Source organism: Terrilactibacillus laevilacticus (assembly GCF_006517395.1).
GTDB classification, from domain to species: Bacteria; Bacillota; Bacilli; order Bacillales; family Sporolactobacillaceae; genus Terrilactibacillus; species Terrilactibacillus laevilacticus.
Window position 1 is genome coordinate 1 of the sequence record NZ_VDCY01000014.1, and the last position, 56266, is coordinate 56266.

At 38.8% G+C, this 56266-nt stretch carries 72 protein-coding genes and 2 other annotated features (1 of these 74 cut by a window edge); of the genes, 1 reads left to right on the top strand and 71 read right to left on the bottom strand.

Annotated elements, in window-relative coordinates; genetic code table 11:
* Positions 1–720: 720 nt before the first annotated feature.
* Positions 721–1479, top strand: a complete 759-nt coding sequence (locus FG390_RS12830) for a polysaccharide deacetylase family protein (protein WP_141191439.1) — start codon at positions 721–723, stop codon at positions 1477–1479.
* A 43-nt stretch (positions 1480–1522) separates the two neighbouring features.
* Here FG390_RS12830 and gerD read toward each other — a convergent pair whose 3' ends face one another.
* From gerD to disA, 71 genes are all read right to left on the bottom strand, one after another.
* Positions 1523–2098 (bottom strand): spore germination lipoprotein GerD, encoded by a 576-nt coding sequence (gene gerD / locus FG390_RS12835; protein WP_141191440.1) that lies wholly within the window; start codon positions 2096–2098, stop codon positions 1523–1525.
* Positions 2099–2327: 229 nt separating this feature from the next.
* The gene (gene salA / locus FG390_RS12840; RefSeq protein ID WP_141191441.1) at positions 2328–3377 is read right to left on the bottom strand and encodes an iron-sulfur carrier protein/transcriptional regulator SalA; all 1050 of its coding nucleotides are present in this window, start codon (positions 3375–3377) and stop codon (positions 2328–2330) included.
* A 228-nt stretch (positions 3378–3605) separates the two neighbouring features.
* Positions 3606–4316 carry an N-acetylmuramoyl-L-alanine amidase CwlD gene (gene cwlD, locus FG390_RS12845; RefSeq protein WP_141191442.1) on the bottom strand — a complete coding sequence of 237 codons (711 nt, stop codon included), beginning with the start codon at positions 4314–4316 and terminating at the stop codon, positions 3606–3608.
* Positions 4317–4398: 82 nt separating this feature from the next.
* A complete protein-coding gene (locus FG390_RS12850) occupies positions 4399–4836 on the bottom strand; it encodes a DUF2521 family protein (protein WP_141191443.1) in 438 nt (145 codons plus the stop codon).
* Positions 4837–5012: 176 nt separating this feature from the next.
* The gene (locus tag FG390_RS12855) at positions 5013–5852 is read right to left on the bottom strand and encodes a cytochrome c oxidase assembly protein (RefSeq protein WP_141191444.1); all 840 of its coding nucleotides are present in this window, start codon (positions 5850–5852) and stop codon (positions 5013–5015) included.
* A complete protein-coding gene (locus FG390_RS12860; protein ID WP_141191445.1) occupies positions 5845–6357 on the bottom strand; it encodes a DUF2243 domain-containing protein in 513 nt (170 codons plus the stop codon). The genes FG390_RS12855 and FG390_RS12860 overlap by 8 nt, the downstream gene beginning before the upstream one ends.
* 284 nt (positions 6358–6641) lie before the next feature.
* Positions 6642–7106, bottom strand: coding sequence for a GNAT family N-acetyltransferase (locus FG390_RS12865; RefSeq protein ID WP_141191446.1), 465 nt, complete (start codon positions 7104–7106; stop codon positions 6642–6644).
* 70 nt (positions 7107–7176) lie between these two features.
* The gene (locus tag FG390_RS12870) at positions 7177–8226 is read right to left on the bottom strand and encodes an IS1595 family transposase (RefSeq protein WP_141191447.1); all 1050 of its coding nucleotides are present in this window, start codon (positions 8224–8226) and stop codon (positions 7177–7179) included.
* Positions 8227–8355: 129 nt separating this feature from the next.
* Positions 8356–8748 (bottom strand): 30S ribosomal protein S9, encoded by a 393-nt coding sequence (rpsI, locus tag FG390_RS12875; RefSeq protein WP_141191448.1) that lies wholly within the window; start codon positions 8746–8748, stop codon positions 8356–8358.
* A gap of 20 nt (positions 8749–8768) precedes the next feature.
* Positions 8769–9206, bottom strand: coding sequence for a 50S ribosomal protein L13 (gene rplM / locus FG390_RS12880; RefSeq protein WP_141191449.1), 438 nt, complete (start codon positions 9204–9206; stop codon positions 8769–8771).
* Between the two features lie 158 nt (positions 9207–9364).
* Positions 9365–10105 (bottom strand): tRNA pseudouridine(38-40) synthase TruA, encoded by a 741-nt coding sequence (gene truA, locus FG390_RS12885; RefSeq protein ID WP_141191450.1) that lies wholly within the window; start codon positions 10103–10105, stop codon positions 9365–9367.
* 3 nt (positions 10106–10108) lie between these two features.
* Positions 10109–10912: an energy-coupling factor transporter transmembrane component T family protein gene (locus FG390_RS12890; RefSeq protein ID WP_141191451.1), complete on the bottom strand. Its 804-nt coding sequence runs from the start codon at positions 10910–10912 to the stop codon at positions 10109–10111.
* Positions 10909–11784, bottom strand: a complete 876-nt coding sequence (locus tag FG390_RS12895) for an energy-coupling factor ABC transporter ATP-binding protein (RefSeq protein ID WP_141191452.1) — start codon at positions 11782–11784, stop codon at positions 10909–10911. The genes FG390_RS12890 and FG390_RS12895 overlap by 4 nt, the downstream gene beginning before the upstream one ends.
* Positions 11760–12611, bottom strand: coding sequence for an energy-coupling factor ABC transporter ATP-binding protein (locus tag FG390_RS12900; protein WP_246092830.1), 852 nt, complete (start codon positions 12609–12611; stop codon positions 11760–11762). Before FG390_RS12900 ends, FG390_RS12895 begins: the two co-directional genes overlap by 25 nt.
* Positions 12612–12879: 268 nt before the next feature.
* Positions 12880–13242 carry a 50S ribosomal protein L17 gene (rplQ, locus tag FG390_RS12905; protein WP_141191453.1) on the bottom strand — a complete coding sequence of 121 codons (363 nt, stop codon included), beginning with the start codon at positions 13240–13242 and terminating at the stop codon, positions 12880–12882.
* 66 nt (positions 13243–13308) lie between these two features.
* The gene (locus FG390_RS12910; protein ID WP_141191454.1) at positions 13309–14253 is read right to left on the bottom strand and encodes a DNA-directed RNA polymerase subunit alpha; all 945 of its coding nucleotides are present in this window, start codon (positions 14251–14253) and stop codon (positions 13309–13311) included.
* 173 nt (positions 14254–14426) lie between these two features.
* Positions 14427–14816: a 30S ribosomal protein S11 gene (gene rpsK / locus FG390_RS12915; protein ID WP_141191455.1), complete on the bottom strand. Its 390-nt coding sequence runs from the start codon at positions 14814–14816 to the stop codon at positions 14427–14429.
* A gap of 19 nt (positions 14817–14835) precedes the next feature.
* On the bottom strand, positions 14836–15201 hold the full coding sequence (rpsM, locus tag FG390_RS12920; RefSeq protein WP_141191456.1) for a 30S ribosomal protein S13: 366 nt from the start codon (positions 15199–15201) through the stop codon (positions 14836–14838).
* Between the two features lie 18 nt (positions 15202–15219).
* Positions 15220–15333 carry a 50S ribosomal protein L36 gene (gene rpmJ, locus FG390_RS12925; RefSeq protein ID WP_026688601.1) on the bottom strand — a complete coding sequence of 38 codons (114 nt, stop codon included), beginning with the start codon at positions 15331–15333 and terminating at the stop codon, positions 15220–15222.
* Between the two features lie 33 nt (positions 15334–15366).
* On the bottom strand, positions 15367–15585 hold the full coding sequence (gene infA / locus FG390_RS12930; RefSeq protein ID WP_132747132.1) for a translation initiation factor IF-1: 219 nt from the start codon (positions 15583–15585) through the stop codon (positions 15367–15369).
* Positions 15586–15608: 23 nt separating this feature from the next.
* A complete protein-coding gene (locus FG390_RS12935; RefSeq protein ID WP_141191457.1) occupies positions 15609–15902 on the bottom strand; it encodes a KOW domain-containing RNA-binding protein in 294 nt (97 codons plus the stop codon).
* 17 nt (positions 15903–15919) lie between these two features.
* Positions 15920–16669, bottom strand: coding sequence for a type I methionyl aminopeptidase (map, locus tag FG390_RS12940; protein ID WP_141191458.1), 750 nt, complete (start codon positions 16667–16669; stop codon positions 15920–15922).
* On the bottom strand, positions 16666–17316 hold the full coding sequence (locus FG390_RS12945; RefSeq protein ID WP_141191459.1) for an adenylate kinase: 651 nt from the start codon (positions 17314–17316) through the stop codon (positions 16666–16668). The genes map and FG390_RS12945 overlap by 4 nt, the downstream gene beginning before the upstream one ends.
* A gap of 32 nt (positions 17317–17348) precedes the next feature.
* Positions 17349–18635: a preprotein translocase subunit SecY gene (gene secY / locus FG390_RS12950; RefSeq protein ID WP_141191460.1), complete on the bottom strand. Its 1287-nt coding sequence runs from the start codon at positions 18633–18635 to the stop codon at positions 17349–17351.
* Positions 18635–19075 (bottom strand): 50S ribosomal protein L15, encoded by a 441-nt coding sequence (gene rplO / locus FG390_RS12955; RefSeq protein ID WP_141191461.1) that lies wholly within the window; start codon positions 19073–19075, stop codon positions 18635–18637. Before rplO ends, secY begins: the two co-directional genes overlap by 1 nt.
* A gap of 32 nt (positions 19076–19107) precedes the next feature.
* A complete protein-coding gene (gene rpmD, locus FG390_RS12960; RefSeq protein WP_141191462.1) occupies positions 19108–19296 on the bottom strand; it encodes a 50S ribosomal protein L30 in 189 nt (62 codons plus the stop codon).
* Between the two features lie 13 nt (positions 19297–19309).
* A complete protein-coding gene (gene rpsE, locus FG390_RS12965; RefSeq protein WP_141191463.1) occupies positions 19310–19810 on the bottom strand; it encodes a 30S ribosomal protein S5 in 501 nt (166 codons plus the stop codon).
* A gap of 16 nt (positions 19811–19826) precedes the next feature.
* Positions 19827–20189 carry a 50S ribosomal protein L18 gene (gene rplR, locus FG390_RS12970; protein WP_141191464.1) on the bottom strand — a complete coding sequence of 121 codons (363 nt, stop codon included), beginning with the start codon at positions 20187–20189 and terminating at the stop codon, positions 19827–19829.
* Positions 20190–20224: 35 nt separating this feature from the next.
* Positions 20225–20761: a 50S ribosomal protein L6 gene (gene rplF, locus FG390_RS12975; RefSeq protein ID WP_141191465.1), complete on the bottom strand. Its 537-nt coding sequence runs from the start codon at positions 20759–20761 to the stop codon at positions 20225–20227.
* 29 nt (positions 20762–20790) lie between these two features.
* A complete protein-coding gene (rpsH, locus tag FG390_RS12980; RefSeq protein WP_141191466.1) occupies positions 20791–21189 on the bottom strand; it encodes a 30S ribosomal protein S8 in 399 nt (132 codons plus the stop codon).
* Between the two features lie 30 nt (positions 21190–21219).
* Positions 21220–21405, bottom strand: coding sequence for a type Z 30S ribosomal protein S14 (locus tag FG390_RS12985; RefSeq protein WP_141191467.1), 186 nt, complete (start codon positions 21403–21405; stop codon positions 21220–21222).
* A gap of 23 nt (positions 21406–21428) precedes the next feature.
* On the bottom strand, positions 21429–21968 hold the full coding sequence (gene rplE / locus FG390_RS12990; RefSeq protein ID WP_141191468.1) for a 50S ribosomal protein L5: 540 nt from the start codon (positions 21966–21968) through the stop codon (positions 21429–21431).
* Between the two features lie 26 nt (positions 21969–21994).
* Entirely contained in the window at positions 21995–22315 is a 321-nt protein-coding gene (gene rplX / locus FG390_RS12995) for a 50S ribosomal protein L24 (protein ID WP_141191469.1), read from the bottom strand.
* 35 nt (positions 22316–22350) lie between these two features.
* Positions 22351–22719 (bottom strand): 50S ribosomal protein L14, encoded by a 369-nt coding sequence (gene rplN / locus FG390_RS13000; protein WP_141191470.1) that lies wholly within the window; start codon positions 22717–22719, stop codon positions 22351–22353.
* 37 nt (positions 22720–22756) lie between these two features.
* The gene (gene rpsQ, locus FG390_RS13005; protein WP_141191471.1) at positions 22757–23023 is read right to left on the bottom strand and encodes a 30S ribosomal protein S17; all 267 of its coding nucleotides are present in this window, start codon (positions 23021–23023) and stop codon (positions 22757–22759) included.
* 18 nt (positions 23024–23041) lie between these two features.
* Positions 23042–23245: a 50S ribosomal protein L29 gene (gene rpmC, locus FG390_RS13010; RefSeq protein WP_141191472.1), complete on the bottom strand. Its 204-nt coding sequence runs from the start codon at positions 23243–23245 to the stop codon at positions 23042–23044.
* A complete protein-coding gene (rplP, locus tag FG390_RS13015; RefSeq protein ID WP_141191473.1) occupies positions 23235–23669 on the bottom strand; it encodes a 50S ribosomal protein L16 in 435 nt (144 codons plus the stop codon). The genes rpmC and rplP overlap by 11 nt, the downstream gene beginning before the upstream one ends.
* A 2-nt stretch (positions 23670–23671) precedes the next feature.
* Positions 23672–24331: a 30S ribosomal protein S3 gene (gene rpsC / locus FG390_RS13020; protein ID WP_141191474.1), complete on the bottom strand. Its 660-nt coding sequence runs from the start codon at positions 24329–24331 to the stop codon at positions 23672–23674.
* Between the two features lie 3 nt (positions 24332–24334).
* Positions 24335–24676 (bottom strand): 50S ribosomal protein L22, encoded by a 342-nt coding sequence (gene rplV / locus FG390_RS13025; RefSeq protein ID WP_141191475.1) that lies wholly within the window; start codon positions 24674–24676, stop codon positions 24335–24337.
* Between the two features lie 20 nt (positions 24677–24696).
* Positions 24697–24975, bottom strand: coding sequence for a 30S ribosomal protein S19 (gene rpsS, locus FG390_RS13030; RefSeq protein ID WP_141191476.1), 279 nt, complete (start codon positions 24973–24975; stop codon positions 24697–24699).
* 37 nt (positions 24976–25012) lie between these two features.
* Positions 25013–25843: a 50S ribosomal protein L2 gene (gene rplB / locus FG390_RS13035; RefSeq protein ID WP_141191477.1), complete on the bottom strand. Its 831-nt coding sequence runs from the start codon at positions 25841–25843 to the stop codon at positions 25013–25015.
* A gap of 29 nt (positions 25844–25872) precedes the next feature.
* On the bottom strand, positions 25873–26163 hold the full coding sequence (gene rplW, locus FG390_RS13040; protein ID WP_141191478.1) for a 50S ribosomal protein L23: 291 nt from the start codon (positions 26161–26163) through the stop codon (positions 25873–25875).
* Positions 26163–26786: a 50S ribosomal protein L4 gene (gene rplD, locus FG390_RS13045; RefSeq protein ID WP_141191479.1), complete on the bottom strand. Its 624-nt coding sequence runs from the start codon at positions 26784–26786 to the stop codon at positions 26163–26165. Before rplD ends, rplW begins: the two co-directional genes overlap by 1 nt.
* Positions 26787–26803: 17 nt before the next feature.
* The gene (gene rplC / locus FG390_RS13050; protein ID WP_141191480.1) at positions 26804–27433 is read right to left on the bottom strand and encodes a 50S ribosomal protein L3; all 630 of its coding nucleotides are present in this window, start codon (positions 27431–27433) and stop codon (positions 26804–26806) included.
* A 31-nt stretch (positions 27434–27464) separates the two neighbouring features.
* Positions 27465–27773 (bottom strand): 30S ribosomal protein S10, encoded by a 309-nt coding sequence (gene rpsJ / locus FG390_RS13055; protein WP_141191481.1) that lies wholly within the window; start codon positions 27771–27773, stop codon positions 27465–27467.
* A gap of 434 nt (positions 27774–28207) precedes the next feature.
* Positions 28208–29395: an elongation factor Tu gene (tuf, locus tag FG390_RS13060; RefSeq protein WP_141191482.1), complete on the bottom strand. Its 1188-nt coding sequence runs from the start codon at positions 29393–29395 to the stop codon at positions 28208–28210.
* A gap of 160 nt (positions 29396–29555) precedes the next feature.
* On the bottom strand, positions 29556–31634 hold the full coding sequence (gene fusA / locus FG390_RS13065; protein ID WP_141191483.1) for an elongation factor G: 2079 nt from the start codon (positions 31632–31634) through the stop codon (positions 29556–29558).
* Between the two features lie 30 nt (positions 31635–31664).
* The gene (gene rpsG / locus FG390_RS13070; protein ID WP_141191512.1) at positions 31665–32135 is read right to left on the bottom strand and encodes a 30S ribosomal protein S7; all 471 of its coding nucleotides are present in this window, start codon (positions 32133–32135) and stop codon (positions 31665–31667) included.
* A gap of 30 nt (positions 32136–32165) precedes the next feature.
* Positions 32166–32576 carry a 30S ribosomal protein S12 gene (gene rpsL / locus FG390_RS13075; protein WP_141191484.1) on the bottom strand — a complete coding sequence of 137 codons (411 nt, stop codon included), beginning with the start codon at positions 32574–32576 and terminating at the stop codon, positions 32166–32168.
* Between the two features lie 103 nt (positions 32577–32679).
* A complete protein-coding gene (locus tag FG390_RS13080; RefSeq protein ID WP_141191485.1) occupies positions 32680–32931 on the bottom strand; it encodes a 50S ribosomal protein L7ae-like protein in 252 nt (83 codons plus the stop codon).
* Between the two features lie 79 nt (positions 32932–33010).
* Entirely contained in the window at positions 33011–36640 is a 3630-nt protein-coding gene (gene rpoC, locus FG390_RS13085) for a DNA-directed RNA polymerase subunit beta' (protein ID WP_141191486.1), read from the bottom strand.
* Between the two features lie 143 nt (positions 36641–36783).
* Entirely contained in the window at positions 36784–40305 is a 3522-nt protein-coding gene (gene rpoB, locus FG390_RS13090; RefSeq protein ID WP_141191487.1) for a DNA-directed RNA polymerase subunit beta, read from the bottom strand.
* A gap of 168 nt (positions 40306–40473) precedes the next feature.
* On the bottom strand, positions 40474–41070 hold the full coding sequence (locus FG390_RS13095) for a class I SAM-dependent methyltransferase (RefSeq protein WP_141191513.1): 597 nt from the start codon (positions 41068–41070) through the stop codon (positions 40474–40476).
* Between the two features lie 229 nt (positions 41071–41299).
* Positions 41300–41671 carry a 50S ribosomal protein L7/L12 gene (gene rplL / locus FG390_RS13100; RefSeq protein WP_141191488.1) on the bottom strand — a complete coding sequence of 124 codons (372 nt, stop codon included), beginning with the start codon at positions 41669–41671 and terminating at the stop codon, positions 41300–41302.
* A 56-nt stretch (positions 41672–41727) separates the two neighbouring features.
* Positions 41728–42228, bottom strand: a complete 501-nt coding sequence (rplJ, locus tag FG390_RS13105) for a 50S ribosomal protein L10 (protein WP_141191489.1) — start codon at positions 42226–42228, stop codon at positions 41728–41730.
* A gap of 56 nt (positions 42229–42284) precedes the next feature.
* Positions 42285–42442, bottom strand: a sequence feature (ribosomal protein L10 leader region).
* Between the two features lie 68 nt (positions 42443–42510).
* Positions 42511–43200 carry a 50S ribosomal protein L1 gene (gene rplA, locus FG390_RS13110; protein ID WP_141191490.1) on the bottom strand — a complete coding sequence of 230 codons (690 nt, stop codon included), beginning with the start codon at positions 43198–43200 and terminating at the stop codon, positions 42511–42513.
* A 135-nt stretch (positions 43201–43335) separates the two neighbouring features.
* The gene (gene rplK, locus FG390_RS13115) at positions 43336–43761 is read right to left on the bottom strand and encodes a 50S ribosomal protein L11 (protein WP_141191491.1); all 426 of its coding nucleotides are present in this window, start codon (positions 43759–43761) and stop codon (positions 43336–43338) included.
* 144 nt (positions 43762–43905) lie between these two features.
* The gene (gene nusG, locus FG390_RS13120) at positions 43906–44439 is read right to left on the bottom strand and encodes a transcription termination/antitermination protein NusG (protein ID WP_141191492.1); all 534 of its coding nucleotides are present in this window, start codon (positions 44437–44439) and stop codon (positions 43906–43908) included.
* 334 nt (positions 44440–44773) lie between these two features.
* Positions 44774–44968 carry a preprotein translocase subunit SecE gene (secE, locus tag FG390_RS13125; RefSeq protein ID WP_141191493.1) on the bottom strand — a complete coding sequence of 65 codons (195 nt, stop codon included), beginning with the start codon at positions 44966–44968 and terminating at the stop codon, positions 44774–44776.
* Positions 44969–44992: 24 nt separating this feature from the next.
* On the bottom strand, positions 44993–45142 hold the full coding sequence (gene rpmG / locus FG390_RS13130; protein WP_141191494.1) for a 50S ribosomal protein L33: 150 nt from the start codon (positions 45140–45142) through the stop codon (positions 44993–44995).
* 536 nt (positions 45143–45678) lie between these two features.
* Positions 45679–46260: an RNA polymerase sporulation sigma factor SigH gene (gene sigH / locus FG390_RS13135; RefSeq protein WP_246092831.1), complete on the bottom strand. Its 582-nt coding sequence runs from the start codon at positions 46258–46260 to the stop codon at positions 45679–45681.
* A gap of 148 nt (positions 46261–46408) precedes the next feature.
* Positions 46409–46915 (bottom strand): NYN domain-containing protein, encoded by a 507-nt coding sequence (locus tag FG390_RS13140; RefSeq protein WP_141191496.1) that lies wholly within the window; start codon positions 46913–46915, stop codon positions 46409–46411.
* A 5-nt stretch (positions 46916–46920) separates the two neighbouring features.
* Complete coding sequence (gene rlmB, locus FG390_RS13145) at positions 46921–47664, bottom strand: 23S rRNA (guanosine(2251)-2'-O)-methyltransferase RlmB (protein ID WP_141191497.1); 744 nt, start codon at positions 47662–47664, stop codon at positions 46921–46923.
* Positions 47665–47682: 18 nt separating this feature from the next.
* Positions 47683–48084: a Mini-ribonuclease 3 gene (locus tag FG390_RS13150; protein ID WP_141191498.1), complete on the bottom strand. Its 402-nt coding sequence runs from the start codon at positions 48082–48084 to the stop codon at positions 47683–47685.
* Positions 48085–48087: 3 nt separating this feature from the next.
* Complete coding sequence (gene cysS, locus FG390_RS13155; protein ID WP_141191499.1) at positions 48088–49494, bottom strand: cysteine--tRNA ligase; 1407 nt, start codon at positions 49492–49494, stop codon at positions 48088–48090.
* A gap of 206 nt (positions 49495–49700) precedes the next feature.
* Positions 49701–50354 (bottom strand): serine O-acetyltransferase, encoded by a 654-nt coding sequence (gene cysE / locus FG390_RS13160; protein ID WP_141191500.1) that lies wholly within the window; start codon positions 50352–50354, stop codon positions 49701–49703.
* Positions 50355–50719: 365 nt separating this feature from the next.
* Positions 50720–50948: a binding site (T-box leader), on the bottom strand.
* Between the two features lie 142 nt (positions 50949–51090).
* Complete coding sequence (gene gltX, locus FG390_RS13165) at positions 51091–52554, bottom strand: glutamate--tRNA ligase (protein WP_141191501.1); 1464 nt, start codon at positions 52552–52554, stop codon at positions 51091–51093.
* 226 nt (positions 52555–52780) lie between these two features.
* A complete protein-coding gene (gene ispF, locus FG390_RS13170) occupies positions 52781–53269 on the bottom strand; it encodes a 2-C-methyl-D-erythritol 2,4-cyclodiphosphate synthase (RefSeq protein ID WP_141191502.1) in 489 nt (162 codons plus the stop codon).
* A complete protein-coding gene (gene ispD, locus FG390_RS13175) occupies positions 53247–53972 on the bottom strand; it encodes a 2-C-methyl-D-erythritol 4-phosphate cytidylyltransferase (RefSeq protein WP_141191503.1) in 726 nt (241 codons plus the stop codon). The genes ispF and ispD overlap by 23 nt, the downstream gene beginning before the upstream one ends.
* 498 nt (positions 53973–54470) lie before the next feature.
* Positions 54471–55574: a PIN/TRAM domain-containing protein gene (locus FG390_RS13180; protein ID WP_141191504.1), complete on the bottom strand. Its 1104-nt coding sequence runs from the start codon at positions 55572–55574 to the stop codon at positions 54471–54473.
* 100 nt (positions 55575–55674) lie between these two features.
* Positions 55675–56266: the 3' portion of a DNA integrity scanning diadenylate cyclase DisA gene (gene disA / locus FG390_RS13185; RefSeq protein ID WP_141191505.1), read on the bottom strand. Its footprint extends 479 nt past the window's final position; 592 of the gene's 1071 nt are visible here — the last part of the coding sequence; its start codon lies beyond the right edge, outside the window; its stop codon occupies positions 55675–55677.

Consider the following 56266-nt stretch of genomic DNA (forward strand, 5'->3'; position numbering starts at 1 on the left):
TGCATGTATTAGGCACGCCGCCAGCGTTCGTCCTGAGCCAGGATCAAACTCTCCGATGATGCACAGGATGTGCAAATGTCGGTGTTGTCACAGCACGTGACGTCTTTAACCGACTTCCTTTAACAGGTACGAGCTTCGATGTTGCAACAGGACGTTGCGTTCTTAGTCGAAGTTCATTACAATGTCGGCGCCATCACAGGACGTGACGTTCTTAACCGACAATCCATAACCTGTTATAGTTCATTTATAATGAACAAATCATTAAATCGTTTCATTTGATCCATCGCTCTTTTTTCAAAGAAATCAATCGGTGTTACCCGTTTGATATTACGCTTGGCTTTTGTTTAGTTTTCAAAGAACAATCGTTTAATTGTTCGCCACTCACTTAAGCGACTTTCATATTATATCACTTTCAATCAGCGGTGTCAACAACTTTTTTATATTGAGTGTTTAACTCAACAAATACTGCTTTGACAGTTTATCAAAAAACCAGTTGATTGTCAATCTTTTTTGCGCTGTTCTTAACGACAGCTATAATAATATATACTTTTTTACTTGAACTGTCAATACATACTTTATTATATACTGTAAAAATCTATTAATGTCTACTTAATCACTACTTAATTACAAACAATATTAAAACAAAATATCAATCAAGGACATAAATCAAAAAGCTCGGCCATAAAATTGTACAAACGTAAATAGATGAGGTGTTAATACATGAGATTTATTTGGGTTATTAATGGAACAAAATTAAGGAATACCCTATTCATTCTAATTGCAGCGTTCTTTGCAGCACTAGTTGCTTTCATACAGAACCAAGAAATGAGTGTGTTTTCAACAACTGAAGGTCCTAAAGCGTTAACTAGTGTTAATACTAATCAGCCTCATGTTGCTTTAACTTTCGATATTAGCTGGGGGGATGAACAAATAAAGCCGATATTGGAAACACTTAAACAAAAAAATGTCAAAGCGACATTTTTTGTTTCAGGAGAGTGGGCTGAACGCCATCCTAAAATTATCGAGTCAATAAAAAAAGACGGACATGAAATTGGATCACATGGCATGAATCACACAGCATATACCAAATTAGAAGACGGTGAAATAAGAAAAGATCTTACATTAGCAGAATCATCCATCTATAAAGTCAGCAATCAGCGCACTAAATTAATGCGACCACCTTATGGAAAAATTGATCGTAACGTACTGAAAATAGCCTCTACACTTGATCAACAAGTCATCTTGTGGAGCGTCAATCCGCATGACGATACAAATCCAGGTTATCAAAAGATAGCAGCCTATACGATCAATCATACAGAAAAAGGAGATATCATTCGCCTTCATGCTTCGGATTCAGCTAAACAAACCTATCGGGCTCTTCCCTACATCATTGATAATATTCAGAAGAAGGGTCTTTCTTTCACAACACTATCTGACTTAATATCAGACACAAAAGTAAAAACAAAATCATTAAATTAGTGAAAAGAGTACTGAAGATTAATTTTCCCGCAGCCCCATATCATTATTGACTTTTTGCCTGTTGTGCTTTCATTTGCGTTTTTACGGCTTTTTCGATAGCTCCTGATAGCTGTGTTGCAAAAAGTGGGCTTGCCAATGTTTCAGCAACGACTTTTTGTGTTTGTGTCCGAAATTTCTTCGTTTTCATAAGATCTAAGTATTCATTTTGCATATTTGGAGCTTTTAAAACATCCATCATCATACTTTGATAACTTGGATCTTTCATTAATTTCTTTAATAAATCTTTATTCTCACTTTGCATGGTCTTTGCCAGTTTCCCAGCAAATTCGGGATCGGAAATAAGACTTGACCAATATTGTTGACCTTGTTTTGTTCGTAGTTGTTGAATAATCGTATCTTTTACATAGGCATGATCTAAAACAAGTTCTTTTTTCACTTCATTATCTTTAAGTATTTCTTTTATCGTTTCTTTACCTTCATCGGTTTTAAGCATATCTATGACCATTCGTTTTGTTTCCGGATAATTTGTATTATCAGATTTAGGTTGGGCTGCACAGCTGCTTAAATTTAGTATAGCGAACCCGCAACAGACAAAACATACTAATTTCTTATACACCATAATCGCTCCTTTCTTATTCTTAATATGTAACGCAAATCAAGAAATATACTTTAGAGGACTTAATTCATGATAAGCAATTTATCCCTTTCTCTTTTAAAGAAAACTTGCCGATTGCGGAGCCTATAAGACGCAGACAGAGGCCTAGTTTATACGTTGAATTTTTACGCCTTCTTAAAAGTGCAATAAAAAACGTTTGCAGATTTGCAAACGTTTTTTAATAGACTAACCCTTATTTTTTTATATGTTGAACAACTTTCTCTGCAATCTCATCGTATATTCTCCCGATTGGATGATCGTTAAAATAGACACTTGGAGCAAAAACAGTACTATTTTCATCTGGCTGTTGGAGTGGAATATGTCCTAAAAGTTCTGTATTAAGGACGTTGCTTAATTTCTCTCCCCCGCCACGACCGAACACAAATTCAATTTCACCCGTTTTTTTACTTTGATAGTACGCCATATTTTCTATAACGCCGATGATTTCGTGATTCGTTTTATGAGCCATTTCTCCCGCGCGCGCAGCCACAAATGCTGCAGTTGGATGTGGCGTGGTAACGATAATTTCTTTCATATCTGGTAGTAATATATGTGAGCTAAGGGCAACGTCTCCTGTACCAGGCGGCAAATCGATAATTAGAAAATCAAGTTCTCCCCAATTCACTTCGCTAAAAAAGTTATTAAACATTTTCCCCAGCCTCGGACCACGCCAAATGACCGGAGAATTGTCTTCCACAAAAAATCCCATAGACATGACTTTAACACCAAATCGTTCTACTGGAATAATATGATTATCGGCGGTTGTTGGTCTTTCTTCGATTCCCATCATATCAGGGACACTGAAACCATAAATATCAGCATCAAGAATACCAACCTTATGTCCAAGTCTTCCTAGTGCAACAGCAAGATTAACCGATACGGTGGATTTTCCAACGCCACCCTTACCGCTGGCGATACCTATGAAGACTGTTTTACTTTGTTTTGATAGCAAGGGCGAAACATCGTCTTCTGGCAATCCCCCTAATTTTTCAATTTCCTCTTCACTTAATTGTTCAAAACGAAGACCTACAGATTCAGCACCCTGCTCTTTTAACTTTTGAACAATAGCCTGCTGCACTTTCATTTGTTCTTCGGTTTTTATTTTAGCCAATGCAATCTTCAAGCTAACTAGATGCTCTTTGATACTTAATTGCCGCAAAGCACCTGTCTCGACTAAATTTTTATGTAAATGTGGATCTTTAATTGTTTGAAGTATTGTCACAACCTGTTCTTTTGAGAGCATCTCTTTCCCACCTTTTAAAAATTCATACGTCCATAATGATTACCATTTAGTATAACAAACTCCATTATAAATTCCATTTAAAACAACTTTTGAATAAAGAAAATTTGCCGATTACGGGTCCTAAAAGGCGCAGACAGAGGCCTACTTTATACCTTAAAATTTTATACTCCCTCTATATGCTTTCTTAAAGTGTAATAAAAAACTTTCCTAACCAAATTAGGAAAGTCATTACGGTTTTGGTGTTTTTTCATAAGTAAAATAGCGCATCATCCCTTCATAAATGGAAACAGCTACCTTCTTTTGATAATTAGTTGTTGAAAGAAGAGCGCGTTCTTCAGGATTAGATATAAAACCCACTTCCACAAGTGCAGCAGGTGGCTTAATTTTCTTTAATATATAAACATGGTTAATCGGTTTAGCATAACGATCAGTATTTTCTAACTGAACTTTAATGGAATCTTGAATGAACTTGGCTAGAGATTCGTTTTCTTTTGACTTCGGAAAATAAAAAGTTTGAGCTCCCCGCCATCTTTCAGAAGGAATGGCATTTAGATGGATACTAACAACACAATCAGGGTCTGACTTTTCAATTAAGGTCACTCGGCGCATTAAATCCTGTGTCTTCCTACTACCAGTAGGATCTTCGTCAGCTAGGTCTTTATCTTCTTCACGCGTCATGATAACGACGGCACCGGATTGCTGCAAATAATCCTTTAAATGCTCCGCTATACTTAGCGTCACGTTTTTCTCAAGGATACCCCCACCGGTAGCTCCCCCGTCTGGTCCCCCGTGACCTGCATCAAGAACAATAACACGACCTGATAAAGGTAAATTCCAATGCTTTCCGGAATTTCGGCTAATCAGTTTATAATTGATAAGGCCAAAGATAAGAGCGGCAACACATATAAGTAATCCAACTTGTAGTTTGCTTATTTTCATTGTTCTCCCCCTGCCAGGTGGCATAATATAACCTTGTACATTATATGGGACAAGGGGAAAATTTATCACGGTAAATGTAATTTTAATGAAGACGCATTCGATAGCGTTTTAACGCTGTTTCGAATCCTTCTTTCCACCAATAATATAGAAACGATTCACACGCTTTATGGATAGCTTCATTTTTTATATTATCAATATAATACCAAAAAATCCAAAAGTCATAGAGGTCATCCACGAGCATTTTAAACGGTTCACGACTTCGCTGAAAAGCGTTCATCATTTCTACGCCGTAATAGCCTAATCTTGAATATGATGCACCAAGTAAAAAGGATTCAACGGCATAGTCTATACACATGTCAACCACAGTTTGCATATATGATGAAAGAGGTTCTAAAAATCCATCAAAGGTATTTTTTATAGATTCCTGTATTTTTATTAACGAAACATCTTGCAGATTTTGTCTTTCAAAATCAATTTGTTTATGTCTGTATTTATCATAAAAATCCATGACTTCTCCCAAAATAACTCCCTCCTTTACTTATATCATCTAACAAGTAAAGGCAATCCAAACTAACACTTTTTGCCATGCTTTGTTTTTGCGTCCTTGGGAATTTGTAAAATAATTTTGTTCTTCAAACCTCATTGAAAGGAATGATCATGAATCTTCATGAATTGCTTATGTTAGGAAGTGCTTTTTTAATGTTTAGAAAACGTTGTTTGGAGAACTTTTTCTACTTTTATTCGAGGTTGAGTTGATTTAAACCATTGTAAGCAAAAAATAAAAATGATAGCCATGTCAATGACATCTCCGCCATAGTACATGAGCAAACTTCCAAATTCTGCTTGACTTTGTGTGACACCAACCGGTGGATGTACAAAAATATACTTTGCTAAAATAGCATGACCAGCTAAAGCCATAATCAATATAATTCCGCGATATAGAAATGAAATGTGGTGGGGAATAGGATCAATATACAAGATAGATATAGTAAAAAGATAGCCAGCCAGAAAAACATGAATATGAATCAAAAGGTATAATAAAACATGATGGTGCATCAACGTGAACAGTTTGGTACTGTATAAAAGCCATAGACCTCCTATATTGAGGATGACGGTTGTTATAGGATGGGTCAATATTTTTGAAGGCCATTTCCTTAAAAGAGACGTAAGACGTCGTGCTGATGAAATGCTTATCATGCGCAGTAATAGCGTCATCGGTCTAGATAAGGCCATAAGTAAAGGCGCTAGCATGCCTAATAATAAATGACCGAACATGTGAGCTTTAAAATTCATATGGGCATGGCTGGCGAGAGGGCCGGCTACAGAGACTGTTGCAAACAGAACACCAAAAGTCAAAAAGACGATACGGCGTTTCGGCCATGGTTTGTAGCGGCGGTTAGACATAATGACAGCAAAGATATACCAAACAAAAACGATCACAAATGGCAGCGATAAAAGCAATTGGGGACCTAAACCAAGCATATAAAAAAATTCCGATTCACCATTAATGTGATAGCTATCATTCATGTTATTCATGTGAACTCATCATTCCCCGTTTTTTATGGCTCGTTGTAAAAAATATTAAACTAAATCCGATTAAAAGCATGAAAACAGCGATGATGTTCCATACTAAATCATAAACAAACACATTTTCTACATATCGTATTTGATGGATACGCATCAGTTTATGCTGGATTGTTCCATCATAAAACTGGAATCCGCCTGCCCCTAATAAAACTCCTCCCCACCATCTCATCCGATGCCATCCGTTTCGCCTGCGCAGATCGGCCAATAAAAATAGGCTTGCTATGGTAGCAAACCAGCTAAAAGCATGAAAAAGTCCATCTGAGATAAGCCCAATGCTGGTCGACGATTTATCATAAAAATGATGCCAGTGCAAAAGTTGATGAAATATGGCCTCATCCATAAAGGTCACTAGACCTATCCCAAAAAGAAAACCTGACCATAGATTGCGACTTGAAAAGGCTGAATGTTTTTCAGTATTTACATGGTGTTTTGAAGGTTTAATTTTACTATTCATTGATTATTCCTTTCTTTCTTATTAATGACTATTTCCTCCCTATTCCCTTATTAAACAAGTAACATTCAATTTTATAGATTCATTCTTGCCAAAAATTTCTCAAGATATGATATAACTAAAACTTTATTAATCACTCTCTATTAAAATAAAAATTTTTAAAAATAAGGCTCTGTTAAAGTTTAATGTTGATATCTTATAAAAGTAAAACTTCCTAATTTATGGAAGTTCTGCTTTTATAATATTTGCTTGTTAAACTAACGCATCTCGTTAATTCAAGAGAGTTATCAACATTTAAATTCCATCTTTAGAAACTCAAATGTGCTACCATTTGTATCTTGTAAAAAATGTCCTACATCTTTAAATCCAACTTTTCTGTATAATTTTATAGCTCTTTGATTAAAAGTTGCTACTGATAATGTGACTTTTTCAGGTTTATATTCTGTTTGAATAAAGTTAATACCTGCCCTTAAAAATTCTAATCCATTACCTTTTCCAGTTAAATCTGGTCTCATTCCTAAACCAATATCAAAAGTTCCGTCAGCAACCCTACTAATACTAAAAAAAGCAACCAATTCATTTTCTTTTGTTACAGCAAATGTAGAATTTCCTCGTTCTTCTGGATTTAAAAATTCGTCTAAATCCTCTTTATCAGCTTCCATATCATAAAAAGAATATTCACCATCATAATGCCAATTAAATGCAATATCTTCTGCTTGTTCTTGTGTCAAAACACTAAAATTATAAGCCATACAATCCCCCCCTAATAATAAATCTTTCTTATTCCACATTACTGCTCTTTAGTTGAACAAGCAGGAATGTTTATATCGTGAATTTAGATAACCTAAGTGTATCATATGTTTCCATATTTTGTATTAAATTCCCCTTAATCATCAAGTCACTAATAGTAATAGGATTCCTTTGATGTTGAATGGATTCTAACACCTGAAACCAAACAAGGTAATTATTTAGATATTTAGTTGCAACTCCATTAAAACGTTGTATCCATCCTTTAAGCCTTCGGTGATAATTGTTAACGTTCTGGATATGATATAGCCCCTTTGTGCGAACCTTACCATCAGACTTGAACTGATAAATATCCATCCCTTTTTCAGCAGCATATGTTTTAAAAGCACGCCAAGAATCGGTGCATAAAACATTTTCATTTGAAAGTTTATGTCCGATAGCCTTGTCTAACTGCTCTTTTGTTAATCGACCCATTCCCAATGTCTGCGAAAAAGTCATCTTTTCACGGTCTCTTGCGACTAAGACACAAACTTGTTCGTTGCTTATGCCCCGTTTCTTAGCGGAACCTCCACGTTTGCGGGGTTTTCTGTCTTTTATCTTTCTTTGTCCTTTTTCTGAGTATAGAAAATAGGTCTCGTCCATTTCAACAATACCTTCAAAATTAGATATTTCCATTTGTTTTAATGATGATAAGAGTTTGTGCCTCCAGTAGAACAATGTAACGTGAGTAACATTACCAACTAATTCAGCAGATTTACGCAGAGAATATCCCTCTATCATACATTCGATGAATTTAATCCATTGATTGAGATGTCGTGTTCGATATAGAGCAGTATTTGTTAGGTCAGTAAATGTCTTTTTACACGCTTTACAGCGATAACGTTGCTTTTCTACTTCATCTCCATCCACAATCGTTGAGTATGTGCCATACCGAACGATATGTTCTGATTCGCAGTCAGGACAATGATAACCGCTCTTATTTTTGCGTTCAGATATTTCTTGCAGAACAGTTCCTGTCGAAGAAGATGCAGTAAGTGTATCAATTAAATACTCTCGTAGTCGGTGCTTTTCTGCTGGATTTAGTTTTTGAATGGCTTTAAGAATATCAGTTGCTCTCACGTTCATCACCACTTTTATATAGTTAAACCCATTATAGAACATAAGTTCCTATAAATATCAACAACAGGCTTTAACAGAGCCAAAAATAAAAAAGACCCTCTCCACATAAGTGAAAAGAGTCTTGAACGCAAGATTTTAACGTTTTGAGAACTGAGGTGCGCGACGAGCGCCTTTGAGTCCGTATTTTTTACGTTCTTTCATACGTGGGTCACGAGTTAAGAAACCAGCACGTTTAAGAGTTGAACGGTATTCTGGATCAGCTTCAAGAAGTGCACGTGCAACGCCGTGACGAGCAGCTCCCGCTTGTCCTGTGAATCCGCCACCTTGTACGTTGATAAGAACATCATAACGGCCTTCAGTTTCAGTTTCAACAAGAGGTTGTCTAATGATCATTCTTAATGTTTCAAGGTTAAAGTATTCATCGATTGATTTACCGTTAACAACAATGTTACCGTCTCCAGGTACGAGTCTTACGCGAGCAACAGAGTGTTTACGACGACCAGTTCCGTAGTATTGTACTTGTGCCATGGTATTACCTCCTTTTTATATTATCCGCGAAGCTCGTAAGCTTCTGGTTTTTGTGCTGCATGTGGATGTTCATTGCCTTCATAAACATGAAGTTTTTTAGCCATTTGACGTCCTAGGCTATTGTGTGGAAGCATCCCTTTGATTGTGATTTCGAGCATTTGACGAGCACGAGTTTCACGCATTTCGCCTGCTGTACGTTCTTTCAATCCACCTGGATGTCCAGTGTGTCTGTAGTATTTTTTATCAGCCAACTTGTTACCAGTAAGTTGGATTTTCTCTGCATTAATAAGAATAACGTGATCACCAGTGTCAACGTGTGGAGTAAATGTTGGTTTATGTTTACCGCGCAAGATTGATGCGACTTCACTTGCAAGACGACCTAATGTTTGACCTTCAGCATCAATAACGAGCCATTTACGTTCTACGTTTTGAGCGTTTGCCATAAAAGTTGTACGCATGAGAGGTTCCCTCCTTGAGATTTATCTATTTTCAAATGTCAGTTTTCATTTCATAAGTTAAGACCAATATCGTTTCGGGGCTAATAGTGGTCGAATTTCGAAATGCCAAAACATATCTTATAATATTTAAGACAAAAAGTCAAGTGAGATTAAGAGGTTTAATACGTCACTTTCCACATGGTAAGGCCTTGTGGGGGGGCTGTTTGGGACGCATAGGATCGATCTTTTTTTTCAATGATATCTGTAACATCTTTTGGTGTAAGTTTACCCTTTCCTACGTCAAGTAGCGTTCCCACAATAATTCGAACCATTTGGTAAAGAAATCCACTTCCAATCACTTGAATCACCCATTCATGATTCGAATCTTCAATGATTGAAAGTTTGTATATCGTTCTCACTTTATCGACAACTGATGTATTTGTCGCACATAAAGAAGTAAAATCATGTTCACCTATAAATACCTTTGCCGCTTCTTCCATGGCCTCTTTATTGAGTGGCATAGGAACATGATAGGTGTAGTGTCTTCTAAAGACATCTTGCTCCTTGTCAACCAAGAGCTTATAACGATACTCTTTCCTTTTCACATCATAGCGGGCATGAAAATCCGCCGAAACCTGTTCAACTTTTCTAATGTAAATATCATCTGGCAAGAGACTGTTTAACGCTTTTTTCCAGTTTGCAGATGGAATATTGAGCTTAGTCACAAAATGGAAGACTTGTTCATGAGCATGGACGCCAGCATCTGTTCGACCGGAAGCAACAATTTTCACTTCCAATCCTTTATGTATTTTTTTAAGAACCGTTTCGATCGTACCTTGTACGGTTCTTTTATTCGGTTGTATTTGATAACCTGAAAAGTTAGTCCCATCATATGTCACAGTACATTTCAGCTTAACCATAGATCATATACCCCATATTCTCATCAAAATTAGGGCCATGACAAGGAACGTAACAAGAACGAGAACGATTGAATCGCAACTCGACCATTTAAGCTCTCTAAGTCTTGTCCGGCCAACATCACCCCTGTATCCCCTTGATTCCATAGCCATAGCTAGGTCATCTGCACGTTTGAAGCTGCTTACGAACAAAGGTACCAGCAGTGGGACAATGGCTTTTATACGCTGCCTTAACGGGCCTGTCGAGAGGTCAGAGCCCCTTGCAGCCTGAGCCTTCATGATTTTATCCGTTTCCTCCATTAAGGTCGGAATAAAACGAAGGGAAATCGACATCATTAGCGCAAATTCATGTACCGGAACCTTTATTTTTTTCAAAGGTGAAAATAAAACTTCAATCCCATCAGCAAACGAGATAGGGGGTGTCGTTAAGGTTAATAGTGTTGTTATCATCACAATGATCATAATACGTAAAGTAATGAATATGGCAAAGACTAAGCCACCAGACGTGATATGAATGACTCCATAATCGATTAATGGCTTTCCCCCATCCATACTCAAAACATTTACAATGAATGTAAATAACAAAATAAAAAATATAGGTTTAAGTCCTCGATAAATAAACCTAAGCGGCAATTTCGATGCCATGACACTGATGCAGGTGAATAAAAATAACATTCCATAAGTTGTCCATGAATTGGCTATAAAGATAATACAAACAAGAATAAAGACGCTAATCAACTTTGAACGTGGATCTAATCGATGTAGGTAAGAATCACCCGGGAAATATTGCCCAATAATAAGATTATTCATCTTATCACCCCTTTCTCACCGCTTAGAGCTCGAATAATTTCATCAGCCGTTTCTTCGATTGAGAACACGGGTTTTATGTCATTTAGTTTCTGCTTAGCATAAAAAAGTCTTAAAAATTGCATGGTCTGAGGAAGATCGAGTCCCAACTTTTTCAACTCATCTATCTGTATAAAAACATTCTCTGGTGAATCATGCATGGCAACCGTTCCTTTATTCATGACAACGATTTGGTCAGAATAATAAGCTGCATCTTCCATACTATGAGTAACCATGATGGTCGTCCATTGTCTTTCTTTATGTAGTTGTTTGAATAGGGACATAATGTCTTTTCTTCCTTTGGGATCTAGTCCGGCTGTGGGTTCATCTAATATCACCACTTTTGGGTCAATAGCCAAAACACCTGCAATAGCCACTCGTCGCATCTGCCCTCCGCTTAGATCAAATGGTGAACGGGATAGAATGTCGGTATCTAATCCAACCTGCTTAATGGCCCATTGAGCCCTTCTCTCGGCTTCTGCCTCCGGTACACCAAAATTAATCGGACCAAAGCAAATATCTTTCAAAACAGTCTCTTCAAAAAGCTGATGCTCTGGGTATTGGAAAACCATACCGACCTGTTTACGTAATTCTTTTAAGTTAGAGACTTTTTTTCCAGCTTCAATGGATAATGAACCTATTTGGATCGAACCCGATGAAGGTTTTAATAAACCATTAATATGTTGAACTAACGTCGACTTTCCAGAACCAGTTTCTCCAACGATTGAGGTAAATGACTGAGATGCCATTTCGAGATTTATAGTATTTAGTGCGATTCTTTCAAAAGGTGTTTTTGGATGATAAAGGTGGGTTAATTGGTTGAATATAATGTCCATAGCTCGTTCACCAACTCTTCTTCAAATAAAGCATTGTCTGATATCTCTAAACCCTTTTCCTTCAAACAGCATCTTAATTTTATCGTAAAAGGTAAATCCAGACCAATTTTTTCAAAATCAGTGGTTGACTGAAAAAGATCCCTTGGCTTTCCTTCTTTGATCACTTTTCCATCATTCATCATAATCATGCGATCTGCATGAATGACCTCTTCTAGATCATGTGTAATAGAGATAACGGTTATCTTATTCTCTTGATTTAAATGTCGCATAAGCTTCATAATGGATTGTCTTCCTTCTGGATCGAGCATCGATGTTGCTTCATCTAAAATAATAATGGACGGCTCTAAGGCAATAATACCTGCAATGGCCACACGCTGTTTTTGTCCACCAGATAATTGATGGGGCTCTCTATCCATGTAGTCAAACATTCGAACTTGTTTTAAAGATGATTCTAACCGTTTAATCATCTCTTTACGTTCAATACCGCTATTTTCCATACCGAAAGCCACATCATCTTTGACGGTTGCCCCAACAAATTGATTATCTGGATTTTGAAAAACCATTCCGACCGTTCGACGAATGTCCCAGAGTTTCTCTTTGTCTGTAGTATCCCAATGATGAACCGATATGGTCCCTTTTTCAGGCATAATCAAACCCTTTAAACATTTAGCAAGCGTTGATTTACCTGAGCCATTGTGACCAGTTATCGCAAGCCACTCACCTTGATAGACTGATAAGTTAATATCTTCTAATATCCAATTCGTTTCTTTATCATATCGATAATAAACATTTGAAACGTCTATAATTCGGTTCTTCTTATGTATCACAGCTATATCCTCCAAAATCTACCCCATTGAATTTCATTTTAACATGAATTAAGCTTACCGCCTATTTCAGTGAGTAAAAATGAATTAAAGTTTTAGAAGTGGTGAGTATAGGGAAGATAAAGAAAACTTGCCAATTGCGGGGCCTATAAGGTGCAGGCAAAGGCCTGAGCCCGCACTTATACTTTATACCTTAAATTTTTCTTTCTTAAAGTGTAAAAAAAAACAGGAATAAAGTTCTTAAGAACTCATTCCTGCAACGTGTCAATAATTAAACTAATTCGATGATTGCCATTTCAGCGCCATCACCACGACGAGGTCCTAATTTAAGAACTCGTGTGTAGCCACCTTGGCGTTCCTCATAGCGTTTTGCAATGTCATCAAATAATTTTTGAACGGCCGTTTGACCTGACTCTTCATCAGCAACTTCATTACGTACAAAACTAGCTGCTTGACGTCTAGCGTGAACGTCACCACGCTTACCTAGAGTAATAAGTTTCTCAACGAAAGAACGAAGCTCTTTCGCTTTTGAATGCGTTGTTGTAATTCTTTCATTGATGATTAGATCTGTTGCAAGATCACGGAACAAGGCCTTACGGGCACTTGAATCACGACCTAATTTTGCGTATGCCATAGCCACATACCTCCTTTATCGTTATTTCATTTTCTTTTTTGCGCAAAAAAGAAAGAATGTTCGCTCTTATACTTCTTCTCTTAAACCTAAGCCTAGTTCTTCGAGTTTCTCTTGAACTTCTTCGAGAGATTTCCGTCCAAGATTTCTGACTTTCATCATATCTTCTTCAGACTTTTGAGCCAATTCCTGTACAGTATTAATGCCCGCACGTTTCAAACAGTTATATGAACGTACAGATAAATCAAGCTCTTCAATAGTCATCTCAAGCACTTTTTCTTTTTGATCTTCTTCTTTTTCAATCATAATTTCTGCATTTTGTGCTTGATCGGTTAATCCCACAAAGATATTAAGATGTTCTGACAAAATTTTAGCCCCAAGTGAAACAGCTTCTTCTGGTCTAATGCTTCCGTCTGTCCAAACATCTAAAGTTAGTTTATCGAAGTTTGCAACTTGACCAACACGTGTTTTCTCAACTTGATAGTTAACGCGTGACACAGGCGTATAGATCGAATCAATTGGAATAACACCAATTGGTAATTCATCTGTATTGTTTCCTTCTGCAGGAACATAACCACGGCCACGTTTTGCTACCATTCTCAAGTGAAAATGAGCACCAGACTCTAAAGTTGCGATTTCTAGCTCAGGGTTTAAAATTTCGACATCACTATCATGGATAATATCGGCAGCCGTAACTTTACCTTCACGCTGCACATCAATTTCGAGTGTTTTATCCTCTTCTGCATAAAGCTTTAAAGCTAGCTTTTTGAGATTAAGAATGATAGTTGTTACATCTTCTACAACACCTTCAATTGTTGAAAACTCATGAAGTACAGTGTCGAATTGTACTGTCGTAACTGCAGCACCTGGGAGGGAAGAGAGTAAAATTCGGCGCAGCGAATTTCCTAATGTTGTACCATACCCACGTTCAAGCGGTTCAACGACAAACTTGCCATACGTTGCATCATCTGCAATTTCGACTGTTTCGATTTTCGGCTTTTCGATTTCAATCATCCAACAAAACCCTCCTTAAAAACGTCGAAACTTCGGTTAGATGAGTCTAACCGAAATTCCCCGTATGTTTCCCAAATTTAGGGGATACGGTGTTAGCTTATTTCAAAGCTGTCTCGTCCAATATTACGAATAATATCCATTATTAACATATTTTCTAAAGATATACGTTCAAACTAGACGCGACGACGTTTAGGTGGGCGACATCCGTTGTGAGGTACTGGAGTTACATCGCGAATAGCTGTCACTTCAAGGCCAACTGCCTGAAGCGCACGAATTGCAGCTTCACGACCAGCGCCTGGTCCTTTTACGGAGACTTCAATTGTTTTCATACCATTTTCCATAGCTGTTTTACCAGCTGTTTCAGCAGCTGTTTGCGCAGCAAATGGAGTTGATTTACGAGAACCTTTAAATCCTAGGCCACCTGCACTTGCCCAAGAAATCGCATTACCGTGCGGATCCGTAATAGTTACAATTGTATTGTTAAAAGTTGAACGAATGTGGGCGATACCACTTTCAACATTCTTTTTGATACGACGTTTACGCGTACGTTGTTGTTTTGCCATGAACTTGCCCCTCCTTTACTTATTTTTTCTTGCCAGCGATTGTACGAGCTGGTCCTTTACGAGTACGTGCATTGTTTTTTGTGTTTTGACCACGAACTGGTAAACCACGACGATGACGGATTCCTCTGTATGAACCAATTTCGATTAGACGTTTAACATTGAGGGAAACTTCACGACGAAGGTCACCTTCAATTTTATATTTATCAATAACTTCACGAATGCGAGTTAATTCTTCTTCAGTAAGATCTCTAACGCGTGTATCTTCAGAAACACCTGCTTTTGCAAGAATCTCTTGAGCTGTTGTTTTACCAATACCATAGATATATGTTAAAGAGATAACCACACGTTTTTCTCTTGGTACATCGACACCTGCGATACGTGCCATAAGTTAATACACCTCCTATTATCCTTGTTTTTGTTTATGCTTAGGATTTTCACAAATTACCATAACGGTACCTTTGCGACGAATCACTTTACATTTTTCACACATTGGTTTGACTGATGGTCTTACTTTCATTGTGATACCCTCCTTTATAACGTAGAACTCTCATTACTTATGTCTGAAGGTAATTCGTCCACGTGATAAATCATATGGTGATAGTTCCACCGTAACTTTATCACCAGGTAATATTCGAATGTAGTGCATACGAATCTTACCAGATACGTGAGCTAGTATCTTATGACCATTTTCTAACTCGACACGAAACATCGCATTTGGCAATGGTTCTATCACGGTGCCTTCCACTTCAATGACATCTTCTTTAGCCATCGACTGACTCACCCTTCCTCTAGTCACTGACTTTTTTCATTCATAAATTGTGCAACAGCAAAACGTATCTTTCCATTCGTGACACGTCCTGTTTCTTTAATACTCTCATATACTTCGTTCGAAACATAAGGCTCGAGGTCAAGATGGTTGATATTCTTTTTTTTGGCTTTATCAAATTTGCGTTTGTCTCCATCAGCAACTTCGACAAAACGATCATTAAGAATGTTAACAATAACACAATAACTGCCCGCTTCCCTACCCTTTAAGATTTTTGCAATCTGTCCCGGGACAGGTTTTTCATCTGAGACACTTACCAATCAATCATCACCTTCACTTATGGCTTTGTCAAGATTTCATAACCGTTTTCTGTAATAACAATGGTATGTTCATAATGAGCTGCGTTTTTGCCGTCTTCAGTGACAATTGTCCAGTCATCAGCTTCAATGATATTCACAAAACGGCTTCCTGCATTCACCATAGGCTCGACTGCAAGGACCATACCTGGCAAAAGACGTGGCCCACGTCCTGGACGTCCAAAGTTAGGTACATCTGGTTCTTCATGTAAGTCGCGACCAACCCCGTGACCAACAAGTTCACGAACAATGGAAAATCCATTGGACTCAACATATGTTTGGATAGCGTGGGATATGTTGGATAGTCCAACACCTGGCTTTGCTTGTTCCAAACCATGATATAAAGACTTTTCAGTTACTGATAGAAGCTTACGGTTTTTGTCAGAAATTGAGCCAACTGCAAATGTCCAAGCAGAATCGGCATGGAAACCCTGGTAACATGCACCTACATCAATACTGATGATGTCACCCTCTTGAAGAATCCTTGAACCTGGAATGCCGTGAGCAAGTTCATCATTTACGGAGGTACAAATACTTCCGAGAAAGCCATCATAACCTTTAAAAGAAGGATGTGCATCCCGGTCTTTAATGAACTTTTCTGCTATGCAATCTAGTTCAATTGTCTTTACACCAGGAGAAATAGCTTTTTCAAGCTCCTTTAAGCATAAGGCAACAATTCTACCAGAAGCCCTAATTTTCTCAATATCACTTGTTGATTTCAGCTTGATCACTTAAGTTCTCCAAGAATATGTGCAACTGAGTGAAATACGTCTTTAATATCTTGGTTTCCATCAAGCGTCTTTAAATAGCCTTTTTGGCTATAAAAGTCAAGTAAAGGTTGTTGTTGCTTAGTGTTAACCTGTAAACGCTGTTGAACCGTTTCTTCATGATCATCCGGTCGCTGCATGAGTGTAGCACCGTCTTTATCACAAATGCCAGGTTTTTTCGGAGGATTAAACTCGATGTGGTATGTCGTCCCACATTCAGGACACACACGACGACCTGTTAAACGTTTCATTAATTTACTTTGATCAACATCGATATAGAGTACAGCATCAATTTGACGATTGCTCTCGGACATAATTGTTTCCAATGCTTCAGCTTGTAAAACAGTTCTTGGGAAACCATCAAGCAGAAAACCATTTCTGCAATCATCTTTTCCTAAACGCTCACGAACGATACCAATCGTGACTTCATCTGGAACGAGATTACCTGCATCCATATATGATTTTGCTTCTTTTCCAAGTTTAGTTTGATCTTTGATTGCCTGTCTAAACATATCACCAGTTGAGATATGAGGCAATCCATAGTTTTCAACAATTTGTTCTGCCTGAGTACCTTTTCCGGCACCGGGTAGTCCCATAAGAATTAGGTTCATTCTACCCCTCCATCACAAGTATTCATAAAAAATTACCTTTTCATGAATCCTTTATAATTCCTTTTAACGAGTTGACCTTCAATTTTTTTCATCGTATCCAAAGCTACACCGACAACGATAAGTAAACTTGTTCCACCAATACGAACACTAGTTGGAAGATTGCCTACATCAGCAAAAATCATTGGCAACAACGCAATAAGAGCCAAGAAAATAGAACCGATAAAGGTTAAACGGTATAGAATCGTCGTTACGAACTCCTCGGTGTTTTTTCCTGGTCTGATTCCTGGAATATAACCGCCTTGTTTGTTCAAATTATCCGCCATTTTCTCCGGGTTAACTTGAACAAATGTATAGAAATAAGTAAAGGCAATAATTAATACTGCATAGATGAGCATACCAGTTATTGTCGTATAGTCAAACACATTGACAATCCATCGCGTGACAGCATTACTTGGAAAGAATCTAGCAATTGTAGGTGGTGTAATCATCAAGGAAATTGCGAAGATGACTGGAATTACACCTGCAGCATTCACCTTTATCGGCAAATGTGTTGCTTCTCCAACATACGTTTTGGTCCCTACTGTACGTTTAGCATATTGAATAGGTATTTTTCTGATTCCTTGTTGAACAAAAATGGTCCCCACAACAACCGCTAAAACAATAAGCAATATGACCAATAGTTCAAGAACTTGCAAGAACGTATTTGTAGCATCTTGGAAGCGATCGACATAAATTTGATTTATACTCGTAGGTATACGAGCGACAATCCCAGCAAAGATAATAATTGAGATACCATTACCAATACCGTGAGCCGTAATTTGTTCGCCTAACCACATTAAAAACGCTGTGCCGGCAGTCAAAATTATAGCAATGGTCGCGTAAGTCAAAATAGAAGGATTTTCAACCAATCCTGGGAATTGTGCGTTAAAGCCAATTGAAAGACCGATTGCTTCGAAAAAGCCAAGAATAATCGTCCCATATCTTGTTACTTGAGAAAGCTTGCGCCGCCCCATTTCACCTTGCTTTGACCATTCTGTAAACTTTGGCACGACATCCATCTGCAAAAGCTGCACAATGATGGATGAAGTGATGTAAGGCATGATTCCCATCGATAAAATCGAGAAGTTTTGCAAAGCCCCACCGCCAAAGGTATTAAACAAACCGAAAACACTTGAATCATTTAAATTAATGATCTCAGTGTTAATGTTTGGCACCGGAATAAATGTTCCGAGTCTAAAAATAATGAGCATTACAAGTGTAAAAATAATTTTGCGACGTATTTCTTTCACTCGCCACATACTGGAGATCGTCTGAAACATTAGATCACCTCAATGTTTCCGCCAGCCGCCTCAATTGCTTCTTTGGCAGAAGCAGAGAATTTATGTGCTTTTACAGTTAATTTCTTGTTAAGTTGACCTTGACCAAGAACTTTGACACCATCATTAAGCTTACGAATAATGCGGTTTTGTAAAAGCAATTCCGGTGTTACTTCTGTACCTTCATCGAATTTATTCAACGTCTCAAGGTTCACAAGACTGTATTCTTTACGTGTAGGGTTTTTAAATCCACGTTTTGGCAAGCGTTGAATGAGAGGCATTTGTCCACCTTCAAATCCTGGACGTACGCCACCGCCTGAACGTGATTTTTGTCCTTTTTGACCACGGCCAGATGTTTTACCAAGACCTGAGCCATATCCACGACCGACACGTTTACGCGCATGACGTGAACCTTCTGCTGGTTTCAATTCATGGAGTTTCATGTTGGCACCTCCTCTTAATTTAGAATTCTATATTATTCGTTAATTTCGTTGACCTCTAATAGATGTGATACTTTATTAATCATACCACGGATTGCATCGTTATCTGGTTGAACAACTGTTTGGTTTGTTTTAGAAAGACCCAACGTTTTAACAGTCACACGTTGAGATTCAGGACGACCAATAACGCTTCGTTTGAGGGTGATTTCAAGTTTGTTTGCCATTGTCATTCCCCCCTTATCCTAGCAATTCTTCTACAGATTTACCACGCAATTTAGCAACATCTTCTGCACGTTTCAAGCTTTTAAGGCCAGCAACTGTTGCACGAACCATGTTCGTAGGGTTGTTGGATCCAAGAGATTTAGAAAGAATGTCACCAAGACCTGCTAATTCGAGTACGGCACGAACTGGACCCCCAGCAATAATACCGGTACCTTCTGAAGCTGGTTTCAACAACACACTTCCTGCACCGAATCTACCTGTTACTTGGTGTGGAATTGTTGTATTTACAATTGGTACGCTAAACATATTTTTCTTAGCGTCTTCGACTGCTTTACGGATAGCTTCTGGAACCTCTTGAGCTTTACCAGAACCAAAACCTACATTACCTTTTTTGTCACCTACAATGACTAAGGCAGCAAAACGAAAACGACGTCCACCTTTAACAACTTTTGCTACACGATTAATTGTAACAACGCGTTCTTCTAATTCTGATTTGTTGCGATCATTATTTGCCATGGATTCCCCTCCTTTATTAGAATTTTAATCCTGCTTCACGAGCACTTTCGGCGAGAGCTTTTACACGACCATGATAAAGGTATCCGCCTCTATCAAATACGACTGTATCTACTCCTTTTTCCAAGGCACGTTTTGCAATCAATTCGCCAACTTTTTTAGCTGCTTCAACATTATTTCCTTTATCATTATCAAAATCTTTGTCAACAGAAGATGAAGATACAAGCGTTATACCTTTAGTATCATCAATGAGTTGAGCATAGATATGTTTTGAAGAACGGAAAACATTCAAACGTGGTCGTTCTGTAGTTCCTTCAACACGACGACGTATGTGTTTGTGTCTTTTTTTACGCGCGGCATTTTTATCTTGCTTTGTAATCATAGACTTTAAGTCACTCCTTTCCGCTAGAATGCTACTTATTTACCAGTTTTACCTTCTTTACGACGTACCCGTTCGCCTTCGTAACGAATCCCTTTACCTTTATAAGGTTCAGGTGGGCGAATAGCACGAATATTAGCTGCAACAGCTCCAACACGTTCTTTGCTAATACCAAGAACAGATACTTTGTTGTTTCCTTCAACGTTAATTTCAATACCTTCTTCAGGTACAATTTCAACTGGATGAGAGTAACCAACGTTTAATACAAGATTCTTTCCTTGTTTGCTAGCACGGTAACCTACACCAACAAGTTCAAGTTTCTTTTCGTAACCTTTCGTTACACCTTCAACCATGTTACTAATTAAACTGCTTGTTGTTCCGTGCAAGGAACGGTGTTGTTTGGAGTTCGTTGGAACTGAAACAACGATTTGATTTTCTTCTTGTTTAATATTCATATCAGCATGGAACTCACGGCTAAGTTCACCTTTAGGCCCTTTTACTGATACGTGATTGCCTTCGATCGTTACTGTAACATCGTTAGGTACAGCAGTAGGTCTTAAACCAATTCGAGACATCGTGACACCTCCATTCTTTGTATCTTTAATTACCAGACATAAGCTAGAACTTCGCCGCCAACTTGTTGCTTGCGAGCTTCTTTGTCCGTAATGATTCCTTTAGATGTTGAAACGATAGCAATACCGAGTCCACCAAGAACACGTGGTACTTCATTTGCTTTTGCGTAAACACGAAGACCAGGTTTACTAATACGTTTTAAACCAGTAATGACACGTTCGTTGTTAGCACCGTATTTCAAGAAAATACGAATAACGCCTTGTTTCGCATCTTTAATGTATTCTACATCTTTAATAAAGCCCTCACGCTTTAAAATTTCAGCTATTTCTCGTTTGACTCTTGAACCAGGTAGTTCTAACTGTTCATGGCGAACAGTATTCGCATTACGAATGCGAGTCAGCATATCCGCTACTGGATCTGTCATGACCATTCAAAACAACCTCCTTCCCTTAACTTGGTTTTACCAACTTGCTTTTTTTACGCCTGGAATTTGTCCTTTATATGCGAGTTCACGGAAGCAAATTCTGCATAATTTGAATTTCCGTAATACGGAATGCGGACGACCACAACGTTCACAACGTGTATATTCTTGAACAGCGAATTTTTTTTCGCGTTGTTGCTTAATGATCATTGATTTTTTAGCCAAAATTATTCCCTCCTTGCAACGATTTATTTAGCGAATGGCATACCAAGAAGAGTTAATAACTCGGCAGCTTCTTCGTCTGTTTTTGCTGTTGTGACAACAACAATATCCATGCCGCGTACTTTGCTCACTTTATCATAATCGATCTCAGGGAAAATAAGTTGTTCACGAACTCCTAGTGTATAGTTTCCACGTCCATCAAAAGCTTTTTTTGATACTCCACGGAAGTCACGTACACGAGGAAGTGATACTGTAACAAGTTTATCTAAAAAATCATACATACGTTCTTTACGTAAAGTTACTTTAGTCCCAATAGGCATTCCTTCACGCAATTTAAAACCTGCAATTGATTTTTTGGCACGTGTTACAACTGGTTTTTGACCAGATAATGCAGTTAATTCTTCTACAGCACTGTCAAGAGCTTTAGAATTTGAAACAGCATCACCAACACCCATGTTAATAACAACTTTTTCAATTCTAGGAACTTCCATTACGGAAGAATAATTAAATTTTTCAATTAAAGCAGGAACAACTTCCTTCTCATATTTCTCTTTGAAACGGCTCATGCGTTTACCTCCTTTCAAAGACGGCATTAATTATCAAATACTTCGCCTGATTTTTTGGCGAATCTCACTTTTTTGCCGTTCTCTATTCTATAGCCTACACGTGTAGGTTCGTTTGTTTTTGGATCAAGTGGCATCACGTTTGAAACATGAATAGGTGCTTCAAATTCAACAATACCACCTTGTGTACTCATTTGATTTGGTTTTGAGTGTTTTTTCACCACATTTACACCTTCAACAACCACACGTTGTTTCGATGGAAATGCTTCGAGAATGACACCTTGTTTACCTTTATCTTTACCAGAGATAACTTGGACCTTATCTCCTTTTTTAACATGTAAATGAGCCATGGAAGAGCGCACCTCCTTCTTTACTTACTTTGCTATTATAATACTTCCGGAGCGAGCGACACGATTTTCATGAACTGCCCTTCACGTAATTCACGTGCAACAGGTCCAAAAATACGCGTACCGCGTGGGCTTTTGTCATCACGGATAATGACAGCAGCATTTTCATCAAAACGGATATAAGATCCATCAGTACGGCGCATGCCTTGTTTCGTACGAACGACGACGGCTTTAACAACTTCGCCTTTCTTAACAACGCCTCCTGGTGTTGCTTGTTTGACCGAAGCAACAATCACATCGCCAATATTAGCTGTCTTTCTTCCAGAACCGCCGAGAACTTTAATCGTTAAAATCTCACGTGCACCAGAGTTGTCAGCAACCTTCAAACGGCTTTCTTGTTGAATCATTCAAGTTACCTCCCTTCAGCTTATCACCTGAAATAGGTTAGATAATAACTGCTTCTTCTACAATATCAACTAAACGGAAACGTTTGTCTTTTGAAAGTGGGCGAGTTTCCATAATTCTTACTGTATCGCCGATTTTCGCTTTATTTTCTTCATCATGTGCTTTATATTTTTTAGAATATTTCACACGTTTTCCATAAAGCTTATCTTTTTTATATGTTTCAATTAATACTGTGATGGTTTTGTCCATTTTATCAGACACAACGCGACCAACATATTCTTTACGACTATTACGATCTTCAGTCATTCGGAGAACCTCCTCTCATCAACCGTTTTGGATTTTCAATTCACGCTCACGCAATACTGTTTTAGCACGAGCAATTGATTTTCTAACTTCGCGAATACGAGCAGGGTTTTCCAATTGTCCCGTGGCTAACTGAAAACGTAGGTTAAACAATTCTTCTTTTAGGGACTGTACATTTTGTTCTACTTCAGCAGTGGTTAAATTACGAATTTCATTAGTTTTCACTTGCGTCACCACCCACTTCTTCCCGTTTTACGAATTTCGTTTTAACTGGTAATTTGTGTGATGCAAGACGAAGAGCTTCACGTGCTACTTCTTCTGAAACACCACCAACTTCAAATAATACACGGCCTGGTTTTACAACAGCTACCCAACCCTCAGGCGCCCCTTTACCAGAACCCATTCGAACTTCAAGAGGTTTAGCTGTGTAAGGTTTTTGAGGGAAGATTTTGATCCAAACCTTACCACCACGTTTCATGAAACGTGTCATCGCGATACGAGCTGCTTCGATTTGACGACTAGTTACCCATGAAGATGTTTGTGCTTGTAAACCATACTCACCAAAAGTAACTGTAGCGCCGCCTTTCGTACGACCACGCATTTTCCCACGATGTTGTCTACGATATTTAACACGTTTAGGCATTAACATGATTATTTTCCTCCTTCCTTATTTTTCGTTCCTTTCGTTGGAAGGACTTCGCCACGGTAGATCCATACTTTTACACCAAGTTTGCCGTATGTTGTATCGGCTTCAGCTGTACCATAATCGATATCAGCACGCAAGGTATGAAGTGGTACTGTACCTTCGCTATAGTCCTCAGAACGAGCAATATCAGCGCCACCAAGACGTCCTGATACTTGTGTTTTAATTCCTTTTGCTCCAGCTCTCATAGCTCTTGTGATTGTTTGCTTTTGTGCACGACGCCATGAAATACGTCCTTCTAATTGACGAGCAATGTTTTCAGCCACAAGTTTTGCATCCATGTCAGCTTGTTTAATTTCAAAAATGTTCACATGAACTTTTTTTCCAGTTAGATCATTAAGAGCTTTTCTTAAAGATTCAACTTCTGAACCACCTTTACCAATAACCATACCAGGTTTGGCAGTTTTAATGGTTACGTTGATGCGGTTGGCAGCACGTTCTAATTCAATAGAAGAAACTGCAGCATCTTTAAGTCTGTTTTCAATATATTTACGGATTTTGATATCCTCATGGAGATATTCAGCATAATTTTTGTCTGCATACCATTTGGATTCCCAATCGCGAATAACGCCAATTCTAAACCCTATTGGATTAACTTTCTGTCCCACGTATTATCCCTCCTTTTGTTCTGATACGATGACTGTAATGTGACTCGTACGTTTGTTGATTTTGCTTGCACGTCCCATAGCACGAGGGCGGAAACGTTTCAAAGTTGCGCCTTCATCAACAAATGCTTGTGATACAACTAAATCATTTGCTTCTAAATCATAGTTATGCTCCGCATTGGCAATCGCTGAGTTTAATACTTTTTCAACGATAGGAGAAGCTGCCTTCGGTGTATTGCGAAGGATAGCAATCGCTTCACCAACTTGTTTGCCCCGAATAAGATCAATCACTAAACGTGCCTTACGAGGAGCAATTCGTACTTGTTTTGCAACAGCTTTAGCTTGCATGTGTTATTTCCTCCTCTCTATTAACGGCTCGTTTTTTTATCGGAAGCTGCGTGTCCGCGATAAGTACGAGTAGGTGCAAATTCACCTAGTTTATGTCCTACCATATCTTCAGAAACATAGACTGGCACATGTTTACGACCATCATAAACCGCAATTGTGTGTCCAATAAATTCCGGGAAAATTGTTGAACGACGTGACCAAGTTTTGATCACTCTCTTTTCGTTTTTTTCATTCATGTTTGTTACTTTAACCATTAAATGATCATCGACAAAAGGTCCTTTTTTAAGGCTACGACCCATGAATAGACCTCCTTCCTTATTAGAAAATTAATCGTTATTATTTTTTACGACGACGAACGATAAACTTATCTGAAGGTTTGTTGCGTTTTCTAGTTTTGTAACCAAGAGTTGGTTTACCCCATGGAGACATTGGTGATTTACGTCCGATTGGAGCACGTCCTTCACCACCACCGTGTGGGTGATCATTAGGGTTCATGACAGAACCACGAACAGTTGGGCGTTTACCTAACCAACGAGAACGACCAGCTTTACCAACAGACACGAGTTCGTGTTCAAGATTTCCAACTTGACCAATTGTTGCGCGGCAAGTTTCAAGAATCATACGAACTTCTCCAGAACCGAGACGTACAAGAACGTATTTACCTTCTTTACCAAGGATCTGTGCTTCAGCACCCGCTGAACGAACTAATTGACCACCGTTTCCTGGTTTTAATTCGATGTTATGAATAATAGTACCGACAGGAATGTTTTTAAGTGGTAAAGCATTACCTACTTTAATATCCGCATCTACTCCAGACATGATTGGTGTACCTACTTTGATACCTTTAGGTGCAAGAATATATCTTTTTTCACCATCTGCGTAGTTGATCAACGCGATATTCGCTGTACGATTTGGATCATATTCAATTGTAGCAACGCGTCCTGGTATTCCATCTTTGTTACGTTTGAAGTCAATAATACGATATTTTCTTTTATGACCGCCACCTTGATGACGTACAGTCAATTTACCTTGGTTGTTACGGCCAGCTTTTTTAGATAGGCCCGTTACTAGAGATTTTTCAGGTTTATTTGTTGTAATCTCTGCAAAATCTAATGAAGACATGTTGCGTCGACCATTAGAGGTTGGTTTGTACTTTTTGATTGGCATGTCGGTTTCCCTCCTTCTCTAATTATTGATTAAACACCTTCATAGAAGTTAATTTCATTGCTATCTGGAGTTAATGTGACAACCGCTTTTTTGCGTGCTGATGTATAACCAGAATAACGGCCAAAACGTTTTGGCTTACCTTTAACATTCAATGTGTTTACTTTTGAAACTTTAACGCCGAATATACCTTCAACTGCACGTTTGATTTCTGATTTGTTTGCTTTACGGTCAACGATAAATGTGTACTTTTTGTCAGCCATAATGTCCGTTGAGTGTTCCGTAATGACGGGGCGCTTAATAACATCGCGTGGATCTTTCATTATCCTAGCACCTCCTCTAACTTAGCTGCTGCTTCCTTAGTTACGATCAATTTGTCGTGAGAAACGACATCAAGAACATTTACTTCAGGAGCAGTTAGCACTGTTACACCAGGAATATTACGAGATGATAAAACGACAGTTTCGTCAAGCTCAGATGTTACAATAAGAGCTTTTTTCGTTGCTGATAGATTTGTTAATACATTTGAAAACTCTTTTGTTTTAGGTGCTTCAAATGCTAGGTTATCAAGAACAATCAATTCGTTTTCTTTCACTTTTGAAGAAAGCGCAGATTTGATTGCTAGACGGCGAGCTTTCTTAGGTATTTTGTAGCTATAACTACGTGGTGTTGGTCCGAATACAGTACCGCCACCTACCCATTGTGGTGATCGAATAGAACCTTGACGTGCACGTCCAGTTCCTTTTTGACGCCATGGTTTACGTCCGCCACCTCTTACTGCCGAACGGTTTTTTGTTGCATGAGTACCTTGACGACGTGAAGCTTGTTGCATCACGATGGCTTGGTATAAAACTTGTTCATTTGGTTCAATCCCGAACACGCTATCTGCGAGTTCAATATTTCCAACTTCAGATCCTTTTTGATCTAATACAACTAATTTTGGCATGGAAGCATCCTCCTTTCTTATTTAGCTTTTACAGCACTTTTGATCGCAAGATAGCTTTTTTTAGCTCCTGGTACGTTGCCTTTGATTAATAAAAGATTACGATCAGTATCTACTCTTACGATTTCAAGGTTTTGTACAGTGATTTGTTCTCCACCCATACGTCCAGGGAGAGCTTTACCTTTAAATACTCGAGCCGCATCAACTGCACCCATTGAACCAGGACGACGGTGATAACGAGAGCCGTGTGCCATAGGTCCACGAGATTGGTTGTGACGTTTGATTGAACCTGCAAAGCCTTTACCTTTTGAAGTTCCAGTAACATCAACAACGTCTCCAGATTTAAACACATCTACTTTAATTTCTTGTCCGAGTTCATACTCGTCAAGATTTACATCACGGAATTCCTTAATGAAGCGCTTAGGCGCTGTTTTAGCTTTTTCAGCAAGACCTTTTTCTGGTTTAGTTGCGCGTGATTCTTTTTGATCATCGAAACCAACTTGAATCGCTGCGTAACCATCACTTTCAACGGTTTTCTTTTGAAGAACAACGTTGTTAGCTGCTTCAACCACCGTTACAGGGATCACATCACCGTTATCAGAAAAGATTTGTGTCATGCCGATTTTTTTCCCTAAGATTCCTTTGGTCATCCGTAACACCTCCTATTAATTTCATTTAATTTTATAATTTGATTTCAATGTCTACACCTGATGGAAGATCCAATCTCATCAATGAATCAACCGTTTGTGGTGTTGGCTCTACAATATCAATTAAACGCTTATGCGTGCGCATTTCGAATTGTTCGCGAGAATCTTTGTATTTATGAACAGCACGAAGAATTGTGTAGATTGATTTTTCAGTTGGCAATGGGATCGGCCCCGATACCTTAGCCCCCGAACGTTTTGCAGTGTCTACAATTTTTTCTGCTGATGAATCTAAAATACGATGATCATAAGCTTTCAAACGAATACGAATTTTTTGCTTTGCCATGATAATTCCCTCCTTTTCGCCCATTTTTGGAAACAGACTACTCCGCGAAAATATCCGAACAACCCACCTTGGCAAAGGAGCCGGGTGTGTCCGCAACCTTCCGCATCATCGCTATACCCAACCACTCTATTATACACTGACATAGGCGCCAGTGCAAGAGTAATCTCAATAACTACTGTTTAATTTCACTTTGTCTATTATATAAACTTTTAAAGCAAAGATCAAATGTTTTATGAAAGTAATTTATTCCTATTTTTTCCGTGCATTTGAACTTGCATAAAGTCTTTGCTTTAGAATTAGATCCTCAATTATTCTTTCTCAAGTTCTAACTGGTAATATGTAAACATACCCATTTGTAAGACCCTTTTAGTGATCATGTTTTTTCGGATTAAAAAAAGAGTGCCGTAAAAGGCACTCTTTTGAAGATAAAGTTATTATTCGTTGATTGAAGATACAACGCCCGCACCAACAGTACGTCCGCCTTCACGAATTGTGAATTTAGTACCGTCTTCGATAGCGATTGGAGCGATCAATTCAACAGTCATTGTTACGTTATCGCCAGGCATAACCATTTCCACACCTTCTGGAAGGCTGATTGTACCAGTTACATCAGTTGTACGGAAATAGAATTGTGGACGATAGTTAGAGAAGAATGGAGTATGACGGCCACCTTCTTCTTTAGTTAAAACATAAACTTCAGCGCTGAATTTTTTGTGTGCATTTACAGTGCCTGGTTTTACGAGTACTTGACCACGTTCTACGTCAGTACGGTCAACACCACGTAAGAGGGCACCAATGTTGTCACCAGCTTCAGCAAAGTCGAGAAGTTTACGGAACATTTCAACACCAGTTACAGTTGTTTTCTTAGGAGCTTCAGTCAAACCTAAGATTTCAACTTCGTCACCGACTTTAACTTGACCACGTTCTACACGGCCAGTTGCAACTGTTCCACGACCAGTGATAGAGAATACATCTTCGACTGGCATCATGAATGGTTTATCAGTGTCACGTTCTGGAGTTGGAATGTATTCATCAACTTCTTTCATAAGTTCATGAATCGCTTCTTCGTATTTAGCATCGCCTTGAAGAGCTTTCAATGCAGAACCTTTGATAACTGGAACGTCATCGCCAGGGAATTCATATTCAGTAAGTAGATCGCGAACTTCCATTTCAACAAGTTCAAGTAATTCTTCGTCATCAACCATGTCGCATTTGTTTAAGAATACAACGATTGAAGGAACACCACATTGACGAGAAAGAAGGATGTGTTCACGAGTTTGTGGCATTGGGCCATCAGCTGCAGATACAACTAGGATAGCTCCGTCCATTTGAGCTGCACCAGTGATCATGTTTTTTACATAGTCAGCGTGTCCTGGGCAGTCAACGTGTGCATAGTGACGATTTTCAGTTTCATACTCAACGTGTGCAGTTGAGATTGTAATACCACGTTCACGTTCTTCTGGAGCACCATCAATTGAATCGTAAGCGCGAGCTTCAGCACCACCTGTTTTAGCAAGAACAGTAGTGATAGCTGCTGTTAAAGTTGTTTTACCATGGTCAACGTGACCGATTGTACCGATATTAACATGCGGTTTAGAGCGTTCGTATTTTGCTTTACCCATGAGTATATTTCCTCCTTTAATCTCTAAAAGAAAGTTTTAAGTATATTTATTTGTAGTAAGAGGGGGACAAGTAGAGATCCACTGTCCACCACTTAGCTTACAATAAAACGAATGATTACACAACCAAAACTCATTAGTCATCTAAACAATTATATGAGACTTATGCACCGGTTGCTTTAGAAATGATTTCTTCACTTACAGCTTTAGGAACTGCTTCATAGTGATCAAATTGCATAGAGTAAGTACCACGGCCTTGAGTGCTTGAACGAAGTGTCGTTGCATAGCCAAACATTTCAGCAAGTGGAACATGTGCATTAACGACCTGCGCACCAGCACGAGCTTCCATACCATCAACGCGTCCGCGACGGCTCGTAATATCACCCATAATATCACCGAGATATTCTTCAGGCATAACAACTTCTACTTTCATGATTGGCTCAAGAATAACTGGAGCACATGCGTCTTTAGCTTTTTTAAGAGCCATAGACGCTGCAATCTTAAATGCCATTTCGTTTGAGTCAACATCATGATAAGATCCATCAACAAGTCTTGCTTTTATGTCAATTAAAGGATAGCCTGCTAGCAAACCATTTTGAAGTGAATCTTTTAAGCCGGCTTCAACCGCTGGAATATATTCACGAGGAACAACCCCACCGACGATTTTATTTTCAAATTCAAATCCGCCGCCTTCTTCAAGTGGTTCGAACTCGATCCAAACGTGTCCGTATTGTCCACGTCCACCTGATTGACGAACAAATTTTCCTTCAACTCTACCTGCTTTTTTAATTGTTTCACGATAGGCTACTTGAGGCGCACCAACATTAGCATCAACTTTGAATTCACGACGAAGACGGTCAACAATAATGTCTAGGTGAAGTTCACCCATACCACCGATGATTGTTTGCCCGGTTTCTTCATTTGTTTCCGTTTTAAAAGTCGGATCTTCTTCGGCAAGTTTTGCAAGTGCAGCACCCATTTTATCTTGGTCTGCTTTTGACTTAGGCTCAATAGCGACGTGGATAACAGGTTCAGGGAATTCCATAGATTCTAGGATAACGAGATTTTTCTCATCACAGAGAGTATCTCCTGTTGTCGTATCTTTCAAACCTACTGCAGCAGCGATGTCCCCAGAATAAACCGTTTTGATTTCATTTCTGTGGTTGGCATGCATTTGAAGAATACGCCCCAAACGTTCACGTTTACCTTTTGTCGAGTTTTGAACATATGAACCAGCATCAGCTGTACCAGAATAAACACGGAAGAACGTTAATTTACCAACATAAGGATCGGTCATAACTTTGAAAGCAAGCGCAGAGAATGGTTCTTTGTCATCTGCATGACGCTCTACTTCTTCTTCAGTATCAGGGATAACCCCTTTAATAGATGGTACATCAAGTGGTGAAGGAAGGTAGTCGATTACCGCGTCAAGAACAAGTTGAACCCCTTTGTTTTTAAAAGCGGAACCACAAAGCATTGGATATAATTTAACATCACAAGTACCTTTACGGATACCAGCTTTGAGTTCTTCTACAGTAACTTCTTCACCTTCAAGATATTTCATCATTAAATCTTCATCAAGCTCACAAACTGCTTCAACGAGTTTGTCATGGTATTCTTGTGCTTGATCTTTGTATTCATCTGGAATTTCACGTGCATCCGTTCGAGTTCCTAAATCGTCTTCATAGTAATAGGCTTTCATTTCTACAAGGTCGATAATGCCTTCGAAATTATCTTCAGCTCCGATTGGTAACTGAATTGGATGTGCATTCGCTTGAAGACGATCGTGCATGGTCTTCATGGAGTACAAGAAATCAGCGCCGATTTTATCCATTTTATTAACAAACACAATACGTGGAACGCCGTATGTTGTTGCTTGACGCCAAACCGTTTCTGTTTGTGGTTCTACGCCTGATTGAGCATCAAGAACTGCGACAGCACCGTCAAGTACACGAAGTGAACGTTCAACTTCTACAGTAAAGTCGACGTGTCCAGGTGTATCAATGATGTTGACGCGGTGGTTGTTCCACTGAGCTGTTGTCGCAGCAGATGTAATCGTGATACCGCGTTCTTGCTCTTGCTCCATCCAGTCCATTTGTGAAGCACCTTCATGTGTTTCACCAATTTTGTGGATACGACCAGAATAGAAAAGGATACGTTCTGTTGTTGTTGTCTTACCAGCATCAATGTGAGCCATGATACCGATATTACGAGTCTTTTCCAAGGAGAATTCTCTAGCCATCTTGTTCTCTCCTTCCTTATAGTATTTTTCTTACCAGCGATAGTGGGCGAATGCTTTGTTAGCTTCGGCCATTTTGTGCATATCTTCACGTTTCTTAACTGAAGCACCCGTATTGTTAGAAGCATCAATGATTTCATTGGCAAGTCTTTCTACCATCGTTTTTTCGCCACGAAGACGTGAGTAATTCACGAGATAGCGGAGACCAAGTGTTGTACGACGTTCTGGACGCACCTCCACTGGTACTTGGTAGTTTGATCCACCTACACGACGAGCTTTAACTTCTAAAACAGGCATAACGTTTTTAAGTGCCTGATCAAACACTTCCATAGGGTCTTGATTAGTACGTTCCTTGACTAAATCAAATGCTTTATAAAGGATTTTTTGAGCAATTCCTCTTTTACCGTCTTTCATGATTCGGTTGATTAAACGAGTAACGAGTTTTGAATTGTAAAGCGGATCTGGCAATACATCTCGCTTTTCAACAGGACCTTTTCTTGGCATCATAACCCCTCCTTTCAGGTTTATTTAGAATTATTTAGGTTTTTTTGCACCGTATTTTGAACGACCTTGTTTACGGTCATTAACAGCTGCTGTATCAAGAGCTCCACGCACGATGTGATAACGTACACCAGGAAGGTCTTTTACACGACCACCGCGAATAAGGACAACGCTGTGTTCTTGTAAGTTGTGACCAATACCAGGGATATAAGCATTCACTTCAATGTTGTTTGACAAACGAACACGTGCATATTTACGAAGTGCTGAGTTCGGTTTTTTTGGAGTTAACGTACCAACACGAGTACATACACCACGTTTTTGTGGAGAAGATTCATTTGTTAAAGATTTTTTGAAGCTGTTATAACCTCTGTTAAGTGCTGGTGAATCTGATTTTTTCGTTTTAGACTTACGTCCTTGACGAATAAGTTGATTAATTGTAGGCATTATTTTTTCCTCCCTTCGAATATTTTAAACCCACTGATCCAGGCGGTTCATTTTTGATCAAAAAATTTGTTTTTGCACAATAAAAAAGCTTGATGCAAAAACATTATCTTTTTATAGCGACCGCTGCTGCACCAACATCAATGCCACAAGCTTTACCAAGCTTCTTCATTGAGTCAACTGCATGTATCGGTACATTTAGCTGTTGAGCTAGTTCTATGACTTTATTGATCACACGATAATCGGCGTCTTCAGCAACAACAACTTCTTTAATCTGGTTGTCTTTAAGAGCTTTGAGCGCCTGCTTCGTACCAATAATTATTCCGCTTTTCGCCTGTGTTACTTTATCATAAGACATACTGATATCCTCCAAAGCAACAAGGTGTCAGGAGCACTCAGTTATAATAACACCGAGCACTCCTCCTTGTCAATACTCTTTAGCTTTCTTGATTTACAAGTTCTTCTTTTTCAGCCACTTGGCCTTCGATTTTCTCTTCAGATTCCATTGTTTTAGCCGTTTTGATGTCACGATAGTTTGGCATCCCTGTTCCTGCTGGGACAAGTTTACCAATGATAACATTCTCTTTCAAGCCGAGAAGCTCATCGCTTTTACCTTTAATAGCAGCATCCGTTAGAACACGAGTCGTTTCCTGGAAGGATGCAGCAGATAAGAACGATTCTGTTTCAAGAGATGCTTTTGTAATTCCAAGAAGAACAGGTCTTCCTGTTGCAGGGACGTTTTCTGCAAGCAATACATCTCTATTAACGTCTTTGAATGCATGAATATCTACTAAAGCACCCGGCAAGATGTTTGTATCTCCAGAATCTGTGACTCTAATTTTACGCATCATTTGACGAACCATAACCTCAACGTGTTTATCGCCAACTTCTACCCCTTGCATACGGTATACTTTTTGAACCTCTCGAAGGAGATATTTTTGTACTCCTGAGACGCCAGCTACATGAAGCAGTTCTTTTGGATCAATAGATCCTTCCGTTAGAACCTGACCTGGAACAACTTCGTCGCCAACAGCCACTTTTAATCTCGCACCTAGAGGTACTGAGTAGCTGCGTGATTCAAGTTCTCCTTGAATGGTCACTTCACGTTTATCTTTGAGCTCATTGATAGCCGTTACTTTACCAGATAGTTCGGTAATGGTTGCCTGCCCTTTTGGATTTCTCGCTTCAAATAACTCTTGAATACGAGGAAGACCCTGTGTGATATCATCACCAGCAACCCCACCAGTGTGGAATGTACGCATGGTTAACTGTGTACCAGGCTCACCGATAGATTGTGCAGCGATAATACCAACAGCTTCACCGACTTCAACTTCCGAGCCTGTAGCTAAGTTACGGCCGTAGCATTTTTTACAAACACCGTGTCTTGTTGCACATTTGAATACCGAGCGAATGCTGACTTCATCGATGCCAGCGCCAACAATTTTAGCAGCCGTATCTTCATCAATTTCTTCGCCTTTTTTGACAAGAATTTCATCGTTCTCAGGGTTATATACCGTTTCATGTGCTGTACGCCCAACTAAACGATCATATAAACTCTCAATTTCTTCATTACCTTCTTTAATCGCACGAACAACGAGCCCTTGATCTGTTCCACAGTCTTCTTCGCGCACAATGACATCTTGGGCAACATCAACAAGACGACGAGTCAAGTAACCCGAGTCAGCCGTTTTAAGGGCCGTATCGGCAAGACCTTTACGGGCACCGTGTGTGGATATGAAGTATTCTTGAACAGTTAATCCTTCACGGAAACTAGAACGAATTGGAAGTTCGATAATACGTCCAGATGGGTTTGCCATCAATCCACGCATACCAGCGAGCTGAGTAAAGTTAGAGGCGTTACCACGAGCTCCAGAATCACTCATCATGAAAATAGGGTTCGTTTTTTCAAGAGAGTTCATCAGTTTGGCTTGGATGGTATCCTTCGCACGACTCCAAATGGAGACAACGCGTTCATAACGTTCTTCTTCTGTTATAAGACCTCTTCTGAACTGTTTTAATACTTTATTGACTTTTTCCTCAGCTTCGTTAAGAATATCTTGTTTTTCAGGTAACACGATAATATCCGCGACACCTACTGTAATCCCTGCTTTAGTTGAATAAGCAAAGCCAAGCGATTTCATACGGTCAAGCATTTTCGAGGTTTCTGTCATTCTGAAACGTTTAAACACTTCAGCAATGATGTCACCAAGCATACCTTTTTTAAATGGTGAAACTTCATCACGTGCTTTTATTTCATCGGATACATTCGTTCCCATTGGAACAAAATATTTGTCCGGCGTTGCAACTTCAAGGTTGTATTTTGTCGGTTCATTCATATAAGGGAATGATTTAGGTAAGATTTTATTAAAGATTAACTTACCAACCGTGGTTAATAAATACTGTTTGTTTTGTTCTTCTGTAAAAGTCTCATTATGAACAGATGAAGCTGGCACTGCAATACGAGTATGCAAGTGTACGTAGCCGTTTTGATAAGCCATAACGGCTTCATTGTCATCTTTAAAGACTTTCCCTTCACCGATAGCCCCTTTTCTTTCAAGGGTTAAGTAATAGTTTCCAAGCACCATATCCTGCGAAGGCGTAACAACTGGTTTACCATCTTTCGGATTCAAGATGTTTTGTGCAGCCAGCATGAGTAACCTTGCTTCTGCTTGTGCTTCTGCAGATAGAGGTACGTGAACAGCCATTTGGTCACCATCAAAGTCAGCGTTATATGCTGTACATACGAGCGGGTGCAAACGAATAGCTCGGCCTTCTACGATCGTAGGTTCAAAGGCTTGGATACCCAGTCTGTGCAACGTCGGTGCACGGTTAAGAAGGACTGGATGTTCCTTAATAACCTCTTCAAGAACGCCCCAAACATCAGGATGAATTTTTTCAACCTTACGTTTTGCACTCTTAATATTATGCGCAATCCCTTTGGCCACAAGTTCTTTCATGACAAATGGTTTGAAGAGTTCAAGCGCCATTTCCTTAGGCAATCCACATTGGTACATGTGAAGATTTGGACCAACGACGATAACCGAACGGCCTGAGTAGTCAACACGTTTACCGAGAAGGTTTTGTCTGAAACGACCTTGCTTCCCTTTCAACATATGAGATAACGATTTTAATGGACGGTTACCTGGACCTGTTACAGGTCTACCGCGACGTCCATTATCGATTAATGCATCGACAGCTTCTTGTAGCATACGTTTTTCGTTTTGTACAATAATGCTAGGTGCACCCAAGTCAAGCAACCGTTTTAAACGATTATTACGGTTAATGACCCGGCGATAAAGATCGTTTAAGTCAGATGTTGCAAAACGACCACCATCTAGTTGAACCATTGGTCTAAGTTCTGGCGGTATAACAGGAAGAACATCTAAAATCATCCATGTAGGATCGTTTTCAGAATTTCTGAATGCTTCAAGAACTTCAAGTCGTTTGATGGCACGCGTACGGCGTTGACCTTGAGCTGTGTGAAGCTCCTCTTTTAAAGCATCCGCTTCTTTCGCTAACTCAACATCTTGGAGAAGTTTTTTAATGGCTTCTGCACCCATGCCTGCTTTGAAAGTATTACCATATTTTTCACGATAGTTACGATATTCTTTTTCGGATAACAATTGTTTTTTCTCAAGTGGCGTATCGCCAACATCAGTCACAACATATGATGCAAAATAGATAACTTCTTCTAGAGCACGAGGCGACATGTCTAATAGAAGGCCCATTCGGCTTGGTATCCCTTTAAAATACCAAATATGTGAAACAGGTGCAGCTAATTCAATGTGACCCATCCGTTCTCGACGTACTTTTGCACGCGTAACTTCAACACCACAACGATCACAAACAACACCTTTGTATCTTACACGTTTGTATTTACCGCAATGACACTCCCAGTCTTTAGTTGGACCGAAAATACGTTCACAAAAAAGACCATCCTTTTCTGGCTTAAGTGTTCGGTAGTTTATTGTTTCTGGTTTTTTTACTTCCCCGCGTGACCATGATCTTATTTTATCCGGTGATGCAAGACCAATTTTCATGTACTCAAACTTATTAACATCCAACAAGGGGGCAACCTCCCTTATAAATTCAGTGTTTTATTATCGTTCACCGAGAATTTGAATAAACAAATCATAATGTAATCTAAAAGTTTTGCTTAGAGAAAAGAATTTAACCAACGACGAACAAGGTCGCCGTTGGAAATCCATTATTATACATTCACACTTGCGTTTTCATTTACAGGTTCCTCTTCGTCATCAATATCACGGATGTCAATCTCTTCTTTGGTGCCAGAGAGAATCTTAACATCCATTCCTAGACTTTGAAGTTCTTTGATTAATACTTTAAAGGACTCTGGAACACCTGGTTCAGGTACATTTTCACCTTTAACAATAGATTCATATGTTTTCACACGACCCACGACGTCATCTGATTTAACAGTAAGAATTTCTTGTAATGTGTAAGCAGCACCGTATGCTTCAAGTGCCCAAACTTCCATTTCCCCGAAACGTTGTCCTCCAAATTGTGCTTTACCACCAAGAGGTTGTTGCGTAACGAGTGAATATGGCCCCGTAGAACGCGCATGCAGTTTATCATCAACCATGTGTGCAAGTTTGATCATGTACATGATACCAACAGATACACGGTTATCAAATGGTTCTCCAGTTCTTCCATCATACAGCACTGTTTTTCCATCTCTTGATAAGCCTGCTTCAGCAAGTGTATTCCATACATCATCTTCACGAGCACCGTCAAATACTGGTGTCGCAACTTTTAAACCTAATTCTCTGGCAGCCATACCTAAGTGCAACTCTAATACTTGACCGATGTTCATCCGAGACGGCACACCAAGAGGGTTCAACATGATATCTAGCGGACGGCCATCTGGCATAAATGGCATATCTTCTTCAGGTAATATACGAGAGATAACCCCTTTATTACCGTGACGTCCAGCCATTTTATCACCTTCGTGTATTTTACGTTTTTGAACAATATATACACGAACAAGTTCGTTTACACCTGGTGGTAATTCATCACCGTCTTCACGGTTGAAGATTTTCACATCGTGGACGATACCACCTCCACCGTGAGGAACTCTCAGTGATGTATCACGTACTTCACGTGCTTTTTCTCCGAAAATAGCGTGAAGCAACCTTTCTTCTGCTGTGAGTTCGGTGACCCCTTTTGGCGTAACTTTACCCACGAGTATATCTCCATCTTTCACTTCCGCACCGACTCGAATAATACCGCGGTTATCGAGATTATGCAAAGCGTCTTCCCCAACGTTCGGGATATCACGAGTGATTTCTTCTGGTCCAAGTTTCGTGTCACGTGCATCCGATTCATATTCTTCAATGTGAATCGATGTATAGACATCATTTTTCACGAGATTCTCACTCATGATGATCGCATCTTCATAGTTATAACCATCCCAAGTCATGAAGCCAACAAGGACGTTGCGACCTAAGGCTAATTCACCTTTATCCATGGATGGACCATCTGCAAGGATTTCACCCTTATCAACAACCGTTCCTTTTTCAACAATCGGTTTTTGATTATAACAGGTTCCTTGGTTAGAACGTTCGTATTTTTGAAGTTTATAAGTTACGAGATCACCTTCGACATCTCGTCCACCCACTTCTTCAATTGTACGAATCTTGATGTATTTAGCTGATACATACTCAACGCGTCCACGATGCTTAGCACGGATAGCTGCACCTGAATCTCTCGCCGATACATATTCCATTCCTGTTCCGACGATTGGTGAATCTGGAACAAGTAGCGGAACCGCTTGACGTTGCATGTTCGCACCCATCAAGGCCCGGTTAGAGTCATCGTTCTCTAAGAACGGAATACATGCTGTAGCGGCAGATACAACCTGTTTCGGTGAAACATCCATGTAGTCAACACGTTCTTTTTTAACAACAATGTTTTCACTACGGAAACGTGAAATGATCTCATCTTCTACAAAATAACCTTCATCATCAAGTTTGGCATTGGCTTGGGCAACAACATAATTATCTTCTTCGTCAGCCGTTAGATAATCAATATGTCCCGTTACTTTGCCGGTTTCAGGATCCACTCTGCGATATGGTGTTTCAATAAATCCAAATTTATTTACTCTCGCATAGCTAGATAGCGAGTTAATTAATCCAATGTTTGGTCCCTCAGGTGTTTCAATCGGACACATACGACCATAGTGAGAATAGTGAACGTCACGAACTTCAAATCCAGCACGTTCTCTAGTCAAACCACCTGGTCCGAGAGCTGAAAGACGACGTTTGTGCGTAAGTTCAGCAAGCGGGTTCGTTTGGTCCATGAATTGAGAGAGCTGAGAACTACCGAAAAATTCTTTTATCGATGCGATAACCGGTCGAATGTTGATTAATGCTTGAGGAGTAACTGCATTGGTATCTTGAATCGACATTCTTTCACGTATTACACGTTCCATTCTGGATAAACCAATTCTAAATTGGTTTTGTAATAATTCACCCACAGATCTTAGACGACGATTACCTAAATGATCAATGTCATCTGTGTCGCCAATCCCGTGCAATAAATTGAAAAAGTAATTAATTGAAGATAAAATATCTGCTGGTGTAATGTGCTTAACTGATGTATCAATTTGCCCATTACCCATGACTTTGATTACTTTATCGCCATCTTCATCATTAGGAGAATAAACACTAATTGATTGAACAGTGATATTTTGACCCTCTGCTACACCATCTGCCGGTGTATAATCGTTGTAGCCCATTTTCTCTTCAATAATAGGTAATAGGCGGTCTAACGTACGACGATCAAGTAAGGTTCCTTCATCGGCAACGATTTCGCCCGTTTCAGGATCAATCAACTTTTCTGCTAGTCTTTGATTAAAAAGACGATTCTTAATGTGAAGTTTTTTATTTATTTTATACCGACCAACATTTGCAAGGTCATAGCGTTTTGGATCAAAAAAGCGACTTTCTAGTAAACTTTTTGCATTATCCACTGTTGGCGGCTCACCAGGGCGAAGGCGCTCATAAATTTCAATCAACGCTTTTTCAGTACCTTCAGTATTGTCCTTTTCTAAGGTATTCTTAAGGTACTCATCTTCACCTAGTAAATCGATGATTTCTTGATCAGAGCCAAACCCTAACGCACGTAAGAGAACGGTCACTGGAAGCTTCCTTGTCCGGTCTATTCTTACATAAACGACATCTTTGGCATCTGTCTCATATTCTAACCAAGCGCCTCGGTTTGGAATAACAGTAGCGGTAAAGCCTTGTTTACCATTTTTATCGAACTTTTCATTGTAGTATACGCTAGGCGAACGAACAAGCTGAGATACAATAACGCGCTCAGCTCCATTGATTATAAAAGTTCCCGATTCTGTCATTAACGGGAAGTCACCCATAAAGACTTCTTGCTCCTTAACTTCCCCGGTTTCTTTGTTAATGAGACGTACTTTTACTCTCAGCGGCGCAGCATATGTCACATCGCGAGACTTAGATTCATCAACAGAATACTTTGGTTCTCCTAAGCTATAGTCAATAAACTCTAAAACAAGATTGCCAGTAAAATCTTCTACTGGAGAAATGTCTTGAAACATTTCCCTGATGCCCTCATCAAGAAACCACTGATATGAGGCTGTTTGAATTTCAATGAGATTAGGGAGTTCTAACACTTCTTTTATTCGCGCATAACTCCTGCGTTGGCGGTGCCGTCCGTATTGTACGAGTTGACCTGTCAACTGATTCACCCCTCAAATCATGCATATTGAAAAATCGGTAAACGACTACATTTGCTTACCGTGTTACAAAAACATTTGATTAGTTTAACCACTTTCTTAAAAAACTATACACCTACAAAAGTGCATTTTATTGGCATTTAGTTATACTATCACAATAGGTATCATTTGTCAAAGCTTTTTTGCTTGAAAAATATAGTAGCCTTTATTGCGTTTAACCGTTGTAACGTCATCATAGATTTCTTCGAGATATTTTAAAGCAGATGGGGCCCCTTGTTTCTTTTGAATAACAACCCATAGATCTCCACCTTTGACCAAATGGCCATGTGCTTCACGAAAAATACTATGAACAACTTGTTTTCCCGCACGAATGGGCGGATTCGTTAAAATAGCAGCAAACATACCTTCCACTTTTTCAAAACGGTCGCTTTGAAAAACCGTTGCTTGAACACCGTTTTGCTGGGTATTTTCTTTAGCAAGTTGAACAGCCCTCTCATTTATATCAACCATTGTGACATGCCGATCAGAATAGCATCTTGCCAAGGTGATACCAATCGGACCATACCCACACCCCATATCCAATAAATTCCCAGGAACTTCTGGAAGGGTAAAAGATTCAATGAGACATCGGCTCCCAAAATCAATGTCTCCTTTTGAAAAAACACCTCTGTCGGTCGTAAACTTGAATGGAATGTTTCTAATTTGCGTATCAAATTGGTGTCTGTTACTTTCCGTTTGCGGCTGTTTTGAGTAATAATGCTCCATAATCAAACCATCCTTTTTTGAACAATATGAAGAATCTTCAACTCTGAATTCCCCTGTTCAAACCATAGTGATTCAAATAGTCATTCAGGTCAATCCTTTTTTGTTAAGGACAACAAAAACCAACCAACGACAACATCTTTAAGCGAAAACGGAGGGTTAGCTGCACATATATAATCTTCTTAAGGTGGAAAAAAGCCCGCTAATTATAAGCGGGCTCGTTTTTTAAAAAGAATTACTTAAGTTCTACAGAAGCGCCAACTTCTTCAAGTTTAGCTTTTAATTCTTCTGCTTCTTCTTTAGCAATGCCTTCTTTAACAGGTTTTGGAGCGTTGTCTACAAGTTCTTTCGCATCTTTCAAGCCGAGGCCAGTGATTTCGCGAACAACTTTGATAACTTTAATTTTTGAGCTACCTGCAGATGCAAGAACTACATCAAATTCAGATTTTTCTTCAGCAGCGCCTTCACCAGCAGCTCCGCCTACAACTGCAACAGGAGCTGCAGCTGTTACGCCAAATTCTTCTTCAATTGCTTTTACTAAATCATTTAATTCTAAAACTGACATTTCTTTAACTGCACCGATGATATCTTCTTTAGTCAATGCCATGATATATATCCTCCTTAAATTTCATATAAATTATTTTTTGTTAATAAAACCTTAAATTAAGCACCTTGCTCTTCTTTTTGTTCTGCAACAGCTTTAGTAGCGAGTGCCAAGTTGCGAATTGGAGCTTGAAGAACGCTAAGCAACATAGAGAGAAGTCCTTCTCTTGAAGGAAGATCTGCAAGAGCTTGAATTTGTTCAAGAGCTGCATAGTTACCTTCGATAATGCCACCTTTGATTTCCAATGCTTTGTGTTCTTTCGCAAAAGTATGAAGTACTTTCGCTGGAGCAACAACGTCTTCTGGGCTGAAAGCAACAGCTGTAGGACCCGTTAGAACTTCATCAAGAGCTGTTAATTCAGCTTCTGCAGTCGCGCGTCTGATCAAAGTGTTTTTATATACTTTGAAATCAACACCTGCTTCACGAAGTTGTTTACGTAGTTCAGTTACTTCAGCTACATCAAGGCCACGATAATCAACAACAATCGTTGATACGCTATGTTTAAGTTTGTCAGTAATTTCACCGACAACTTGTTTTTTTGCTTCAATAGCCGTACTCATTTCGTCATCCACCTCCTAATGATATTTACCGTACACCATGCGGGAAGTTTACGAGACAAACTCATGAAAAGGCCCCCAGGTCGAGTCGACATGAGGGCACGCATCTATCAAACATCAGTAAAGTTCGTTGTTATCAAGAAATCTCGTATCACCTCGGTAGGAATACATTAAGCGCTCGCGCTCCTACTGTCTACGGTTTATTCAATTAAAACCAAAATCTATTATATAATCTTTTATCTTTTATGTCAATAAAAGATTGAAGAGGTTTCTTTAGTAAAATTATTATCTAGCTGGTGTGCTAACTTTAACACCAGGACCCATCGTTGAAGAAATCGCTACATTTTTGATGTAAGTTCCTTTTGCAGCAGCTGGTTTAGCTTTAATTAACGTATCTAGTAGGACATCAAAGTTTTCGACAAGTTTTTGATCGTCAAAAGATACTTTACCGATTGGTACATGGACGTTTCCGTCTTTTTGTGCACGGTATTCTACTTTACCTGCTTTAATTTCTTGAACTGCTTTAGCTACATCGAAAGTAACCGTTCCTGTTTTAGGGTTAGGCATAAGTCCTTTTGGTCCTAAGACACGACCAAGTTTACCAACTTCAGCCATCATGTCAGGAGTAGCAACAATGACATCAAATTCAAACCAACCGCTGTTGATCTTAGCGATATATTCTTGATCACCTACAAAATCAGCACCTGCTGCTTCTGCTTCTTTCGCTTTTTCACCTTTTGCAAAGACGAGAACCGTTTGTGTTTTACCTGTTCCATTTGGTAATACAACAGCACCACGGACTTGTTGATCGTTTTTACGAGTATCTACACCTAAACGAACGGCGACATCGATTGATTCATCGAATTTAGCAGAAGCCACTTGTTTAACAAGGCTTACAGCTTCGCTAATGTCATACGCCTTTTGACGATCGATTGTTTTTACAGCTTCTTGATATCTTTTTCCTTTTTTAGCCATTTCATTTTCCTCCTTTGTGGTTATAGCGGTTTTACCTCCCACTAAATAAGGGTTGCGGACAATGCCCGGCAACCCCAGCTGCAAGCATGTACATCTCTACTTGTCAGCAAAGTTAAACTTTGAAAACAGTGGTGATTAGTCTTCTACGACAATGCCCATACTGCGAGCTGTACCTTCTACCATACGCATAGCAGATTCTACATTAGCAGCATTTAAGTCAGGCATTTTGAGTTCAGCAATCGCACGTACTTTATCACGTTTGATTGTTGCCACTTTTTTCGTATTAGGTTCACCAGATCCTGATTCGATACCGCATTCTTTTTTAAGAAGAACGGCAGCCGGTGGAGTTTTTGTTATAAAAGTAAATGAACGATCTTCAAATACTGAGATTTCAACTGGGATAATAAGTCCAGCTTGATCTGAAGTACGCGCATTGAATTCTTTACAGAAACCCATGATATTAATGCCTGCTTGACCTAAAGCCGGACCAACTGGTGGCGCTGGATTAGCTTTACCTGCAGGGATTTGTAATTTAACAACTTTAATGACTTTTTTAGCCACGAGACACACCTCCTTAGTCCATGATGTGGTAACGGGTTAGCCCCTCCCACTTATCGTCTTGCTTTCATGTCTCACTTGAAGGCAAAAGATAAAACCTTGCAAACATCAAAATTATACAATCAATAACAAGAGAATGCAAGACCTTTATAATTTTTCAATTTGATTAAAGTCTAATTCAACGGGTGTTTCTCTTCCAAACATATTGACATGGACTTTAATTTTGCCTTTTTCAATGTCAATATCCTCAATGCTACCGACAAAATCAGCAAACGGACCTTCCTTCACTTTGACTTGTTCTTTAAGCTGGAAGTCAATATCTGTCCGTGCTTCTTTCATACCCATTTGCTTAAGTATGCTATCCACTTCTTCAGGCAGAAGAGGTATAGGTTTGGAACCAGAGCCAGAAGAACCAACAAATCCAGTAACACCTGGAGTGTTTCGTACAACATACCAAGAATCATCCGTCATAATCATTTCAGTGAGTACATAACCAGGAAAAACCTTCTTGATCGCCGATTTTTTTTGGCCATTTTTAATTTCCGTTTCCTCTTCGACGGGTACTAAAATACGAAAGATTTTATCAGACATCCCCATCGATTCAACACGTTTTTCCAGATTGGTTTTGACTTTATTTTCATAGCCAGAGTATGTATGAATAACATACCAATTCTTCTCCATGACTTATTTCCTCCAAACCTTTTTTCCTAACCTGCCTGATTAGCGGGTGTTTATTAAGAATTCTCCTCATTCAAGACTCTAATGTATAAGATTTCTTTTCCCCTAAACTTAGACCACATTTCACTAAAGTATACGTTTGTTGCCAAAATTAAAAAGGCAGTCTATTAGAGCTGCCAAAAAGTTCATCCCGCCTTAACGGCTAGTAAAGACCCCCACACCAAGATTTTGGGTATTCAAAGAAGATAAGCGGGGGATCAACTGCCTACAAAGGTCCGATTGGATCAGCTAACCCTCAGCAGGGGATGAAACCCCCACTGAGGAAAGTTTCACTTTATTAGCCTGTTATCAATTTTAACAGTCTTGATATACCAAGATCAACCACCGTAAAAAATACCGTTAAAAATACCACTGTTACGATAACCATAATCGTATAATTAACCATTTCTTTACGAGTCGGCCAACTGACTTTTTTCATCTCAGTTCCAATGTTTTTGAAAAATTTGCCTGTGCCTTTCACTATGCTTGCCATAGACTAAAATACCTCCAAAACATTCTACTTTGTTTCTCGGTGCAGAGTATGTTTATTACATGCTTTACAAAACTTATTAACTTCAACGCGCTCTGGATTTGTTTTTGTGTTTTTAGCCGTTGTATAATTTCTTTGATGACAAACCGAGCATTCAAGGGACACTTTCTTCCTCATTACAAACACCTTTTTTTCTAATTTAAAAAGTTCAAAATAGAATTGTTTGAACTTCTTTTATGTCATTAGTAAAATAAAAGATCTCATGATGAGTATCTATACTTAAGTCATATTCATGTACCATATATTCGTTAAAAATGGTTATTTCATGTTAACCACCCAAAATAATGAGCGACCCACATTTTATGAAAATAAGCTTATCCATACTGTTTCAATTTAACACATGGGACTATTCATGTCAATAAACGTCAAACGTGTGAATGGGTTAAAGAAAAATTGCCGATTGGCCAGCCTGTAAGGCGCAGACAGAGGCTCAGCCCGCACTTATACCTTAAATTTTTATATTTTCTAAGGTGTAAAAGAAATACCACAGCCTACACTGTGGTTCAGAAAAAAATGATTTAATCCATCATGACATCATCTAAATCTACTTCTCGCGAGATTAAATCTAATAAGATCGACAAATATGACTCTAACAACCTTTCACTAAGGTTATCTAATTTGTAAAACCGGTTTGGTATCACTAAATTGTTCGTTTATAAACTCATTTCTTTAATTTGAAGATATCTTTCCAACTTACGTTTTATACGTTGAAGGGCATTATCAATGGATTTCACATGGCGTTTCAGATCTAGCGAAATTTCTTGATAACTTCTTCCATCAAGATATAGCCTCAAGACTTTTTGTTCTAAGTCACTTAACAACTCAGAAAGCTTGTCCTCAATATCTGCGAATTCCTCTTGATTTATAAACAATTCTTCAGGGTTTGTTACTTTCGGACCACATATTACATCCATCAAAGTGCGATCAGATTCCTCATCAAAAATAGGCTTATCCAAAGAGACATAGGAATTTAAGGGAATATGCTTTTGGCGTGTGGCTGTTTTCACCGCGGTAATAATTTGTCTTGTTATACAAAGTTCTGCAAATGCCTTAAAAGAAGAGAGCTTGTCCCCTTTGAAATCTCGAATCGCTTTATATAGGCCGATCATGCCCTCTTGAATAATGTCTTCCCGATCTGCACCAATTAAAAAGTATGACTTTGCTTTTGCACGTACAAAGTTTTTATACTTAAAAATTAAATATTCTAGTGCATGTATATCTCCGACGTGAACCATTTGTACAATTTGTTCATCATCTAGTTCGCTGAACTTAACATTATCGGTGGTAATCCAATTTGGGTTTAAACGCACGTCAATCCCTCCGACCTAGTCATACCAAGTGTAGAAATATTATACAGCAAAATATTCAGAATCGTCAAGATCTTTAGAGCCCTCTTCGCCATTTTTCAAACAATTCTTCAATCTCTTTTTTTAAAGGAATTTTTGATTTCGTCTTTTTCTGCCTTGAATGTTTAACCTCTAATGAAATCTGTTTTTCAATATTTTTTAACTCAATGAGGAGTTCACGAGATGATTTACGTAAAGCTCCTTGAGAGAATACCGTCCATTGTTCAGTCTCGTCAGAGGTTGCCACATGAATTTGTGTTTTAACGTTTTTTAACTTTTTAATCACTCTTTCAATACGCTCATCGGCCGTTTCATTTTCCTTTGTATAGATAACCTCTACTCGGGATTGTTTAAGGATTGTTTCTTTTCCCGGTACGAGATGCGCGTCAAAAATAATAACCACTTTCCAGCCTGTATAGGCCTGATATTCAGCCATTCTATCAATAAGCTGTGACCGAGCGGCTGCAAAATCATTCGTTCTTAGCTCTTGCATTTCTTTCCAAGCCCCAATGACGTTGTAGCCGTCCACAAGTAGGATATCCATCCTTATCAGGCCTCTAGCTTATTTCGTTTACGATAAACTTCATACATCAAAAGAGCCGCTGCAACAGATGCATTTAGTGAAGTTACATGGCCTGCCATTGGAATACTGATGAGATAATCACATTTTTCTCTGACAAGACGAGATAGACCTTTCCCTTCATTACCAATCACAAGGCAAATAGGCATTTCAAACTCAGCTTTCCGATAATCTTGACTGCCTTCCGCTGCTGTTCCAGCAAACCATATGCCTCTTTCTTTTAATTCATCAATGGTTCTTGCCAGATTTGTTACTCGAGCAACTGGAATATATTCAATCGCTCCTGTTGAAGCCTTAGATACCACCTGGGTTAATCCAGCTGCACGACGTTTTGGAATAATCACACCATGTGCACCGACACTATCTGCTGTTCTAAGAATGGACCCTAAATTATGGGGATCTTCAATTCCATCTAAAAGAATAAAAAACGGTGTTTCATTCTTTTTTTCAGCTAGTTGAAACAAATCATCTATATCCGCATATTCATAGGCAGCAATAGAGGCTACAATGCCTTGATGCCCGGAAGAATTTGTTAGTTGATCTAATTTTTTTCTTGGAACAAACTGAATCGTTACGCCTCTTTGCCCGGCTTTATCAATGAGCTGCTTAACCCCATGACTTTCTTTATTAATCCATAATTTATTTATTTCTCTGCCTGCTTCCAATGCTTCTAAAACAGCATGTCTTCCAATAATAAATTCATTATCACTCATGGTTTACCAGCCCTCCTTTCACCTGTCTATTGGATGATATTCAAATAATAAACGCATCAATTGTTCAATGCGATTACCCTGATCATTAAAATGCAAATAACCGATCAATGCTTCGAAAGCCGTACTATAATGATACGTTAAAACATCTGTGTTTTTTGGAATGGAGTAGGATTTTGCATTTCTCCCTCGTTTAATGACTTGCAATTCTTCAGTAGAAAAAAAGTCTTGTTCCATCAGATATCTTAAATAGGCTGCCTGGGCTTTAGCAGAAACATAGGAGATGGCCTTGTGATGCAGCTGCTGCGGTTTTACACGTCCACTTATAATGAGTTCTTGACGAACGTAGTATTCCATGATGGCATCTCCCATATAGGCTAGAGCTAAACTATTTATAGCTAGAGGATTGACTTGATCACTCATATGTTAAACCCTTTTCCAGCGAATGCCTTGTGCGGTATCCTCAAGTATGATACCTTGATCTTTTAATTCATCACGTATTTGATCGGCAAATGCAAAATTTCTTGTTTTTCGTGCCTCTTCCCGTTTTTGGATGAGTTGTTCAATTTCGGCATCAAGAAGCTCTTCGTCGACATGTAATTTGAGCCCTAATACGCCTGCCAGCTCCTCAAAAACTTGTTTGTATGCTTGTAAAAGAGCAACAGACGAATTATTTTCTTCAAGAATTTTATTTATATCTTTAGCCAAGTCAAAAAGAACAGCAATCGCGTTCGCTGTATTAAAATCATCATCCATTTCCTGTATAAAACGTTCTTTAAATTTTTCAAGTTCTTTTGTCTTTGTGATGAGTTCATCTTCTGAAAGAAGATCAGCACTTCTTTCCAACCGGTGCTCAAGGTTATAGTAGCTTGTTTTTAGTCTTGAAAATGCTTGCTCTGCATCGCTTAATAATGCATCACTAAAGTTAATTGGATGTCGGTAATGAACCGTTTGAATAAAGAAACGAACGACATTTGGATCGTATTTTTTAATTATTTCATGAACTAAGATGACATTACCAATCGATTTTGACATTTTTTCATTATCGATTTTAATAAAACCATTGTGCATCCAATAATTTGCCATAGCATGTTCATGCAAAGCTTCGGATTGTGCTATTTCATTCTCATGGTGTGGAAACGCTAAATCCTGTCCTCCAGCATGGATATCAATAGTGTCACCTAAATATTTTTCAACCATCGCAGAGCATTCAATATGCCAACCGGGACGTCCTAATCCCCATGGACTATCCCAAGTGATTTCCCCTGGTTTCGCTGCTTTCCAAAGCGTAAAATCCAATGGGTCTTCTTTCTTTTCACCTACATCAATTCGAGCACCTACTTTGAGTTCATCAATCGATTGATGTGATAATTTCCCATAAGATTTAAAGGCTCTTGTACGGAAATAAACATCACCTTCTGATTCATAGGCATACCCTTTATCGACAAGCTTTTTAATGAACGTTATAATTTCATCCATTGTTTCTGTTGCTCGTGGATGAATGTCAGCTTGTAAGACGTTTAGAGCGGAAACATCTTCTTTATAAGCCTGGATAAACCGTTCAGCAATCTCCAGTACGGATTGGTTTTCTTCTATCGATTTATTGATGAGACGATCGTCAACATCTGTGAAATTAGAAACATATTTCACTTCATAACCACGGTACATTAAGTAGCGTCTAACAGTATCGAATACTACGGCTGGTCTTGCATTCCCAATATGAATATAATTATATACAGTCGGCCCGCATACATACATTTTTACTTTGTTTTCCTCAATCGTTTTAAAAGGTTCTTTCTCTCTTGTTAGCGTATTATAAATACGAATGCCCATCTTATCACTACCTTTCCATCTTCTATTCGAAATTCTCTTTTTTACCCAAAACTATGATGACATGACATCATATAGAGTAAAACTTCAATCCTCCACTGATTGAGTTGAACCAATCGGACTTTTTACGAAAGGTTAATAACCATCTATCCTTTTTCGATTTCTCTCATTCTTTTAGGCGAGGCTTTACTTTCCGTTTCCCTAGTTTCTTAAATCCGTGTTTTATCTTTTTTTAATGTTTCAATTTCTCTTTGTAATTGATTAATCATTTCATCCATTTGTTTAAATTTATCCGAAATAGGATCTGGCAAGTCAGAATGATTAAGATCATGGTGATGTACTTTCTTACCATTTTGCCTCACAATCCGCCCTGGAATACCTACAACAGTTGAGTTTGGAGGAACATCATGAAGTACAACAGATCCCGCACCGATCTTTGAATGATCGGCAATGGTAATTGAGCCTAATACTTTTGCCCCTGCTGATATTAAGACATCGTTTCCAATCGTAGGATGCCGTTTCCCTTTTTCTTTTCCTGTTCCCCCTAGTGTGACCCCTTGAAAAACAGTCACATCATCCCCAATTTCACACGTTTCACCAATAACAACACCCATACCGTGATCAATGAAGAACCTGCGACCTATTTGAGCGCCAGGATGTATTTCAATTCCCGTCAGAAACCGGCTAAATTGTGATAGTAATCGAGCTAGAAATAAAAACTTTTTACGCCACAACCAATGAGCAAATCGGTGAAACCATATGGCATGAAGTCCAGAATATGTTAAAATGACTTCTAATTTATTTCTAGCAGCGGGATCTTGATCAAAAACCGTAGCTAAATCTTCTCGCATAACCCCCCGCATATCTTCAAAACCTCCCTGTCTTTAATCTCATTTATCTTAATGAGGTTGTTCAAAAGGTCACCAAATGATAGGCTGCGAATCTCGGCGCCCGCTTGTTCTTCCGTTCCTCATGTGGTGGATACAAGAGGATCTCTGGCTAAAGTCGCTCACGTCCTGTGGCTGGCGCTTGACGCTACCACATCATGTGGAATGCCGATCCAAAGAAAACTACGCCGCTCTTAGCCTCCGACGCCCAAGACGGGCTAGCACTGGCGTATGGCAGGATGCCAGCGTACTTAGCCAGTAACCTTTTTCATTTGTCACCTTTTTGAACACGCACTTAATGTTCTTTTTATGTGTAAAAAAGACGCCTTTATGTCCAATGACACAAAGACGCCTTAGTAGCGTGGTTCCACTTTGTTTGAGATAGTAATCTTACTATCTCCACTTTAGAATTGTTAACGATATAATGAATACCGCTTTTGCCTACTCCTGCGTTTCAGCAAAAGACTCAGAGGTGCACTTCAGTCTATCCTTTCTTAGATCACTTTCACCCTTGATGATCTTCTCTTGTTAAGAAATAGATGGACTTACTCTCCTCTTCAACATTTTTGATTATTCAATTTTCCTTTTTGGGAATAAATTTTATTCTAAAGATCCTCTTAAAAAGACGCAAGTAAACGCTTATTCACAAAATAAATTCTATTCCATCTACCCATTCGATACTATATCCAATATCCACCGAAATGTGCGCGTCCTATCTTGATTCAATAAAACGATTCATTCTGGCAATCACTCGTTCTTTTCCTAATAACTCAATGGATTGCGGTAGTTCAGGACCATGCATTTCCCCGGTTGTCACAATACGGATAGGCATAAAGAGTTTTTTCCCTTTTTGTCCCGTTGCCTTTTGTGTAACCTTAATTCTTTTCTTAATTTCTTCAGCTGTAAAATCCTCTAAGGCCATTAATTCATCTCTAAACACACGAATGACTTCAGGGACTTGTTCTTCATTAATGACATTCTCTTCTTCATCATTATATGAAACTTCTTCTGTAAAAAACAAGTCTGTTAACTCAACAATTTCTGCTCCGTATTGCAATTGACTGTGGTAAAGGGAAATGAGTTTAACAGCCCATTCTCTTTGGTCATCTGAAAGATTTTCAGGTAATCGACCTGCTTTGATTAAATGCGGTAAAGCAAGGTCAACAACTTTTTCGAGTGGCAATGCTTTAATGTAATGGTTGTTTGTCCATTTCAATTTTGTCGCATCAAACACCGCAGGCGATGTACTTAACCTTTCCGGGTCAAAAATCTCAATCAATTCGTCTCTTGAAAAGATTTCTTCTTCTCCCTTCGGTGACCAGCCTAAGAAAGCAATGAAGTTAAATAAGGCTTCTGGCAAGTAGCCAAGTTCTTTGTATTGTTCAATATACTGAACGATACTTTTGTCACGTTTACTTAATTTCTTGCGGCTTTCTCCGACAATTAACGTCATGTGACCAAATATAGGACGTTCAAATCCAAGGGCATCATAAATCATTAATTGTTTTGGCGTATTCGAAATGTGATCTTCTCCGCGAAGCACATGTGTCATTTTCATAAGATGATCATCTATGACCACTGCAAAGTTATATGTGGCAATGCCATTTTTCTTCACAATAACGAAATCACCAATGTCATTTGATTCAAATGATAAGTGTTTTTTCACAATATCATTGAATTCAAGTGTTTGATTCTCAGGCACACGGAAACGAATGCTCGGTTTACGTCCTTCGGCTTCTAGTCGTTTGTGATCCTCATGAGTTAAATGACGGCATTTGCCTGAGTATCTTGGTGTTTCTCCTCTGGCCATTTGTCCTTCACGTTCTTGTTCTAATTCTTCCTCAGTACAATAACATTTATAAGCAAGCCCTTTATCTAAAAGCTCTTGGGCATATTTTTGATAAATATCGAGACGTTCCGTTTGTCTGTATGGACCATATTCTCCACCGACGTCAATACTTTCATCCCAATCAATCCCTAGCCATTTTAAGTAGGTTAATTGATTAAGCTCTCCGCCTTCAACGTTTCTTTTTTGATCTGTATCTTCAATTCGAATAATGAATTTTCCATGTGTATGTCTTGCATACAAATAGTTAAAGATAGCGGTCCTTGCATTTCCGATATGTAAAAACCCAGTAGGACTCGGCGCATACCTTACTCTAACTTCTTTATCCATCGTTTAACGTCACCACTTTCGTTTTGTCTACACTATTTTAGCACTGTTGAGTGCTTCTTTGAAGTTTTTCATCCGTTTTTATTAATGAGATTCTAGTAGTACATATTCAAAAAGATGACAAATGAGAAGCATGAAGGCTAAGAGCGGCGCTGTTTTGAGGACCGGAATGTAGGTTTTTGCTACATGAGGACCGGAAAAACAAACGGGCGCCGAGATTCGTAGCTTATCATTTGGTGACTTTTTGAACAACCTCTAGTAAGCAAACAGCCTGTGCCGCAATACCTTCTTCTCTTCCAGTAAAACCTAACTTTTCTGTGGTCGTTGCTTTAACGTTGATTTGCTCGACTTGGGCTTCTAGAAGTTCAGCAATGACTTCTCGCATTGGAGAGATATAAGGTGCCATTTTCGGTTTTTGTGTAATAATGACACAATCCAAATTGCCTAATTTATATCCTTTTTCTTTCACTCGTCTATATACTTGTGATAATAATTCCTTTGAGTCTGCATCCTTATAGGCCTCATCTGTATCTGGAAAATGTTTTCCGATATCCCCTTCACCAATAGCGCCTAAGAGGGCATCACTAATTGCATGAAGAAGAACATCTGCATCAGAATGTCCTAATAGACCTTTCTCATAAGGAATTGTGATTCCTCCAATAATTAATAAGCGGTTTTCTGCAAATGCATGTACATCATATCCTTGTCCGATCCGCATCCCGATTCCCCCCATGATTCAATTCAATGTAGTGTTCAGCTAAAATCAAATCCTCAGGTGTCGTTAGTTTGATATTTTGATAATCACCTTCCACAACAGTAACAGGTTTTCCTAGTTGTTCTAAAAGGGACGCATCATCTGTAACGACAAAACCTCGTTTTTTACCTTCTACGTGTGCGTTATAAATGGTAGAAAGCTGAAAAGCTTGTGGTGTTTGGACAGCCCACAAGCTCGAACGATCAATGGTTTCTTGCACTTGATGATGTGATACTTTTTTAATTGTATCTTTTACTTTAACAGCTAAAATAGCGGCTCCCGTTTTTTCCGCAGCAAGAGCCACCTTCGTTATATCCTTTGGTTTAATAAACGGACGAGCCCCATCATGAATAAGAATCAATGGATCGTGATTCGATTCTTCTTTCATAGCTTGTAACCCAAAGAAAACACTTTCCTGTCTCTCCTTGCCACCTTCTACTATTTGTTTGACTTTTGTTATATGAAACTCCGTTAATAAGTCTTGAATCTCTACCATTTCTCGTTTATTAGCTACAAGGTAAATCCCTTTGCACGCTTCATCATTTTCAAATACTTGGCATGTATGTATAACCACCGGAATTTGTTTAATTTCTAATAGAACTTTGTTTTTCTCTTTTCCCATTCGTTGACCTTTTCCAGCCGCCAACACGAGTACATTATAAGCCATGAAAACCTCCAAATTAAACTACCATTAAAATAATCGTAAACAGAGAATCTATTTAACTATCTCTTCAACTTAAGTACGTGTTCAAAAAGGTGACAAATGAAAAGAGTTACTGGCTAAATACACTGGCATCCTGCCAGAATGCCAGTACTAGCCCGTCCTTGGTGCCGGAGACTAATCGCGGCGCAAGTTTTCCCTAGGACCGGCATTCCTCGCGTTGTGGTTACTTCAGGCGCCAGCCACAGGACGTGAGCGTTTTTAGCCAGAAATCCTCTTGTTTTTACTACATGACGACCGGAAAAACAAGCGGGCGCCGAGATTCCCGCAGCTTATCATTTGGTGACTTTTTGAACAACCTCTTTAAAATATAAAGAAATATAATACCCATTAACTTATCTGCTTAAACCATATAGTGGTTACTGATGATAGGCGCCAAGCGTAAGATGACACACACGCTGACGCCTAGACTCCCTTGCATTTTGATAAAAAGATTAAGATATCTTACAGCGCTTGTTCTAACAGCTTCGGTTTTGCAAAAATCATTCGGCCTGCAGAGGTTTGCAACACACTTGTAATGATAACATCGATGGTTTTTCCGATGTAACGCCTGCCCTCTTCAACAACAATCATGGTTCCATCATCAAGATAACCTACACCTTGATTTTGCTCTTTACCATCTTTTATAACTTGAACATTTAATTCTTCTCCAGGTAAAACAACCGGTTTAACTGCGTTGGCTAAATCATTAATATTAAGAACTGTTACCCCTTGTAATTCACAAACCTTATTTAAGTTAAAATCATTTGTTACAACGATTCCCGAAACAAGTTGGGCGAGTTTTACAAGTTTACTATCCACTTCTGAAACTTCTTCAAAGTCACCCTCATAAATTTCCACTTTAATATTGAGTTCTTTTTGAATTTTATTTAGAATATCAAGGCCCCTACGACCACGGTTCCGTTTTAAAGCATCCGATGAGTCTGCAATATGCTGCAATTCTTCTAAAACAAAGCGCGGGATAACGAGAACTCCTTCAAGAAAACCTGTTTGGCATATATCAGCAATCCTACCGTCTATAATAACACTTGTATCTAATACTTTAAAAATTTTTCCGGAAGGCGCTGTCATTCCGTCACCCTCATACTCTTTCTTACGTTCTTTGCTCTTGGTAATATGAAAAAGATTGATAAGTTCATCACGCTTTTTAAAACCCACTTGAAAAAAGAAATAAGACAGAAACAAGTAAATAAAAATGGGAAGTACCGTACTAATCCCGACAATGTTTAATCTTTCTAATGGGATTTGAATTAAAAAAGCAATGACTAAACCAAAAACGAGCCCGATCGTTCCAAATAATACATCTGTGACGGGAGCTTTAATAATCTTTTCCTCAAAAGCTTTAATTAAGCCTACTAATGAATCAACAAACCAATATGTGAGCAAGAAAAAGATAATAGCACCTATAACCATTCCTGTATAGGGTGTATATAACCACGATGGTATGCTTTGGCCAAAATTTAATAATGTAATCACTCTAGGAATATAAACAAATCCAAGTGTTCCACCTAATAATATGCATAACAATTGAATCATACGTTTCATCATTCCCAATCACCTCCTCCTATCATTATAGACGGATTTACAAAATTCAAACGGTTCATGAAAAATATTAATAATATGATATAATAGCTGATCACCATGCCTGTTAAATGACACGGTCAATAAATAATTGTTGTTGAATCCGTTCGAAACCTTCTTTAATTTTCTTTGCTCGTTTTTCTCCAACACCTGCCACTTTGTCTAAATCTTTGATTCCTGCTCGTACAAGATGGTTCATATGACCAAACGTTCTGACAAGGTTATCAATGATTGACTGCGGCAACCTAGGTATCCGATTTAACATCCGGTACCCACGGGGATATAGAATATCTTCATATTGATCTTCTCTAGAAGAGTATCCTAATAATTTGATAATGACTTGATCTTTCAATAAATCGTCTGTCGACAATTTTGTTAATTGCCCCAGGACAAGTTGTGCATTAGTTGATTCATCCAGCATATAATCTTTTATAAGCATAAGAGCTTCTTCTTCGACATTCATGACAAGTTCAGTCATTTGCATTCGTATCAGTCTACCTTCAGTGCCAAGTTCATTAATATAATTATTTATCTCCTCCTTTATTCGTAATACTCTTCCTATACGATGAATGACGAGAGTAAGTTCCTGAATTGTAACAAGTTCTTCAAATTCTAAAGCCCCTAAATTAACTAGTCCCTTATCTAAAGCCACTCGATAT

Bases quoted from the DNA above. Each gene is read 5' to 3' on its own strand.
- rplN (WP_141191470.1), bottom strand. From the start codon at position 22,719: ATGATTCAACAAGAAAGCCGTTTGAAGGTTGCTGACAACTCTGGTGCA.
- cwlD (WP_141191442.1), bottom strand. From the start codon at position 4,316: ATGAAAATAAGCAAACTACAAGTTGGATTACTTATATGTGTTGCCGCT.
- FG390_RS12870 (WP_141191447.1), bottom strand. From the start codon at position 8,226: ATGAACGTGAGAGCAACTGATATTCTTAAAGCCATTCAAAAACTAAAT.
- rpsK (WP_141191455.1), bottom strand. From the start codon at position 14,816: ATGGCAAAACAACAACGTACGCGTAAACGTCGTATCAAAAAGAATGTT.
- FG390_RS12895 (WP_141191452.1), bottom strand. From the start codon at position 11,784: ATGGACATTATATTCAACCAATTAACCCACCTTTATCATCCAAAAACA.
- truA (WP_141191450.1), bottom strand. From the start codon at position 10,105: ATGGTTAAGCTGAAATGTACTGTGACATATGATGGGACTAACTTTTCA.
- infA (WP_132747132.1), bottom strand. From the start codon at position 15,585: ATGGCTAAAGAAGATGTCATTGAAGTGGAAGGCACCGTGATAGAACCA.
- rplA (WP_141191490.1), bottom strand. From the start codon at position 43,200: ATGGCTAAAAAAGGAAAAAGATATCAAGAAGCTGTAAAAACAATCGAT.
- rplP (WP_141191473.1), bottom strand. From the start codon at position 23,669: ATGTTAATGCCTAAACGTGTTAAATATCGTAGACAACATCGTGGGAAA.
- rpsM (WP_141191456.1), bottom strand. From the start codon at position 15,201: ATGGCACGTATCGCAGGTGTCGATGTACCAAGAGAAAAACGTGTGGTT.
- rplO (WP_141191461.1), bottom strand. From the start codon at position 19,075: ATGAAACTCCATGAATTGAAACCAGCAGAAGGTTCACGTCATGCGCGT.
- rpsE (WP_141191463.1), bottom strand. From the start codon at position 19,810: ATGGCAAATAATGATCGCAACAAATCAGAATTAGAAGAACGCGTTGTT.
- rplJ (WP_141191489.1), bottom strand. From the start codon at position 42,228: ATGAGTACGGCTATTGAAGCAAAAAAACAAGTTGTCGGTGAAATTACT.
- secE (WP_141191493.1), bottom strand. From the start codon at position 44,968: ATGGCAAGCATAGTGAAAGGCACAGGCAAATTTTTCAAAAACATTGGA.
- FG390_RS12855 (WP_141191444.1), bottom strand. From the start codon at position 5,852: ATGAATAACATGAATGATAGCTATCACATTAATGGTGAATCGGAATTT.
- rpsG (WP_141191512.1), bottom strand. From the start codon at position 32,135: ATGCCAAGAAAAGGTCCTGTTGAAAAGCGAGATGTATTGCCAGATCCG.
- rplD (WP_141191479.1), bottom strand. From the start codon at position 26,786: ATGCCAAAATTAGTTGTATTAGATCAAAAAGGATCTGAAGTTGGAAAT.
- FG390_RS13180 (WP_141191504.1), bottom strand. From the start codon at position 55,574: ATGATGAAACGTATGATTCAATTGTTATGCATATTATTAGGTGGAACA.
- gltX (WP_141191501.1), bottom strand. From the start codon at position 52,554: ATGGATAAAGAAGTTAGAGTAAGGTATGCGCCGAGTCCTACTGGGTTT.
- rplW (WP_141191478.1), bottom strand. From the start codon at position 26,163: ATGAAAGATCCACGCGATGTTATTAAGCGCCCCGTCATTACGGAACAC.
- rpmD (WP_141191462.1), bottom strand. From the start codon at position 19,296: ATGGCAAACAAACTTGAAATCACCCTCAAACGAAGCGTTATTGGTCGT.
- ispD (WP_141191503.1), bottom strand. From the start codon at position 53,972: ATGGCTTATAATGTACTCGTGTTGGCGGCTGGAAAAGGTCAACGAATG.
- rpsQ (WP_141191471.1), bottom strand. From the start codon at position 23,023: ATGACTGAAGATCGTAATAGTCGTAAAGAATATGTTGGTCGCGTTGTG.
- rpmG (WP_141191494.1), bottom strand. From the start codon at position 45,142: ATGAGGAAGAAAGTGTCCCTTGAATGCTCGGTTTGTCATCAAAGAAAT.
- FG390_RS13140 (WP_141191496.1), bottom strand. From the start codon at position 46,915: ATGGATATCCTACTTGTGGACGGCTACAACGTCATTGGGGCTTGGAAA.
- rplM (WP_141191449.1), bottom strand. From the start codon at position 9,206: ATGCGTACAACTTTTATGGCAAACGCTCAAAACGTAGAACGTAAATGG.
- cysS (WP_141191499.1), bottom strand. From the start codon at position 49,494: ATGGGCATTCGTATTTATAATACGCTAACAAGAGAGAAAGAACCTTTT.
- FG390_RS13150 (WP_141191498.1), bottom strand. From the start codon at position 48,084: ATGAGTGATCAAGTCAATCCTCTAGCTATAAATAGTTTAGCTCTAGCC.
- FG390_RS12890 (WP_141191451.1), bottom strand. From the start codon at position 10,912: ATGAATAATCTTATTATTGGGCAATATTTCCCGGGTGATTCTTACCTA.
- ispF (WP_141191502.1), bottom strand. From the start codon at position 53,269: ATGCGGATCGGACAAGGATATGATGTACATGCATTTGCAGAAAACCGC.
- rpmJ (WP_026688601.1), bottom strand. From the start codon at position 15,333: ATGAAAGTAAGACCATCAGTCAAACCAATGTGTGAAAAATGTAAAGTG.
- secY (WP_141191460.1), bottom strand. From the start codon at position 18,635: ATGTTTCAGACGATCTCCAGTATGTGGCGAGTGAAAGAAATACGTCGC.
- rpsH (WP_141191466.1), bottom strand. From the start codon at position 21,189: ATGGTCATGACAGATCCAGTAGCGGATATGCTGACTCGCATTCGTAAT.
- rpsS (WP_141191476.1), bottom strand. From the start codon at position 24,975: ATGGGTCGTAGCCTTAAAAAAGGACCTTTTGTCGATGATCATTTAATG.
- rplX (WP_141191469.1), bottom strand. From the start codon at position 22,315: ATGGCTCATTTACATGTTAAAAAAGGAGATAAGGTCCAAGTTATCTCT.
- rplC (WP_141191480.1), bottom strand. From the start codon at position 27,433: ATGACCAAAGGAATCTTAGGGAAAAAAATCGGCATGACACAAATCTTT.
- rpsL (WP_141191484.1), bottom strand. From the start codon at position 32,576: ATGCCTACAATTAATCAACTTATTCGTCAAGGACGTAAGTCTAAAACG.
- rplE (WP_141191468.1), bottom strand. From the start codon at position 21,968: ATGAGCCGTTTCAAAGAGAAATATGAGAAGGAAGTTGTTCCTGCTTTA.
- rpsJ (WP_141191481.1), bottom strand. From the start codon at position 27,773: ATGGCAAAGCAAAAAATTCGTATTCGTTTGAAAGCTTATGATCATCGT.
- rlmB (WP_141191497.1), bottom strand. From the start codon at position 47,664: ATGAGTGATAATGAATTTATTATTGGAAGACATGCTGTTTTAGAAGCA.
- rplV (WP_141191475.1), bottom strand. From the start codon at position 24,676: ATGCAAGCTAAAGCTGTTGCAAAACAAGTACGAATTGCTCCTCGTAAG.
- FG390_RS12910 (WP_141191454.1), bottom strand. From the start codon at position 14,253: ATGATTGAAATCGAAAAGCCGAAAATCGAAACAGTCGAAATTGCAGAT.
- salA (WP_141191441.1), bottom strand. From the start codon at position 3,377: ATGCTCTCAAAAGAACAGGTTGTGACAATACTTCAAACAATTAAAGAT.
- rpsI (WP_141191448.1), bottom strand. From the start codon at position 8,748: ATGGCACAAGTACAATACTACGGAACTGGTCGTCGTAAACACTCTGTT.
- nusG (WP_141191492.1), bottom strand. From the start codon at position 44,439: ATGGAGAAGAATTGGTATGTTATTCATACATACTCTGGCTATGAAAAT.
- cysE (WP_141191500.1), bottom strand. From the start codon at position 50,354: ATGCGGGGGGTTATGCGAGAAGATTTAGCTACGGTTTTTGATCAAGAT.
- FG390_RS12865 (WP_141191446.1), bottom strand. From the start codon at position 7,106: ATGGCTTATAATTTTAGTGTTTTGACACAAGAACAAGCAGAAGATATT.
- FG390_RS13080 (WP_141191485.1), bottom strand. From the start codon at position 32,931: ATGTCTTATGATAAAGTAACACAGGCGAAAAGCGGAATAATTATTGGT.
- rplF (WP_141191465.1), bottom strand. From the start codon at position 20,761: ATGTCTCGAATTGGTTTAAGACCTACTGCTGTACCTAACGATGTTACA.
- rplB (WP_141191477.1), bottom strand. From the start codon at position 25,843: ATGCCAATCAAAAAGTACAAACCAACCTCTAATGGTCGACGCAACATG.
- FG390_RS12830 (WP_141191439.1), top strand. From the start codon at position 721: ATGAGATTTATTTGGGTTATTAATGGAACAAAATTAAGGAATACCCTA.
- sigH (WP_246092831.1), bottom strand. From the start codon at position 46,260: ATGGTTCACGTCGGAGATATACATGCACTAGAATATTTAATTTTTAAG.
- rplQ (WP_141191453.1), bottom strand. From the start codon at position 13,242: ATGGCATACGCAAAATTAGGTCGTGATTCAAGTGCCCGTAAGGCCTTG.
- gerD (WP_141191440.1), bottom strand. From the start codon at position 2,098: ATGGTGTATAAGAAATTAGTATGTTTTGTCTGTTGCGGGTTCGCTATA.
- rplL (WP_141191488.1), bottom strand. From the start codon at position 41,671: ATGGCATTGACTAAAGAAGATATCATCGGTGCAGTTAAAGAAATGTCA.
- FG390_RS12860 (WP_141191445.1), bottom strand. From the start codon at position 6,357: ATGAATAGTAAAATTAAACCTTCAAAACACCATGTAAATACTGAAAAA.
- fusA (WP_141191483.1), bottom strand. From the start codon at position 31,634: ATGGCTAGAGAATTCTCCTTGGAAAAGACTCGTAATATCGGTATCATG.
- tuf (WP_141191482.1), bottom strand. From the start codon at position 29,395: ATGGGTAAAGCAAAATACGAACGCTCTAAACCGCATGTTAATATCGGT.
- rplR (WP_141191464.1), bottom strand. From the start codon at position 20,189: ATGATTACAAAGCAAGATAAAAATGCCGCGCGTAAAAAAAGACACAAA.
- FG390_RS12945 (WP_141191459.1), bottom strand. From the start codon at position 17,316: ATGAACCTAATTCTTATGGGACTACCCGGTGCCGGAAAAGGTACTCAG.